Genomic DNA, 57,671 nt, shown 5'->3' with positions numbered 1-57,671 from the left:
GGTCAGCGCGTCGGCGTAAAAACCAAAGGCCGTGGCCCCGACCCGAAGATACAGCGCCGCCGCGACGGCCACGCCGGTCATGGTCAGATCGTGGAGATAGACGAGAAACGCCCGTGGAGACGGGATTCGCATGCCGCTTGCCCTGTTGTCGTTCCGCCGCCGGAGGTCGGTCGCCTCGGAATCAGCCGCGTGAAGCTTTGAACCATTCCGCCGTGACGCGCAACCCGGACGCAAAATCGTGCGGCGGGCGCCAGTCCAGCGCATGGCGGATCGCTTGGTCGTCCACCGTCAACGACCCGGCGATCCGGTCGAACACCGCCTGTTTGCCCGTCAACCGCGCGCCCAAAGCCAGCAGCCCGAGCGGCAGCGGAATCAGCCGCGCCGGTTTGCCCAGCGCCGCGCCGATGGCCCGGATCAACGCGCTGGTGGACACCGGCGCGCCGTCCTGCACCAGAAAACACCCGCCGGGCGCGTTGGCGTGGGTCAATCCCGTGACAATGGCGTCGGCCAGATTGCCGACGAAGATCAAGCTGCGCCGGTTCTCCAGCCCGCCCAGCGGCAAGGGCAGCCCCGTCGCCGCCAGTTTCAGCAGGCTGCGGAAATTCCCGGCGACGCCGGGGCCATAGACCAGCGGCGGGCGGATGATCACCACCTCCAACCCGGTACGGGCGGCGACGTCGGTCAAGGCGCGTTCGGCCTCCAGCTTCGACACCCCATAGGGCGAATGCGGGTTGGGCGTGGTGGCGGCGCTGAGCGGCTCCGGCTGGCTTTCATCGACCAGCGCCTTGACGCTGCTGAGAAACAGCAGACGTTTGACGCCCAGCCGCGCCGCCTCTTCGCCCAAGCGCCGGGTTCCGGCGCTGTTGACCTGCCGGAAGGCGGCGAGCGGGTCGGACGCCGTGTCCTTCATCACATGGACGCGGGCGGCCAGATGGGCCACCGCGTCGATACCGTCGAGCGCGTGGCTCCAATCGGTGTCCGGCCCGATCTCGCCGACGGCGACCGTCTCGGCGGCGCCCGGCGCGCTGGTTCCGGGTTTGCGGACGGCGGCGCGCACCCAATGGCCGCGCGCGGCCAACAACGGAACCAGCGCGCGACCAACGAAGCCGTTGGCCCCTGTGACCAGAACCCGCATCAGACCGCCACCCGCGCCGGACGGGCCAGAGCGGCCAGCAACAAAGCCACCGCCGCCGCGCCCGGCGCCAACACCGGCCAGCCCATCGTCGGCGACAGCGCGGCCAGAGCCACGAGAACGGCGTTCAAGCCCAGAACCAGCCGGACGACCTGCGCGTGGTTGCGCCCGCGCTGCGTGGCTTTTTGATAGAAATGCTCGCGGTGGGCCTGCCAGACCTTCTTGCCCTCAATCAACCGGCGCAACAGCGTGACGGTCGCGTCGGTCAGGAAATAAGCGGGAATCAGCAGCGCGGCGGGCCAATGACCCAACGCCGCCAGACTCAGCAGCAGCCAACCCAGGGCAAAGCCCAACGGCACGCTGCCGACGTCGCCCATGAACAGCTTGGCCGGATGCCAGTTCCAGACCAGAAAACCCAGCGCCGCCCCCGCCGCCGCCAGCCCATACAGGCCCAGCGCCGGATCCAGCCCGGCCAGCGCGCCGACCAGGGCGACGCCGCCGCCGATGGTCGCGGCCTCCGACCCGGCCAGACCGTCGATGCCGTCCATGAAGTTGAAGAGGTTGACGAACCACAGCCAGCCGACCGCCGCGACCAGCCGATCCGCCCAGAAGGGCAGCACCCCTTGGAACACCAGCCCGTCGGCGGGCAAGGCGCCGAGGCCAAGGGCGACCACGGCGATTTGCGACAGGAAGCGGGGGGCCGGGGGCAAGGTCCGACGGTCGTCGATCCAGGACACCGCCATCAAGGCCGCCGCCCCGCCCAAAATCATCCACACGCCGACGTCGGCCTTGACCAACAGGGCGATGGCGGCCCAGCCCGGCAGCAGGGTCAGCAGGATCCCCCAGCCGCCGCCGCGCGGGGTCGGGGCCGAATGGCTCGACCGCTCGTTCGGGTGATCGAGGATGGCCTTGCGCCGCAGCCACGCGCCGACCCAGCCGGTCAGCCCGGCGGCCATCGCCATGGCGACCACGAGCGTCGCCAAAGAAAGAAGAAGCGTCGCCGTCATGACGTCACCGGACTTGCGGAGCGGGAGGAGCGGAACGGGAAGAGACGGATCGGGCGATCAACGCGCGGTAATGCTCCACCATGATGGCGCCGACCCGGTCAGACGCCAGATCGGACAGCACCATGGCGCGGCTGCGCGCGCCGCAGCGATGGCGGAAATCGGCGTCGGTCGCCATGCGCTCCAGCGCGTCGGCCAGCGCCGCCGGATCGTCGGGCGGCACGAGCAGGCCGTTGTCGCCATCGACGACGATCTCCCGGCAACCCGGCACGTCGGCGGCGATCAAGGGGCGTCCGCAGGCCGCCGCCTCCATCAGGCTGACCGGCAAACCTTCGCGGCGGGAGGCCAACGCCGCGACGTGGCAGCGCGCCCAGACCGTGCGCACGTCCGCGACCTTGCCCAGCCATTCGACCATCGGCAGGGCCGCCCAGCGTTCAAGCTGCTCCACCGACAGGCTGGTCTGGTTGCCCGGATCGGGCGCGCCCGCCAGCAACAGCCGCAGCGAAACCCCGCGCGCGACCACCCGCTGGTGCGCCTCGACCAGCGTGGCCACCCCCTTGTTGGCGGTCATGCGTCCGGCGAAGGCCACCGTCACCGGGCCGTCGGCGGGTTCGGGCAGCGGCGCGTAATGATCGACGTCCACCCCCGACCCGCGCACCACCACCACCCCGTCGCGTGGGGCGAGGCCGCCGTCGGTCAGGAAGCGGCGATCATCGCCATTCTCCACCGTCAGCAGAGAGTTGGCCCGGCGGGTGACGAGCCGCAACGCGAGGCCGACCACCGCCCGCAACAGCTTGCGGTCGCCGTCGATGAACAGGTCGCCCAGCCCGGTCAGCGTGTTCAAGACGCAAGGAACCCCGGCGATCCGCGCCGCCAGACCGCCGAAGACCACCGGCTTCAAGGCGACGTGATGAACCAGATCGGGTTTTTCGCGCCGGTACAGCCGGACCAGCGCGGCGATGGCGGCGATGGCGGCGATGGGGTTGGTGCTGCGCCGGTCCCAGTCGAGCGGCAGCAGGGTGAAACCTTCGGCCTGGATGCGCGCGCCATGCTGATCGACGCGGGTGGCGACGCCGACCTCAAACCCGGCGTCGCGCGCGGCCCGCGCCATCGGCAAACGGTGCGCCCAGAAAAACCAGTCCTCGGTGACGAGGAACAGGATGCGGCGGCGGGACGCGGCGATGGGCGTTTCAGACAGGGGCATGGCGGTCGCGTCAGGCAATCTTGTGATAATCCCGGTACCACGCGGCGAAGCGGGGCAAGCCGATCTCGATGGGCGTGGTCGGCTCGAACCCCAAATCGCGGCGGCTGATCTCGATGTCGGCGGCGGTTTCCGGGATGTCCCCGGCCTGGAGCGGCTCCATCCGCATGACCGCTTTGCGGCCCAACGCCTCTTCCAGCACCGCGATGAAGCGCATCAGCTCTTCGGAACGGTTGTTGCCCAGATTGTAGACCCGATGCGGCGCGCCGGTCTCGTCATCCGGCGGCGCCGGGCGATCCAGGCTCGCCAGCACGCCAGCGGTGATGTCGTCGATGTAGGTGAAGTCGCGCTTCATCTTGCCACCGTTGAACACCCGGATCGGCCGCCCCGCCATGATCGCGTCGGTGAACTGGTAGGTCGCCATGTCCGGGCGGCACCAGGGGCCGTAAACGGTGAAGAAGCGCAAACCCGTGGCCGGAATCTTGTAAAGGTGGCTGTAGGAAAAGGTCATCATCTCCGCCGCCTTCTTGGTCGCGGCGTAGATCGACACCGGGCTGTCCACCCGGTCCTCGACCGAAAAGGGCGTCTTCCGGTTGCCGCCATAGACGGAGGAGGAGGAGGCGTAGACGAAATGCGCCAGCTTCGGCATCCGCCGCGCCGCCTCCAGCATCGCCACTTGGCCCGTCACGTTGGCGTCCACATAGGCGTAGGGGTTTTCCAGCGAATAGCGCACCCCCGGCTGCGCGGCCAGATGAACCACCCCGGCGACGTCCTGGAACTCCGGCCACAGGCCTTCCACCGTCGCCCGGTCGGCGATGTCGGCCTTGACGAAGCGGAAGCCGGGCCGCCCCAGCAGCCGGGCCAAGCGCGCCTCTTTCAAGGCGACCGAGTAATAATCGTTGAGAGTGTCGAGGCCGAGAACCTCCTGCCCACGATTCAGCAAGGCGTCGGCGACGTGCGAACCGATGAAACCGGCGACGCCGGTGACGAGAACAGTCATGGTCGGTGGCCCTCAATGCGAAACGACCGGGCGCGTGATCCGGCGCTCGTCTTATGCCCGAGCGGTCGGCGCCGCGCCAGCGTTCAAAGCGGGTTTGCGCGGCTTGACAGGCGCGCCGTCCTGCCGGTCTACTGCGCCGACCCGCGATGTTTTACCAAAATGATGGTCAGCACGATGCCCCCCAAGAAGAACCCGTTGAACCTGAACCCGCTGCAACTCCGCACCCTGACCCTGTTGCAGGAGGTGGCGCGGTTGGAGAACAAGCCGGCCGAAGAACCCGGCGCCTTCCTGGTCACGGGCCTGCCCAGCGCGCACGGCAACCATTTCCACCTCGGCCACGCCGTCGTCGCGTCCAAGGACGCCACCGGCCTGCGCAACCCGGCCGTCTGGACCATTCTGGAGCGCAAGGGCCTGTTGAAGCAGGAATCCGATCAGGCCACCGTCACCGCGCTGGGCATGGGCTATGACACGGGTCTGCGCGACGAAATCCTCCATCATTCCGATCATTGACCCGCGCAAGTCTGCCCCTTTGCGACGACCGATCCGATGACGGACATCCCAAAGCCCGCGACGACGCCAGCGGCGAAACCCAAAGCGGGCGTCAGCCGCGACGACCGTCTGGCCGCCCGCTTGCGTGAAAATCTGCGCAAGCGCAAGGATCAGGCCCGCCAGCGCGAGCAAAATGATCCGGCGGACGGGACGGGCAAGGCCTGACCGCCCGCCCCTTCGCTTCCCTGTAAGGACGCCCCCCGTGACCAACCGCGCCATCAACCTGCCCATCGACGCCGCCGCTTTGCCCGAAGCGTGGCGCTCCCGCGTCGTTGGCCGGGTCGGTCCCTGCGCCATCAAGATCATCCGCATGGACGAGGCCGGGATCGATTGGGAAGACCACCCGGATTACGAGGAGGCTCTCTACGTCCTCGACGGGCGGATGGAGCTGGAAATTCCGGGCGAGCGGATCGTCTGCGGCCCCGGCGACCTTTATGTCGTGCCCGCCGGGGTTCCGCACCGCGTTTTGCCCGGCAGCCACGGGCTGTTGTTGTTGATTGACCGCTGAGACGACCGTTTCGACTCAGGCCAGCGTCTTGCGGAACCAGATTTGCGTGTGGCCCTCGGGGTAGCCCTCCATCCGGCTCCATTCCTCATAGCCGCATTTCGGGTAGAAGCCCGGCGCCTGGAAGTCATAGGTGTAGAGCCGCGACCAGCGGCAGCCGCGCGCCCGCGCCTCACCCTCCGCCGCGTCGAGCAAGCGCGCCCCCAAACCGCCGCCGCGCCCGCCGTCGGCCACCCACAGCAGATCGACATACAGCCAATCCCAATTGGTGTAGCCGACCAGCCCGCCGCGCAATTCTCCGGCGGCGTCGCGGGCGACCACCACAAGGTCGCGGCGGTCATAAGCGCGACCGGAGGCCGCTTCGTTGTAGGCCTTCAGCCCGGCGAACACGCGGTCGGCGTCGGGCAGATCGGCGGCGTCCGCAACGGACAGGATCAGGGAATCGTCAGTCATGCCCACGATCATGCCAAAGCGGCGGGGGAATGACCGCAAGAAACGCCCTTCCGCCAGGGCATGGCACGTTTGCCGTCCTTGAGCCTGCGGGCCGGGTCCGCTACAAACCGAACGCACACGCAATCCCCCAGATCGTCACGCCAAGGAGTACCCCGCCGATGGGCATCATGCCGGACACATGGATCCGCGAGATGGCCGAGACCAAGGGCATGATCGAGCCGTTCGTCGAGACCCAAAAGCGCGAGGGGGTGATCTCCTACGGCGTGTCGTCCTATGGCTATGACGCGCGGGTGGCCGACGAGTTCAAGATCTTCACCAACGTCGACAACGCCATCGTCGATCCCAAACAATTCGACGGCAGCAGCTTCGTCGACCGCAAGACCGACGTCTGCATCATCCCGCCCAACAGCTTCGCGCTGGCCCGCACGGTGGAGTATTTCCGCATCCCGCGCGACGTGCTGGTGATCTGCCTGGGCAAAAGCACCTACGCGCGCTGCGGCCTGATCGTCAACGTGACGCCGCTGGAACCCGAATGGGAAGGCCATGTGACGTTGGAGATCTCCAACACCACGCCGCTGCCCGCCAAGGTCTACGCCAACGAAGGACTCTGCCAGTTCCTGTTCTTGAAGGGCGACAGCATCTGTGAAGTGTCCTACGCCGACAAGGCGGGCAAATATATGGGGCAAAAGGGCGTCACCCTGCCCCGCCTCTGACGTTGTTGCGCATTCAAACCTGATCGCAGAGAAGCGAGAGACCCCATGGACAAAATCCGCATTCGCGGCGGTCGCCCGCTGAACGGCGCCATCACCGTTGGCGGCGCCAAAAACGCCGCGCTGCCGCTGATGACGGCGGCGCTGCTCTGCGACGAAACGCTGACGTTGACCAACCTGCCGATCCTGGCGGACATCAACACCCTGTGCAATCTGCTGCTGCAACATGGCGTGGCGATCCACATGGAAGGGGCGGGCGGCGATTGCGCCGGGCGGGCGGTGTCCTTCACCGCGCGCGACATCACCAACACCACCGCCCCCTATGATCTGGTCCGCAAGATGCGCGCCAGCGTGCTGGTTCTGGGTCCGCTGCTCGCCCGCTGCGGCGAGGCCAAGGTGTCGCTGCCCGGCGGCTGCGCCATCGGCGCGCGGCCCGTGGACCTGCACATCAAGGGTCTGGAGGCGATGGGCGCCGACATCCGCATCGAAGGCGGCTACATCGTCGCCAAGGCCCCCAAGGGCGGCCTGCGCGGGGCGGAGTATGTCTTCCCCAAGGTGTCGGTCGGGGCCACCGAGAATCTGCTGATGGCGGCGACGCTGGCCAAAGGAACGACGATCCTGGTCAACGCCGCGCGCGAGCCGGAGGTCAGCGATCTGGCCGAATGCCTGGTGAAGATGGGCGCGAAGATCACCGGCATCGGCAGCGACCGCCTGGTGATCGAAGGGGTGGACCGGCTGCACGGCGCCCGCCACATGGTGGTGGCCGACCGCATCGAAACCGGCACCTACGCCATGGCGGCGGCGATGACCGGCGGCCGTCTTGACATCCTGAACACCCGTCTCGATCTGATAAAGGCGGCGGTCAAGGCCCTGGCCCCCGCCGGCGTCGCTTTTGAGGAGATCGAGAACGGAATCCGCGTGTCGCGCGCCAACGGCGAACTGCACGGCGTCGATGTGATGACCGAGCCGTATCCCGGTTTTCCCACCGACCTTCAGGCCCAGATGATGGCCCTGATGTGCACGGCGTCGGGCGCGGCGATGATTACGGAAACCATTTTTGAAAACCGCTTCATGCACGCGCCGGAACTGACCCGGATGGGCGCGCGGATCACCGTGCACGGCTCTTCGGCGCTGGTGCGCGGGGTCGGTCGGTTGACCGGCGCGCCGGTCATGGCGACGGATTTGCGCGCGTCGGTGTCGCTGGTCCTCGCCGGGTTGGCGGCGGAGGGGGAGACGATGGTCAACCGCGTCTACCACCTCGACCGTGGTTATGAGCGGGTGGAAGAGAAGCTGGCCGCTTGCGGGGCCGACATCGAACGCATTCACGGCGGCGAGGACTGATCCCAGCCTCCCGCCCCCAACGAGAGGCGCCATGACTGTGACCCCGATTCGCCTGCGCGCGGAAGACGCCGAGGATCTGAAGATCGTTTCGGCCTGCCTTCAGGACGCCATTCTGCCGATCGGCGACATGGATTTCCTGCCGGATGAGCGGCGTTTCGTCATGGTGGTCAGCCGCTTCCGCTGGGAGGCGGCGGACCGCTCCCGCCCCGGCCCGGCGGCGGACGACGATCACCTCGCCCCTTACGAGCGGGTCCAGTGCGGGTTGCGGGTGGAGGGCGTCACCGGCGTCAAACGGCGCGGCTTCGACGTCAAAAACCGCGCGCAAATCCTGGAGTTGCTGGCCATCGCGCCCGACGGAACGGACGGCCTGCTGTTGACCTTCGCCGGGGGAGGCCGCCTGCGCCTGGAGTCGGCCTCCTGGCGCGTGTTGGTGGAGGATTTGGGCGAACCCTGGCCAACCGGCAACCGGCCCAGCCATCCGTTGGACGTGTGAAGCTCTTTGAAATGTTGGCCGCGACGGATTGCGGCCAACCCTGATGTTGCGCGCCCAGGGTCTATAGCGTAACTTTTGCAAGAAATGGCGGAGTTTGCAGCAACAAGCAAACCGCCCGGTCGCCAATCGCCGGACGAAACCGCCCATCGCCAAGGCTCGACGGTCAAGAGCCGTCGGCGGTGCGATCCTTGCCAACGCGCAAACCCAAGAGAGAGCGACGTCCATGCCCAACCGGCCCATCCGCGCCGTCGTGCGCAATCAACAAATCTACAGCGTTCCCACCAGCGCCACCGTGCGCACCGCCGCCCACATGATGAAGGAATACCGGATCGGCGCCCTGATGGTGGTGGAGGACGACCGGCTGATCGGCATCTTCACCGAACGCGACGCGCTGTTCCGGGTTCTCGCGGGCAACCTCGACCCCGACCGCACGACGGTTGGCGAGGTCATGACCGCCGACCCCACCACCATCGCGCCCGACCGCCCGATGGTCCACGCCCTGCACCTGATGCATGAGGGCGGCTTCCGCCACCTGCCGGTGGCCGACGGCGGCAAGGCCGTCGGCATGGTGTCGATCCGCGACGCGCTGGGCGTCGAACTCGCCCGCTTCGAGGAAGAGGTGGACGAGCGCGAGGCCATCGCGGAGATCCTCGGGTAAAGTCCAGGGCCATCGCTTGAACCATTGAGTGCTGATGAAGCCCCTCTCCCCTCGCGGGCTACGGCATTCACACATCTTTTTCTTGCTGCAACCAATTGAAATGGAACGGATTTTCCGTCATCCCCGCGCAGGCGGGGATCCAGAGTTTGCCAGACGAACCCTATAGGTAAGTCTGGATTCCCGCCTTCGCGGGAATGACGGAGAAAAGTTCTTTTTCTTCCAATGAGTTGCCCAAACCGAAGATGTGTGAATGCCGTAGCCCCTCGCGGGAGAGGGGTTGGGGTGAGGGGGTGAAATCTCAGATTTCCAACGGCTTTCAGCCGTCCGCACCCCTCATCCCAACCCTTCTCCCGCAAGGGGAGAAGGGCTTTCATGGATGTGGAAGCCTTCACCCGATTGCCCTCGGGTAAAGTCTCCCGCGTTGCGCCGCGCCCTCTCCTTCCGGCACAGTGGTTTGGTGACGGAACGCAAACGGGGGGCGTGGTGCTGGACCTGACGGTGGCTGAGCGGCAAAAGGCCGAACGCGGCGTTGAGGAGAAAAAGGTCGCGGTGCATGGCGCCGCGACCGTCCGCTTTGAGCGTCGCCACGGCGAAACCCGGCTGGCCACCCTGTACCACCACGACCCGTTGCGGGTGCTGCTGCCGACGCCGCGCCGCGACGATCTGCCCATCGCCGTTCTGGCGACGACCTCCGGCGGCATGGTCGGCGGCGACCGCATGGACATTGACCTGTCGGTTGGGCCGGACGCGCGGGCCTTGGTGACGACGCAGGCGGCGGAGAAGGTTTACCGCTCCACCGGGGCGGATTGCCGGATCGACACGCGGGTCAGCGTCGAGCCGGGCGGCTGGCTGGAATGGTTGCCGCAAGAGGCCATCGTCTTTGAAGGCTCTCGCCTGCGCCGCCTGACCCGGCTGGAATTGTCCGGCGACGCCCGCCTGATCGCCGGGGAAATGCTGGTGTTCGGGCGCGCCGCCTTTGGCGAAACCGTCACGCGCGGCCTGATCCGCGACGCTTGGGAGGTCACGCGCGACGGACGGCTGCTCTGGGCCGACGCCCTGCATCTGGATGAGGATGTCGGCGAGGCGCTGAACCACCCCGCCGGTTTCGCCGGGGCGGGCGCCTGCGCCACCCTGCTGCACGCCGCCCCCGACGCCGCCGCCCGGCTGGACGCCGTCCGCGCGCTGGCGGACAGCCAGGATCAACAGGCCCGCGTCGGGGCCACCGCCTTCGACGGTTTGCTGGTCATCCGCATTCTGGGCGGCGACGCCCGCGCCGTGCGCCGCGCCTACGCCGCCCTGTGGTCGGGCCTGCGCGCCGAAGCGGCGGGGCTGCCGACCCGCCTGCCGCGTTTGTGGGAGGTGTAAACCCCTCCCCGTCTTCTCACTCCGCCGCCGGAACCGGCGCGGCGGCCAGCGGGCGGCTCTTGCGGTCGTCGGGCAGCAGCAGCCCGGCGCCGAAAGCCACGGCGGCCAGCGCTGACAGCATCAGATACAAATCGGTGAAGTCCCCGGTCCGCTCATAGACGAGGGCGACCAACTGCACCGCCAGCGGCCCGGCGCCGAAGGACAGGATGTATTTCGCGCCGAAGGCCAACCCGCGATGCTTGTCCGGGGTGTATTGGGCCAACAGCATGTTTTCCGCCGGAATCTGGGTTTGCGAGGCGATGACCGTCAAGGCGGCGGCGGCCACCAGCGGCAGGCCGCTCAACGCCGCGACCGCCGCCATCATCGGCACCTGGATCAGTTGGCACAGGATGTAGACGCGCTTGAGCGAATGACGGTCGGCCAGCGCCCCGCCGATCATCTGCGGCAGGGCCGCCACCAGATAGACCAGCGTCACCAGACCGCCGACCCCCAGCGTGCCGTCGCCCAGCAGATGGTTCAGCCGGGCCTCGAACAGTTTGGGCAGCACCACCTGCATGGCGTTGAAGATCAACCCGGCGCACACCATGGTCAGCGACAGCACGAAAAAGGCGCGCACCACGTCGCCGCGCGTCGGCTTGGGCTGCGGCTTCACGTCGGCGTGGCGGTCCTCGACCACGCCAAGGGCCAGCAGAACCGCCAGCGCGACGCCCAGAACCACGCAGATCGTTCCCGGAACCAGAAAGGCGGAACGCCAGCCGAACCATTGCGTCAGGCTGCCCGCCACCACGGCGGCGGTGGCGACGCCGAAGGTGCCGAACAGGCCGAGATAGCCCATGGATTTGCCGCGATTGGCCGCGTTGGCCATCACCCAGGCCATGCTGACCGGGTGATAGATCGACGCCCCCAGCCCCAACACCGCCAGCGACCACATCAACGACGTCGGCCCGTCCGACAGGCCGCAGGCCACCGCGCCGCCGCCGGTCATCAGGAAGAAGACCGCCATCATCCCCGCCGAACTCCAGCGGTCGCCCAGCCACCCGGCCAGCGGCGCGCCCAAGCCGATCAGCAGCGCCCCGAAGGTCCACAGCCGGATCAGATCGTCGTAGGAGAGCTTCCACTCCCCTTCCAACGCCAGCACGACGGTCAGGTACAGGGCGGCGGTGATGTGCATCAGCGAATGGCCGACCCAGGCGAAGCCGATGGACAGCCGCGCCGACGCGGCGCTGGGTGGTGTGCTCATCAAACGTCTCCGACCTGGGAAGTGTTGCGGGCATCAGCAATTCCGCCAAACGCTCGCACGGGTCGAAGGGTCGGTCCAATGCCCGGCGAACATGGCCGACATGCGGGAGAAACCGCCTGGATCGTCGCCTTTGCTTTTCGATGCGCGCGGACCCTGTTTCGCGTAGGATGCCCCCGATTTCGCCACCGGCAAACCCGCGCGGCGCGATCCTGCCCCCTCCCTGCCCCTTCTGCTTGAGGCGATCATGGCCGTATCGCGCCGCTCCGGTTCCCGCCGCACCCCCAGCGATGTTCAGGCGGCGTGGCTGCGTCGTGGTTTGGATCAGGCGGGCGGCAAGCTGCCTCTGTTTGACGAGCGCGGCCAGCGCGTAAAAAAGCCGACCGTGGACGCTTGCCTGAAGGCTGGATGGGCGGAGCGCTGGTTCAACAACCCGCTGAAGCCCGATTGGCTGGTCTGCCGCCTGACCGACGCCGGGCGCGACGCCCTGACCACGCCAGAGCCGGACGACGCCGAGGTCGAGGACGACGCCCGCCAAGGCGCCCTCATCTAACCGCCCCCAAACCGAAACCAAACACACGAAAGCCCCGGCGATCCGTCGCCGGGGCTTTCGTGTGCCCGCGTGAAAACGTGGGCGATCCTGCACAGGAGCTTCGCTGGCGTCATCCGGTCAGGGCGCGGCGGCCCCAACCCGGATGACGGCGCGGTCACAGCCCCGCATCAGACAATGCGGCCATGACGGACGGCGTTGTGGATCTCGCCACGCGACAGGCCAACGTCGGCCAGCTCGGAATCCGACATGTGATTCAGTTCGTATTCCGCACGATAAAGATCAGCACGCTCCTTGAACCAATCAACGATCCGCTGAAAGAACGAATTACGGTTTGTTTCCGCGCCGAACAATGCGCCGGACGTCGGCTGAAGGGAAGAATAGCTCATCGTCATCTCCTAAGGCTTGGCCTTGTTGCTGACGAATACTTTATATGCTGCACATGCGAAATCAATGGCGCGGGCGATGCGCTCTTGCGGCGGCTGACCTGCGCCGATTCGATGGAAGGATCGTGAACGAACGAATCCACATCCCCGCGCCCGAATTTTGGACACAAAAAAAGGCGCGCGGTCGAAACCGCGCGCCTCTTGTCGTTCCGTCCCGGCGAAAAGCCGGAAAACGGCTTACTTCACCGTCGATTTGCGGTGCAGATTGTGGTGCGCCTCAATGTAGCGGACGGTGCCGGACTTGGAGCGCATGATGACGGAGTGGGTGTAGGCCCCGCCGGGGAAGCGGCGGACGCCCTTCAGCATGGCGCCGTCGGTCACGCCGGTGGCGGCGAACATGACGTTGCCGCGCGCCAGTTCGGTCAGGCTGTATTTCTTGTTCAGGTCGGTGACGCCCCACTTGGCGGCGCGGGCCTTTTCATCGTCGTTGCGGAACAACAGACGGCCCTGGAACTGACCGCCGATGCAACGCAGGGCGGCGGCGGCCAGCACGCCTTCCGGCGCGCCGCCGGAGCCGACATACATGTCCACGCCGGTGTGTTCCTGGCTGGTGGCGATGACGCCCGACACGTCGCCGTCGTTGATGAGCATGATGCGGGCGCCGGCCTCGCGCACGCGGGCGATCAGCTCGGCGTGGCGCGGACGGTTCAGGATGCAGACCAGCAGCTCTTCAACCTCGGCGCCCTTGGCCTTGGCCAGAGCCTTCAGGTTGTTGGCGGGCGTCTCGTCCAGATCGACGATGTTGTCCGGCAGACCGGCGCCGACGGCGATCTTGTCCATGTAGACGTCGGGGGCGTTCAGGAAGCCGCCCTCTTCGGCCATGGCGATGACGGCCAGCGAGTTCGGGCCGCCGGTGGCGCAAATGGTGGTGCCTTCCAGCGGATCGAGCGCGATGTCCACCTTGGGGCCATGGCCGATGCCGGCGCCGACCTTTTCACCGATGTAGAGCATCGGGGCTTCGTCGCGCTCGCCCTCGCCGATCACCACGGTGCCGTCGATGTAGAGCGTGTTCAGCGCCTGACGCATCGCGTCGACGGCGGCCTGATCGGCGAGCTTCTCATCGCCACGGCCCATCAGCAGAGAGGCGGACAGCGCCGCCGCCTCGGTGACGCGGACGGCCTCAAGCGCCAGGTTCCGGTCCATGTTGGACAGGTCGACTTGCGTAGACATGGTGTGCTCCCCCCGACTCTGCGGTCGTATTAGGCGGTCATAAAAATGGTTCAGAACTGCTCGATGCGGATCATGCGCGGCGGTTCGACCACGCTGTCCAGGGCGGCGATGGTGGCCAACGCCTTGCCCATGGACGCTTCGTCGGTGTCGTGGGTGGTCAGCACCACCGGCACGGCTTCGCCGGGCGAACGTCCCCGCTGAAGGAACTGCTCCATCGACACGTTTTGATCGCGCATCGCGGCGGCGATGTCGGCGATCACGCCGGGGCGATCCAGAACCATCAGACGGACATAATAGGATCCACGCCGCGATTCCATCGGCGACGGTGTCGCAGCCCCCAATTGATCGGCGGGAACGCCGAAGGTCGGGGTGGAGCGACCACGCGCGATGTCGATCAAGTCCGCCACCACCGCCGAGGCGGTCGGCCCGCCACCGGCGCCGCGCCCAACGAACAGCACGCGATCGGCGAAATCGGCTTGCGCCACCACGGCGTTGAACACCCCGTCCACCGCCGCGATGGGGGCCGTGTTCGGCACCATGCAGGGATGGACGCGCTGCTCGACGCCCGCGTCGGTGCGGCGCGCGATGCCCAACAGCTTGATGCGGAAGCCCAACTGATCGGCGTAGTCGAAATCGACCGCGCCCACCTGTCGGATGCCTTCGATGTGGACCGAGGCGAAATCGACCGGCGTGCCGAAAGCGACGGAGGCCAGCACCGCCAGCTTGTGCGCCGCGTCAATGCCGTCCACGTCAAAGCTGGGGTCCGCCTCGGCGTAGCCCAACGCCTGGGCGTCGGTCAGCACATCGGCGAAATCGCGGCCCGTCGTCCGCATTTCGGTCAGGATGTAGTTGCAGGTGCCGTTCAGGATGCCGTGGATTTCCGACACGCGGTTGCCCGCCAGCCCTTCGCGCAGCCCCTTGATGATCGGGATGCCGCCCGCCACCGCCGCCTCGAACGCCACGGTCAGGCCCTTGGCTTCGGCCTTCAGGGCGATCTCGGTGCCGTGAACGGCCAACAGCGCCTTGTTGGCGGTGACGACATGCTTGCCGGTTTCAATCGCGGTGGCGACCGTGTCGCGCGCCGGGCCTTCCGACCCGCCGATCAACTCGACCACCAGATCGGCGTCGGGATCGGCGGCCAGAGCCACAGGGTCGTCGTACCAGCGCATCGCCGACAGATCGACGCCGCGATCCTTGCCCTTCGAGCGGGCGCTGACCGCGACCACCTTGATCCGGCGACCGCAGCGCTGCTCGATCAAATCGGCTTGCGTTTCCAACAGCTTCAGAACCCCGGCGCCGACCGTTCCCAGACCGGCGACCGCGATGTTCAGAGGGGCGGCTTTGTGGTCTTTGGACATCAGACTTTCGCTTTCTCGGCTTCCAGAAGGGCGGCGCGCGCCGCCGGGTCTTTGCTGGCGGCGATGGCCCCCGCGTTGGAGCGGAAAAACTCCTTGATGTTGCGGGTGGCCTGCCGGATGCGGTGGACGTTCTCAACCATCGCCAAGCGGACATGGCCGTCGCCATACTCGCCAAAGCCGATGCCGGGCGCGACCGCGACCTCCGCCTCCTGCAACAGCAGCTTGGAGAATTCCAGCGAGCCGAGATGAGCGAATTGCGGCGGGATCGGCGCCCAGGCGAACATTGAGGCGGCGGGAACCGGCACCTCCCACCCGGCGGCGGCCAGCCCCTCGATCATCACGTCGCGGCGCTGCTTGTACATCTCGCGGACCTGCTGCACGCAATCCTGCGGCCCGTTCAGCGCGGCGGTCGCCGCCACCTGAATCGGCGTGAAGGCGCCGTAATCCAGGTACGACTTGATGCGGGCCAACGCGGTGATGAGCTTCTTGTTGCCCGAGGCGAAACCGATGCGCCAGCCCGCCATCGAATAGGTCTTCGACATCGAGGTGAACTCCACCGCGATTTCCCGCGCCTCCGGGATTTCCAGGATGGAGGGCGGCGGGTTGCCGTCAAAGAAGATCTCGGCGTAGGCCAGATCGGACAGGATGTAGATGCCGTGCTTACGGCAGAACTCGACGATCGGGCGGTAGAAATCCAGCCCCACGACCTCGGCGGTCGGGTTCGACGGGTAGTTCAGCACCAGCGCCAGCGGCTTGGGCACGCTGTGGCGCACCGCGCGCTCCAGCGTGTTCATGAAGCTGTCGATGTCGGTCAGCGCGCCGTTCTGCCCAACCGGCAGATGGCAGACCGAGGCGCCGGCCAGGATGAAGCCGAAGGGGTGGATCGGGTAGCTGGGGTTCGGCACCAGAATGATGTCGCCCGGGCTGGTGATCGCCTGCGCCAGATTGGCCAGACCCTCTTTCGACCCGATGGTGACGATGGTCTCCGTCTCGGGGTCGATGTCCACGTTGAAGCGGCGCTTGTAATAGGCGGCGTGCGCCTTGCGCAGACCGGGGATGCCGCGCGAGTTTGAATAGCGGTGCGTCTTGGGATCGCGCACGGCCTCGATCAGCTTGTCGACGATGTGCTGCGGGGTCGCCTGGTCGGGGTTGCCCATGCCGAGGTCGATGATGTCGGCGCCATTAGCTCGGGCGCGGGCCTTCATAGCGTTCACTTCGGCGAACACGTAAGGGGGCAGGCGCTTGATGCGATGGAATTCAGTGTTGGACATGGGACGCTCCGGAAGACCAGGCCGGTCACGCCACGAACCCTATGAATCCTGCGGACCGGGACCCATCTTCTACCGCCCCATCGCGGCGGATGCGAGGCAAATTTCGCGCCGCAGGATTTGGCCTCCCGAAACGGGGAAAGACCTTCGGATGAGCCGGAAGCCCCTTTAGGCTGAAATAGAGGATGATCCTTATTGCCAAAGGACTGGTTTCCAGGGTCCAATCGCTCCCCGTCATCGCCCAAGACGGCGCAAGGAGAAACAGACTATGGCCGCGTTGACCGCCTGGATCGAGCGTCGCCTTGGCGACGTCCGCGTCACCCGCAAGTTGGCGTTGGCCCTGTCCATCCCGTTGATCGGCGTGATTCTTTTGTCATCCTTCGCCATTTGGCAGCAGGGGACGATCAGCCGCGACGCCCAGAATCTGGAAAGCGTGACCCGCCTTTCCATCGCCATGACCGACCTTGTGCACGAGTTGCAAAAGGAACGCGGCTCCTCATCCATCTTCTTGGGCGGCGCGAAGACCGATCAGGACCGCGCCCGGATGGACAAGATCCGCACCGGGTCGGACGCCAAACTCGACGTCTTGCGCCCGCAATTCGCCGACATCTCGATCAGCAACCCCCGCCTGCGCGCGGCGATGGATGGGGCCAACGCCGCCCTGCCCCGCCTGACCGCGTTGCGGACGGCGGTCAACGCCCAATCCCTGACCTCGCTGGAGGTGGTGCGCGGTTACACCGGCCTGATCCGCTCCCTGCTCGACGCCGCCGCGCTCGCCCCGATCATCGCCAGCCACCCCGACCAAATCCTGACCGCCAACGCCCTGTTCGCCGTGTCGGAAGCCAAGGAGCGGCTGGGCCAGCAGCGCGCCGTGGGCGGCGGCGCCTTCCGCAAGGACCGCTTCCCCACCGACCTGCACGAACGCTTCGTCGAGTTGACCGGCGAATACCGGGCGCTGCTCAGCGGCCTGAAAACCAAGCTGACCCCCGAACAGGCCCGCTTCTTCGACGACACCGTGACCGGCAAAGCGGTGGAGGAGGTGGAGCGGATGCGCAAGATCGGCACCGCGTCGGCCTATGGCGCCGGAAACCAGGGCGTGGACGCTGGCGTCTGGTTCGACACCATCACCGTCAACATCGACCTGTTGAAAACGGTGGAAAACCGGCTGGCCGGGGATCTGCTGCGTCTGGCCCGGCAGGACGCCGACGCCGCCGCCAGCCGTCTCGCCGCCGTCGGGGGCGGGCTGGCACTGCTGATCGCCGTCATGCTGACGGTCGCCCTGCTCGTCGCCCGCAACATCACCGCGCCGATCCGCCGGTTGAACGGCGCCATGGCCCGGATGCAGGCCGGGGAACGCGACTTCGCCATCGACGGCGCCCAGCGCCGCGACGAGCTGGGAGTCATGGCCGCCAGCCTGGATTCCTTCCGCCTCAGCCTGGCCGAAGGCGACCGGCTGGCCGCCGAACAGGCCCGAATCCACGACGAACGGCTCCGCCACGCCGAACGGGTCGAGGCCCTCGTCGCCAATTTCGACAGCCGCATCGACGGCGTCACCGCCCAGTTGGCGACGGCGGCGGGCGGCATGCGCGGCAACGCCGACCGCATGAACCGGATCGCCCAGGACACCGAACAGCATGTGCTGGCGGTCGCCCAGGCGTCGGAACACGCGTCGAGCAACGTCCAGGCGGTGGCGGCGGCGTCGGAGGAGTTGACCGCCTCCATCTCCGAAATCGGGCGGCAGATGACCGGATCGACCGCCATGGCCGAACAGGCGGTGGCCGACGTGCGCAAGGCGTCGGGCATCATCGCCCATCTGAACGACGCCGCCCGTCAGGTCGGCGAGATCGTCGGCCTGATCCAATCCATCGCCGGGCAAACCAATCTGCTGGCCCTGAACGCCACCATCGAAGCCGCCCGCGCGGGCGAGGCGGGCAAGGGATTTGCCGTGGTGGCGAGCGAGGTCAAGGCGCTGGCCAACCAGACCGCCAAAGCGACCGAGGAGATCACCGGCAAGGTCGCCGAAATCCAAACCGCCACCAACGACACCGTGGCGGCGATCACCGACATCGGCCAGGTGGTGGGCCGGATCGAGGAAAACATCTCCGCCGTCGCCGCCGCCGTGGAGGAACAAAACGCCGCCACCGCCGAAATCGGCCGCAACGCCCAACAGGCGGCCCTTGGCACCGACGCCGTATCCCACAGCTCCACCGCCGTCGGCGCCCAAGCCATCCAAACCGGCGACATGGCCCGCGAGGTCCTGACCATGGCCGACGGGCTGAAGCAGCACGCGGATGGGCTACGGCAGGACGTGACGCGGTTTATTGCGGATATTCGGGGGGCGTGAGGGGTTGGGGGGTGGGGATGGATTCGCTGTCGCGGATGATTTTGCGGAGGGTGGCGCGTTCGTAGTCTTTTAAGTGCTTTTCGCCCAGACAGGTGGGGTCAAGGAGGCGTTTGGCTAGGGCTACTTGGTCAAAGCTGGGCTCTAAAATGGGGTCTGTCTTGTCAAAGATTATCTCAAGAAGGAAGGCCATATTGTCAAATCCGGCCTTACGAAAGGAAGATTTTATTTTTGACATGCGCCCTGTGACGCCATGCACAGCCTCGCCAACCTCTTGGCACACCAGCCGATCCAGATAGCGAGTCAAGTCATCCCGCAAGGTTGGTGGTGGCACGCCAAGCGCACCACGCAACGCCCGCTCGCTTTTGGCATCTTCGTCCGGCTCGCGTTCTGTCCGCAGTATCGCCATCCGTACGATCATGCGATCCCGCGCGCCGCCGACTGGAACGGCGGCAATCCACGCATCAATGGACCTGTCGTTCACATCCTTGCTACGGGTGTAAAGGATCTGTTCACGATGGTCCGCATGGAGGAAGGACGTCTCCGAATTGATAATCGCTGCCCACAAATTTGCGCCTCCTACATTAGCGCCTTGAAATTGAGAAAAAATCATATCAGCGCCTTGAAATTGAGAAGAACTCACGTTAGAACCTTGAAATTGAGAAGAACTCACATCAGCACCTTGAAATTGAGAAAAAATCATATTAACGCCTTGAAATTGAGAAAAGCGCGCATTAGCGCCTTGAAATTGAGAAAAAATCATATTAGCGCCTTGAAATTGAGAAGAACTCACATCAGCACCTTGAAATTGAGAAGAGCGCGCATTAGCGCCTCTCAAATCCACTCCTGTCATTCGCGCTTTACGCAAATCCGCCCCCCTCAACTGCGCTCCACGCAAATTCCGCCCGCGCAAATCAATCGTCCACTGCACCTTGTCCAGCTTTTCATCATCCACAAAATCAACATCGCGGGGAGCAAGCACCCGCCACAAGAAATCGGGACTCTGATGAGGAAACGTCACGATCCCATCATGAATCTCTCCCGGAAAGGTCGCGACCAGCAGGCTGAAGGCCACATAGGCCGCCATCACCGGCCCGGCCATCTCCATGCCGCCGCGCAGCCACCGCCCCCGCGCCTCCGGCAACAGCCGCACGCGATCCCCCAACACGGCTTTCAACCACCGGGCCAGCAGGACCAACAGGCCGACATCCGCCACCAGACAGACCCGGTGCCACATGGTGACGTATTCATCGTGAAAGGCCAGAAAGCGCAACTGGAAGGCCAGCATCAGCGCCAGCGGCATCACCGCCACCGTCGCCAAGGCGATCATGCCGTCGAACAGCCGCAGCAGATTGCCCTGCTCCGCATGCCCCAACAGCCGGGTCAGGAAAAAGGCGTCCAGGCGGCGGTACAGCGGTTCCCGCGCCTCCTCGCTGGGGACAAAGCGTTGAATCGCCGCGCGGTAGAATCCCACGTCGCGCGCCAGCACAGTGATTTTGCGCACCAGATACAGGTGAAACACCAAAAACAGCGGCGGGGCGGACCAGAAAAACGCCTGTAGTCCCAACTCCACCCCGATCAACGGCAGCTTGACCGGGGTCAGCAGGATCAGGGCGCGGTCGGTGATCGACAGGGTGGTGAAGAACAGATAGGCCCACAGCGACAGATAGGCCAACCACTGCGTCACCGCCCGCAGGCTGGTGGAATTGACCGACGCCTCCAGCTTCGCCAGATCCCACACGTCGGGCAGCGCCGGTTTCAGGTTCTTCAACTCAGGCGGCGATGGCTTGGCGGTATCGGCCATAGGAACGCTCGAACGGCTGGGGGATGACGCGCGGGGTTGAGCCGCGCCGCTTGTCTCCCACCGATCATAGAACAACGAACGCGCCGCACAACCCGCCTCAGCCCACCCAATTCCCCCTACGGAATCGGCGCCAGCGCCAGACAACCGCTTCCCAGCGTCCAACCGGACATCCGAAAGACGATCCCCTCCCCGATCCGGTCAAAGGCCGGGGTCGACTCCACCGGGCAAGACGTCGTCGTCGCCAAGCGATACGCCTTGATAGGCGTAGACGGCGACGGCGACGGCGACGGCGACGGCGAGCAAATGCGGTCGGGGGTGACGAAGAAATCCAGCGCCGGATTGCGGTAGCAACTGGAAAGGCCAAAATGATCGAGGTCCAGCAGAATGCCGGAGAGAAAGGCCGGAATCCGGCCGGTCCCGTTTCCGGCCCGCCATTGCGTCGGGTTTGGCGGCACGGCGTCCAGTTGCACCTGCGTTCCCGGCGGAGTCTCGGCGGCGATGGCCTGGGTGAGGGAGCGCAGCATGGTCTGGCGTTCCTTACGCTCGACGTTGGGGTTGTACAGACTGGCCGTTCCGGCGAAGACCACCAGCGCCAGACCAGCGGCGAGCCAATCCAACCCCTGAACGCGGCGCCCCAGCTCGACGGCCAGCAAAAGCCCGCCAACGCTGATCGGCAGGAGGGCCGTCGCGATGAAGTAATTCGCGGCGTAATAGGTCAGCGGCCCCGGCGTCGCCAGAAACGTCAGCGCCGACGTGGCGCAGGCGAACAGAACGGTCAAAAAAACCGCCGCCCAGATCGGCCGACCGCGCCCCGTCGCCAGACAACCCAGCCCCCCGCCCAGCAGCGCCAACCACAGCCAAGGATCGACCAGCCTCCATTGCGCCTTCAACAGCCTGGCGACCTCCAACACGGACAACAACGGCGCCTCTTGGCGGCTTCTGGCGGCGGCGGCGAGAATCCGCAACAGATTCCCTGGCGGATAAAGCCAAAGATCCAAGAGCGGCGGCAGCGCGAAGAGCAGCGCGATCACGACGACTCCCCCCCAAACCGGACGGGAGAAGCCCCCCAACCCCTGCCGACGCCGGTTCCACGCGCCCAGCAGCGCCGCCAAAAGCCAGATTGGCCCGGCGATCAACGGCATCGGAATGTAGCCATGGACCAACGCCGCCAAACAAAAGCTCGCCACCATCAAACCGGCGGCGGAGCCAAGCAGCGTCATCGCCGCCGCCAAAAGAAAGGTCAGGAATGGCGAAATCAAAACATGGGGCATCCAAAAAACGGCGAGGACGCCCACGTTGCCCTCTGACTTGATGGAGAATTGCGCGAGGATCAACAAAAGACTGACCGTCGCCGCCGCCGCCGCCCGCCAATTGTCCGCCCCGACCCGCCGGGCCAAATCATGCGCAAGCCCGGCAAACAGGCCAAGAAACAGCGCGTTGCCCGCCATCACGCCAATCAACTGCGCGGCGAACACGGAATCGACCCAGCCGCCAATCAGCCACTGCCCCAACAGGCGCACGTACAAAAAGAACGGCCCCGGGTGATTGCACCAATAGGTGTTGTAATGACCGACCAGCAACCAACCATGCGCGGCGCGCTGGGTTTGCAAAATGTCGGACGCGTAGTCGCCCAACAGCAGAATCTCGCCGACAAAGATCGGCCGGTTGGCCAACAGAAGCGCCGCGAACAGGGCGAGGCCCGCGACGATTCCAGTGAGCGTGGCCGACGGGCCGGAAATCCGCAAGCGCTGGAGCAGGCCAAGCGCGGGCCGGCCTTCTCTGCGGGGGTCAGCGATCAGACGGGATGGCGCGGTCATCGGCGATGATTAACACAGCGGAACCACCGGCGCCACGATCCCGCCGCCCCCCCACGCGTCAACCGCCCGTCAACCACGCTTTGCCTTCCCCGCCCGCCCCCGCTACCCTTCGGCGCAACCAACCAAGCCATAAGGAAACGCCCGATGCCGCAGCCCGATCACGTCATGGCCCTGCCCGTTCCCGATCCCGCCACGCTGGACGAAGATCTGCGCGCGCTGTTCGACAAATGCACGGAAAAGCTGGGATTCGTGCCGAACGTCCTGCAAGCCTACAGCCTGCGGCAAAAGAAGCTGCGGACCTTCGCTCAGCTTTACAACGAACTGATGCTGGGCGAGAGCGGCCTGTCGAAGCTGGAACGCGAGATGATCGCCGTCGTCGTCTCGTCCGCCAACCATTGCTATTACTGTCTGGTCGCCCATGGGCAGGCGGTGCGCAAGCTGTCGGGCGATCCTGAATTGGGCGAGATGCTGGCGGCCAATTACCGCGTCGCCCCGCTGCCGCCGCGCCAGCGCGCCATGCTGGATTTCGCCTGGAAAATGACGAAGGAGCCGTGGACCGTCGGGGAGGAGGACCGCGCCGCGCTGCGCGCCGTCGGCTTCACGGCGGAGGAGATCTTCGACGTCGCCGACACCGCCGCCTTTTACAACATGTCCAACCGGATGGCGACGGCGGTGGACATGCTGCCCAACCACGAGTACCACAAGCTGGACCGCTGACACCCCCGCCACCCGCGCAGCCGATCCCGCGCAACCGACCGGAGCCGCCGGAATGTTGAGGTTTTTCACCCGCCTGTTCGCCACCATCGGCCTGCTGGTGGTGGCCGCCCTGGTCGGCGGCGCGTTTCTGGTGATTCGCCACCAACCCAGCCTGCCGCGCGGCGTCGTGCTGGATCTGGACCTCACCCGCAGCCTGGGCGAGGGCGGCGAGGATCGGTTGGGCGGGCTGCTGGGCCACGACGCCAGCCTGCGCGACGTGCTCGACGCGCTGGAGCGCGGGCGCAAGGATCCTCGGGTCAAGGGGGTGCTGGCCCGTCTGGGCGGCGACCAGATCGGCTTCGCCCAAACCCAGGAGCTGCGGGCCGCCATCGACCGTTTCCGCGCGTCGGGCCGCTTCGCCGTCGCCTACGCCGAAAGCTACGGCGACGGCGGGTCAGGCAACCGCGCCTTTCTGCTGGCCAGCGGCTTTGACGACGTGTGGCTGCAACCCCTGGGCATGGTCGGTCTGACCGGCCTGTCGGCGGAGGTTCCCTTCGCGCGCGGCGCGCTCGACCTGCTGGGCGTCCAGCCGCAGTTGATGCACCGGGAGGAGTACAAAAGCTTCTCCGAGACCTTCACCGAAACCGGCATGACCCCGGCCAACCGCGAGATGCTGCAAGGGTTGATCGGCGACCTGACCAACCAATTGGTGGACGGCGTCGCCAAGGGCCGCCGCCTGCCCCCCGCCGGGGTCCGCGCGGCGATGGAGCGCGCGCCGCTGCTGGACCGCGAGGCGCTGGACCTCAAGCTGATCGACCACATCGGCTACGCCGACGAGGCGCGCGACGCCGCCCTGCAACGCGCCGGGCAAGACGCCGAATTGGTGGATCTGTCGGATTATCTGACGGTGGCGGGCGGCCCACACGACAGCGGCCCGACCGTGGCGCTGATCCACGTCGTCGGCACCATCACCGGCGGCAAGAGCGAGCGCCCGACCCTTGGCGAGATCAACGCCGGATCCGACACCATCGTCCGCGCCATCGAGGACGCCGCCGACGATCCCGACGTGCGCGCCATCCTGTTCCGCATCGACAGCGGCGGCGGATCGGTGTCGGCGTCGGAGGCGATCCGCCGCGCGCTGCTGAAGGCGCGCCAGCGCGGCAAGCCGGTGATCGCCAGCATGGGCGACGCCGCCGCGTCGGGCGGCTATTGGATCGCGCTGGCCGCCGACCGCATCGTCGCCTCCCCCGCCAGCCTCACCGGCTCCATCGGCGTGGTGGCGGGCAAGATGAGCTTCGGCGGCCTGTCGGACAAGCTGGGCGTCCGTTGGGACCGGGTTCCGGCGGCGCGCAACGCCGGCATGTGGTCCGCCATGCACCCCTTCTCGCCCAGCGAAGAAGAGCGGATGACCGCCATCATCGACGCCACCTACGCCAGCTTCCTGGAACGGGTGGCCGAGGCCCGGCGCCTGACCCCCGACCAGACCCGCGCCGCCGCCAAGGGCCGCGTGTGGACCGGCGCGCAAGCCCGTGAGCTGGGCCTGATCGACGATCTCGGCGGCCAGGAAGAGGCGTTGACCCTGGCCCGAACCGCCGCCGGTCTGGACGCCGACGCGGAGGTGACGCTCGCCCCCTACCCGCCGCCGAAATCCGTCGCCGACGAACTGCTGGATCTGCTGTCCGGCGGCAAGGGCGAACTGATCGGCGCCCTGTCCGCCGCCGCCCCCCTCCGCCCCCTGCTGAGCGCGCTGTCCCCCTTGCGCGACCAAACCGGCGTCCGCGCGGCGATGCCGCCGGTCGGGGTGCGCTAGTCTGCTGTAAGACCCCCCTCCCCATCCCTCCCCCGCTCGCGCGGGAGAGGGGGCCGGAGCTTTGTCAAGGCGCGGCGTTCCCTCTCCCGCGTCAGCGGGGGAGGGTTAGGGAGGGGGAACCGCGCGACGCCCTTTCCTCTCCAATCCGCCGCCTCCCCCTGCTACGACGCCACCCACACGGGAACATCGCGCCAGGGGAAAACCGCATGGACATCATCCAAGCCGCTGCCGAAACCATCGCGCTGCTCCGCCCGCTGCTGCCCGCCATTCTGGATGGCGGCGCGAAGGACATCGGCAAGACCGCCGTCGCCGTCCCCCTTGCCAAGGGCGAAACACTCTGGAGCCTGTTGAGCGGCGCGCCCGCCAGCGCCCCGATGATCGCCGCCGCCCAAGCCGTGGCGACCAAGCCCGACGACGCGGCCCTGCAAGACGCGCTGAGGGGCCAAATCATCGACCTGCTCGCCACCAACGCCACCCTGCTGCACCAGATCGCCCACGCGCTGAGCGACGGCAAAGCGAGGAACCTTCTCCCCTCGGGAGAGGGAAGGGACCCATGCGGAGCATGGGAAGGGTGAGGGGTTTGACAAGGAGCCATGCGGTTCGGGATTCTTGGACGCCCCCTCACCCTCCCCGCCTGCGGCGGGTCCCCTCCCTCTCCCGCGTGGCGGGAGAGGGCGAAGGCGGCGCGGGGATGTTCCGCACGTCGTTGTCGGGAGCTTCGGGGCGCGTTAGGAATAATGACCTGTCTTATGCGGAGTCCCCGCCATGCTCGCCGCCGCCAACCCGCCATCCGATCCTGTCCCCGCCCCCTGTCGCCCCGTCGATGGCCGGGCCAATGGAACCGTTGAACAGGGGCGGGAAACCTGTCGCGCGGTGTTTCAAACGTTCCATTCGCCCGCCCAAAGCACCGGTCGCCCCGACGGCGACGGCGCCAATCGAACAGTTGAACAGCGTCGGGAAAACTGTCGCACGGTGTTTCAAACGTTCCATTCGCCCGCCCAAAGCCCCGGTCGCCCCAGCAAACCAGCCGTCGCGCGTTCCACGCCGCCCCCGTTTGGAACATGGCCCCCCCGGCGGCGGCGGACTCCGAAGGTTCCGGCGATGGGAGGACGGCTCCCTCCCCCATCGGTCTTTCCGGCGCGCCGGGCGCGATCCGCTGTTGCGTGGAATCGTTCCAGGCGTATGGTGTGGCCGCCTGCGGTTTGCCCCATTCGAGACGCCGATCATGCCCGCCAGCCCTGACACCAGCGCGCCCCCCGTCTTCTCCCACAAGGAGATCCTCAACGTCTTCAGCGGCGTGGCCTTGGCCATGCTGATGGCGGCGATGGATCAGACCATCGTGGCGACGGCCTTGCCGACCATGGCCGGTCAGTTGGGCGGGTTGGACATGCTGCCCTGGGTGGTCACGGCCTATCTGCTGACCTCGACCACCACGACGCCGATTTACGGCAAGCTGTCGGACCTCTATGGCCGCAAGCGGGTGCTGGACGTCGCGATTTTGCTGTTTCTCGCCGGGTCGCTGCTGTGCGCGGCGGCGCAGAGCATGACTCAGCTCATCCTGTTCCGCGCGGTGCAGGGGTTGGGCGGCGGCGGCTTGATGTCGCTGGCCTTCACCATCATCGGCGACGTCGTCGCCCCGCGCGAACGCGGGCGTTACCAGGGGATGATCGGCGGCGTCTTCGCGTTGGCCAGCGTCGCCGGGCCGCTGTTGGGCGGGGTGTTCACCGAAACCATCGGCTGGCATTGGATCTTCCTCATCAACCTGCCCATCGGGGCGGCGGCGCTGGTGATGACGCGGCGGGCGCTGGGCCGTCTGGCGGTTGGCCGGTCGAAGCCGACCATCGACCTGCTGGGGGCGCTGCTGCTGACCGGCGCGGTCACGAGCCTGCTGGTGGTGGCGACGCGCGGCGGCTCGCCCGGTTTGGACTGGACCTCGCCGCTGTGTCTGGGGCTGGCCGGGTTGGGCGTCGTCCTGCTCGCCGCCTTCCTGTGGCACGAGGGGCGGGTGGCGGAGCCGATTTTGCCGCTGCCTCTGTTCCGCCTGCCGGTGGTCGCCATCGCCAACCCGGTGGTGGCGGTGTCGGCGATGGTGCTGTTCGCCGGAATCGTCTTTCTGCCGCTGCATCTGCAACTGGTGCAGGGGACCAGCGCCACGGCGTCGGGCCTGCTGCTGCTGCCGATGGTGCTGGGCATGACCTTTGGCGCGGTCGGCGGCGGACGGTTGATCGCCAAGACCGGGCGTTACAAGATTTACCCGCTGGTCGGGCTGGCCCTGTCCGCCGCCATGTATCTGGCGCTGGGGCTGCTGCCGCAGGTGGCGGGGGACGGGCTGTGGTCCACCGTGATCCTGGTGCCGCTGGGCTTTGGGTTGGGGCTGGTCATGCCGGTGATGACGGTGGCCGTGCAAAACGCGGTCCCGCACCGCGATCTGGGGGCGGCGACCGCCTCGGTCGGGTTTTTCCGCTCGCTGGGCGGGTCGGTCGGCGTCGCGGTGTTCGGCGCGGTCTTCAACGCCGCCGTGTCGGATCGGCTGAGCGGGGCCGGGCTGTCGGGCCGCGCGGTGCTGGAGCATGGGGCCTCGGCCCTGGTCGGGCTGCCCGACGCGGTGAAGGTCGGGGTGCTGGCGACGCTGGAGCATGGCTTCGCCACGCTGTTCCTGATGGCCGCCGGGCTGGCGGCCCTGTCCTTTGTGATGACGCTGTTCCTGGTGGAGTTGCCCTTGCGCTCCGCCGCTTCGCCAAAGGTCAAGACGGCGTAAAGGCGTATAGGCGAAGCGGCCAGTTGGAGCGGACGGGATTCGCCCCCATATGGACTTCGAGTGACGCAAGGATTTGCTGTCATCTCGCTGATGACTTGACGGCCCGCTGGAAACGGCGGGCCTTCTTTCGGTCTGGCTCAGCTTTTGGCGTCAGCGGGAAAGACCAGGGCGACGCGCAAGCCCGGCTGATTGTCCGACAGCTCCAGCCTCGCCCCGTGCAGCGAGGCCACCGCGTCCACCAGACTGAGGCCAAGCCCGTTGCCGGGCGAGGCGCGCGCCGCGTCCAGCCGCACGAAGCGTTGCAGCACCTTGGGCCGCTCCTCCGCCGGAACGCCGGGGCCGTTGTCGGCGACCGTCACCCGCGCCGCCTGCCCGGCGGCGGCCCCGTCCAGCCGCAGGGTGATGGTTCCCCCCTCCGGCGTGTATTTGATGGCGTTGTCGAGCAGGTTGGACACCGCTTGCGCCAGCAATTGGCCGTTGCCGCGCACGGTGACGGTTTGCGGCGCCACCCCCTCGGCGATCTCCATCGCCAGACGCTGGCCGCGCTCCTCGGCCACCGGCTCGTACAGGTCGGCGGCGAGTTGCACCACATCGACCAGATCGACCGCCGTGAAGTCGCTGCGCTTGGCCCCGGATTCCGCCTCGGCGATGGACAGCAGGGCGGTGAAGGTGGCGATCAGCCGGTCAGCCTCGCCGATGCTGTCCTGCAAGACGCCGCGATAGACCTCCGCGTCGTCGGTGTCGTGAATCAGCGCCAATTCGATGCGGGAGCGCAGGCGGGTCAAGGGCGTGCGCAGGTCATGGGCGACGCTGTCCGTCACCTGCCGCATCCCGGTCATCAACCGTTCGAGGCGGTCCAGCATGGCGTTGAGGTTGCCCGCCAGACGGTCGATCTCGTCGCCGCCGCCAAAGCGCGGCACCCGGTCGCTGAGGTCGCCCGCCATGATCTGGCGGGTGGTGCGGTTGATCGCCTCGATCCGCCGCATGGCCCCCCGGCTGACCAGCAGCCCGCCGCCCAACCCCAGCATCGCCGTGGCGGCGATGATCCAGCCCAACGACCGCACCATGCGGTCGCTCAACTGGTCCAGCTCGCTCATGTCGCGCCCGACCAGCAGGCGGAAATGCCCCGGCAGGGTGAAGGTCATCGCCTGCGCGGTGGACGGGCGGTTGCTGACGCCGCTGGTGTCCGCCACCTTGAAATGGATCCAGCCGGTGTCGCTCGGCGTCGCGTCGGGCCAGCGCGACAGGTTGCCCGCCAGAATCGATCCGTTGGGCGTGGTCAGCAAATAAATCGCGTTGTTGTTGACCACGGCGCTGCGCCCGCGCACCAGATCGACCAGACCGGGAAGGCCGTATTTGGTGTAGTGGTCCTGGAACGCCCCGACCTCCAGCGCCACCGTTTCGCCGATCTCCTCGCTGAGAAAACCGGCGGTGGCGCGGTAGACGACGACCAGGATCAAGCCGACCGACAAAACGAACAGCAGAAGATACAGGGCCGACAGGCGGACGGCGGTCGTGCGCATCATCCGCGCCGCCGCCGCCACGCACCGCTTGATCCGCCCCGGCTTGACCACGCAATCCGCCGACGCCGCCGCCGTCACGAAGCCGCCCGCAGGCTGTACCCCGCCCCGCGCACGGTGTGGATCAGCGGCGTCGGAAAATCCTTGTCGATCTTCTGACGCAGCCGGGCGATGTGGACGTCGATGACGTTGGTTTGCGGATCGAAATGATAATCCCAGACATTTTCCAGCATCATGGTGCGCGTCACCACGCTGCCCGCGTTGCGCATCATGTATTCCAACAGGGCGAACTCGCGCGGCAACAGCTCGATGGGCTTGCCCGCGCGCTTCACTCCGCGCGCCAGCAAATCCAGCTCCAGATCGGCGACGGTCAGCTTGGTTTGCGGCTGGGACGCGCCGCGACGGCGGACCAGAACCTCGATCCGCGCCAGCAGTTCGGAAAAGGCGAAGGGCTTGGTCAGGTAATCGTCGCCCCCCGCCTTCAGCCCCTTCACCCGATCCTCGACGCTGCCCAGCGCCGACAGGAACAGCACCGGCGTGTCGTTGCCCGCCGCGCGGAGCACCTGGACCAGCGACAGCCCGTCGCGCCCCGGCAACATGCGGTCGACGACCATCACGTCGTAATGCTCGCCCCCGGCCAGATACAAACCCTCTTTGCCGTCGTTGGCGACGTCGACCACATGCCCGGCCTCCTTCAACCCCTTGGCGAGGTAGCTGGCGGCCTGCTGGTCGTCTTCAATGACAAGGACTTTCATGTCCATCAGTGTAGCCTCCCCCAACCGCCGGGCCAAGCGCGGGCGCGCCGGTCGCTCACGCCTTCAGCTTCAAAGCGACGAAGGTTTCGTTTCCCTGGCGGTTGATGAGGACCAGCACGGCCTTTTGCCCGGCTTTTTCCGCCTCCGCCACCTTGCGGGAGACGTCGGCGGGGGTCTTCACCGCCTCGTCGCCGACGCGCACGATGACGTCGCCGGTGCGGATCGGGGTTTCCGTCTTGGGCGCCAGCCCGGTGACGACCACGCCCTTGATCGCCTCGTCCACGCCCAGCCGCTTGCGCGTCGCCGCGTCAAGCGTGGCGAGCTTCAGCCCCCGCACCGCCTCGGCGGAAGCGGAATGGTCGCCCTTCCCCTCGTCGGCGGACGCGACCTGGGTGTCGGCCAGACGGTCGATGTGAACGGCCACGGTCTTTTCACGACCCTGGCGGACGATCTTCAAATCAACGGTTCCACCGGCCTTGGTTTCCGCCACCCGGCGGGTCAGATCGCGCAGCGTGTCCACCGACTGGCCGTCATAGGACAGGATCACGTCGCCCTGACGCAGGCCAGCGCGGGCGGCGGGGCTGTCCGCCGTCACCTCGGCGACCAGCGCGCCCTTGGCGTTGGGCAGGCCGACGCTGTCGGCGATTTCCGGCGTCACTTCCTGAATCTTCACGCCGAGCCAACCGCGCTCAACCTTGCCGTTTTCCTTCAACTGGGCGACCACCTCTTTGGCCAGATTGGACGGAATGGCGAAGCCGATGCCGACCGAACCGCCGTTGGGCGAATAGATCGCCGTGTTGATGCCGATCACCCGGCCCGACAGGTCAAAGGTCGGACCGCCGGAATTGCCCCGGTTGATCGCGGCGTCGAGCTGGAAATAATCATCGTAGGGGCCGCTGTGGATGTCGCGCCCCCGGGCCGAGACGATGCCCTTGGTGACGGTGCCGCCCAAACCGAACGGGTTGCCGACCGCCATCACCCAATCGCCGACGCGGGTTTTGGCGCTGTCGGCCCAATCAACCGAGGGCAACGGCTTTTCCGGCTTGACCTTCAACAAAGCGAGGTCGGTCTTGGCGTCGCGCCCCACCAGCGTGGCGGGCAGCGCCGTGCCGTCCTGAAGCGTCACGGTGATCTCGCTGGCCCCGTCGATGACGTGGTTGTTCGTCACCACATAGCCCGCCGGGTCGATGATGAAGCCGGAACCCAGCGCGCCGGTCTTGCCGCGCGGACCGCCGCCATCCTCCTCCCCATCCGGGCCGCCATTCTGGCCCTGCGGATCCTGGAAGCGACGGAAAAACTCCTCAAACGGCGAGCCGGGCGGGAAGGCTGGCATGCCGGGCATGCCGGGTTGAGCGCGGGCGACGGGCTTGGCCTCTTGCGTGGCGGCGATGTTGACGACGGCGGGACTGACCGCCGCCGCCAGATCGGCGAAGCTCTTCGGCGCGACGTCCATCTGAACAGCCGTCGGCGGCGTGACCTGGGCGTGAGACGCGGCCCACCCGGCCAGGGCCGGGCCGGTCAGCACCGTCGTGCCGAGCAGCAGAGCGACAACCGCCCGGCGCAGGCGCTGCGGGCGCGACGGGGCGGCGGTGGCCGAGCGGGCGGTGGAAACGGTGGTCGTCATGCGACTGCACTCCATAGCGAACGTCTGGGGGCCGGAAGACCGGAGGCTTCCGGTGATGAAGGACACCCTACGGCGCGCCCGCTCACCAGCGCCTTGCCGGTGGATGAAATGTTTTTCAGGCAGGGTGACGGAAATAAGGCGCCGCCTTGCCCCGCGCCATGCGCCTCGCGCCCTTTCCCTGCAATCCGGCGCGTCGCATCGCAGCAACGTCGGAGCCTCCCATTCTGGCCCCAAACGCCAACCGTCAAGTCTTAAGTGGTGATGACGCTTTGTTCAAACAGCCTAGAAATTCAGCACTCTCCCATCATCACCCCGACAGTGAGGCGAAATGCCGCATCTCCTTAAGATTCGGCGGATCTTCGCACACGCAGCATTGTGCCCCACCATGGCCCCACCCCCTTGTTCGGCGGAGCGCGCCATGTCCGAATCAGCCACGGTCTCCCCCCTCGACGACGCCGCAGCGACCGACCGGATGATCTTCGGGCGCGTTCTTGATCTGGCGATCCGCGATCCGGCGCGCGGCTTGTCCGCCGCCCTGGCCCTGAGCCGGGAGGATTTGCGCGCGCTGGCCGCCCGCCACGCCCCCCAGCATGAAACGACCATCGCCGCCCTGCCCGACGTCAGCCTCGGCGTCAGCGACGACGCCATTGAAGAGGCCGACTTGCGCGCCTTTCTGGTCGATCATGGCGCGCGCGGCGCCGAGGAGGAACGCTGGCTCGCGGCGATCCTCGCCCGCCGTTCGCTGGAACCGAACCATCTCTGGCAGGACATGGGGTTTCATGATCGGGGGGAGTTGAACGCCATGTTCCAGCGTCACTTTCCGGCCCTGGTCGCGGCGAACGCCAACGACATGAAATGGAAGAAATTCTTCTACCGCCAGCTCTGCGAGCGTGAAGGGCTGCTGCTGTGCAAATCCCCAAATTGCGAGGTCTGCGAGGATGTCGAGGTCTGCTTCGGCGAGGAATCCGGCGATCCGCTGACCACTTTGGCCCGCTTGGCGCGCGGTTGACGCGCCCGGTTCGTCAACGCGGCTGCGCGCCCAAATCCTCGAACACCAGGCCCTTGACGCCCGTGTAAAAGCGCCCTTTGCCGTTCACCGTCATCTGCGGTTGACCGGGTTGCGGCGAAAAGCTGGCGGCGTAATAGCAATCATGCTGGTCCGGCTTGTCCTTGGCCACGACGCACCCCTGCTTGCGAAAGACGTCGAACGCGCGGAAGACCACACCCTGACGCTCCAGAACGCGGCGGGTGTGCCCCTCCACCAAAGCCCGCATTTCGCCTTCGGACGGTTCGCCCGAACACCCGGCCAAGACGGGCAGGCACAGCGCCAACAGGGCCAACGCGCGTTTCATCGCCGACAATCGCCCCTCGCCGACACCCCCGTCACCGATCCCCAAGCAGGCGGTCCACCCGCTCCTTCAGCGCGGCGAAGGAGGGAGGCTTGACGACGAAGCCGTTCACGCCCAGCGCCATCGCCTGCTTCACAATTTCGGATTCGGTGTGGTTGGTCAGGAACACCACCGGGGCGTTCGGATTGGCGGCTTGGCCGCTGGCGCGGAGTTGCGCCAAAAATTGCAACCCCGACACCGGCTTCATGTCGATGTCGCAAACAATCAGATCGGGGTTGGTGCGGATGCATTCCTGCATGCCGGTTTCGCCATTGTCGGCTTCCGCCATCCCCTGGAAACCGATCTGCGTCAGGATTTGCACGATGGTCCGGCGGACGAAGGGCTGGTCTTCGATCACGAGGATGCGGAACTGTTCGTAGCTGACCGGCTGCTTGTCCATACACCGCTTCTCCGCCAAGCTCGCCCGCGCGAATTTTTTCCTGCGGGTTGAGCGCGTTGTCTCTTTCGTAACCGCTCGCAGCATCACTGATACTGTCTGACGCGGCAATCGGCAACCGCTGTCCGGTTACAAACTCTGCAATATGGTTTTTCGTTTGAAAGCGTCCTTCCGTGGAAAGCACGGCGGGCCGCTCCGTTGCGGTCAGCCTGCCGGGGAGGTTGACGCGCCGGTCTCGTCAAAGATCTCGACCCGGTTGCGTCCATGGGATTTGGCGGCGTACAGCGCCCGATCCGCGCGGCTCAACGCCCGTTCAATGGTCATGTCGTCTTCGCCGCATATGGCGATGCCGATGCTCACGGTCATGCGCAACACGCCGTTCAGATGGGGGATGTCGGTGGCCGCCAATTGTTCGCGCAGGCGTTCGGCCACCTCCCGCGCGGCGGCCAGCCCGGTTTCCGGCAGAATGACGGCGAACTCTTCGCCGCCCAAGCGTCCGATGTGATCCGTGTCGCGCAATTCCGCCCGGCACACAGACGCCAGACGGCACAAAGCCTGATCGCCAACCGCATGACCATATTGATCGTTGATCGACTTGAAACGGTCGATGTCCAGCATCAACACCGACACGGGATGACCGTAACGCCGCAGGCGGGCGATTTCGACATCCGCCAACTCCCAAAAGCGGCGGCGGTTGCACAGGCCGGTCAGCGGATCGGTGGTGGCCAGGCGGCGCAACTCCGTTTCCACCCGCTTGCGCTCCGACACGTCGCGGATGACGGCGGTGTAGAGCAGCCCTCGGGCATGGTGCAGTTTGGCGATCGACACCTCGGCGGGGAATTCCCGACCGTCGCGGGTCAGACCGACGACCTCGCGGCGCGTGGCCATCAAACGGGATTGCACCGGCCCGGCGCCGAACTCCGCGATGCTCGCCTCATGCGCGGCGCGCAAATGCTCCGGAATCAGCAGGGACAGCGGGCGTCCGACAATGTCGATGGCCTCATAGCCGAACAGCCGCTCCGCCGCTTGATTGAACAGAGTGATGGTCAGCGATTCATCGGCGGTCAAAATAGCGTCCTGGGCCATCCCAATGATGCCTTGCAACCGCTCTTCCGACAGGCGCAGCTCTTCTTCGAGCCGTTTGCGGGCAATGGCGTGCTGGATGGCCCGCCACATCAGCGGCCCGTCGGTCTGTCCCTTGACCAGATAATCCTGGGCGCCCGTCTCCAGGATTTGCAAAGCGAAATCCTCGTCATCGAATCCAGTCAACACCACCAGCGGCAACGACGGAACATCGGCGTGCAGACGACTGACGGTTTCCAGACCGAAGCTGTCGGGCAGCGACAGGTCGAGCAGCACCACGTCGCCGACGTTGCGGTGCAGCCACGCCTGCGCCTCGCGCAAGGACGTGACCCGAGTCACCGTGGAGCGGCGGGCGTAGGGGCGCAAGGCTCGGATGACCAACGTCGCGTCGGCGTCGTCATCCTCAACCAGCAAAATGGCGGTCAGGCGGTCAACCGCTGAACGCGCGTCTGCGCCGCCCGGATGAGAGGGCGGATTGGCGGGCTTGACCATGGATGTTCCCCGTCAACGCGGCAATCGGACAACGCGGAACCAGTACTCCTCAACGCTTTTGATCGCATCGAAGAACGCATCCATGTCCATTGGTTTGGTGATGAAACTGTTCGCGCCAAGCAAATAGCTGGCGTTCACGTCGCGGTCAACATCCGATGTCGTGAGAATCACCACAGGAATCGTCTTCAAATCGGAATCGGCCTTCAACTCTTGCAACACCGCCCGCCCGTCCATGCGGGGCATGTTGAGATCCAGCAGGATCAGGTCGGGCCGGGGCGCGCCGACAAACTGCTCCTTGCGGCGCAGAAAATCCATCGCCTCCACCCCGTCGCGGACATGGCTGACTCGGCACAAGATGCGCCCTTCACGCAGCGCCCGCTTGGCCAAGCCCGCGTCGGCGGGATCATCTTCGACCAGAAGAATATCAAACGGCGCGCTGTCGTCCTGAGTCACGAAAGACCTCGAAAGGAATGATGCGGTAGGAAAACGGAAAACACGCTGCCGACCCCGGGGGTCGAATCCACAGTGATGCGCCCCCCCAGCCGTTCGACCATCTTGCGCGCAATCGCCAGCCCCATGCCGGTGCCCGGATGCTCGTCACGCCCGTGCAGGCGGCGGAACACCTCGAAAATTTGATCGCAGAAACGCGGGTCGATGCCGATGCCGTTGTCCCGCACGTCAATGACGTCATACCCCTCTTGGCGACGATGGCTGATGCGGATTTCAGCGGCCCGATAGCTGTGCCGATACTCAACGGCGTTGCCGACCAGCACGACGAAGATCTCCCGCAAGCGCCGTTCGTCGGCCTGCACCATCGGCAGGTCGCTGACGATCACCGTCGCCCCGGCCTCCGCAATGCGCTTTTTCAACAATGCCAAAGCGCTGTTCAAGGCGTCTTCCGCCAGGACCGGCGTGTTGGACAGCGGCACCCGGTCTTCGGCGAGGAAAAGCTGCACATCCCGCAGCAGCATTTTCAACCGCCCGGCGCCATCGACGATTTCGCGGATGAAGCCCTCGCTTTCCTCATCCAACCGCCCCTTCTGCTGTCTGTCGAGCAGTTGGGCGTAGCTGGCGATGATGCGCAGCGGTTCCTGCAAATCATGGGCGGCGGCGTAGGCGAACTGCTCCATCTCGCTCTTGGCCCGGCCAAGTTCGGCGGTCCGCCGCTCCACCAAGCTTTCCAGCGTTTGCCGTCGGCTGAAGGCGAGAAAGGCCACCACCTCGATCAGCAACGCCAAAATCAGACAGGCGGCCTGGAACGCCTGATAAGCTTGATCGCCGCGCGCCAAGGCCAACCAGCCCGCGCGCGCCGCGATGGCCAACTCCCAATGGCTGTCCGGCAAGGTGATCCGCTCAACCAGCGGATCCCGCTGGAGCACGGCGGCGTCGCCCGCCACCTGTTGCCCGGCGTCGGTGCGCAGCACAAAGCTCAGATGCGACGGCACGCGGTCAAAGCGCACCTCGTCCAACACGGTCCGCAGGTCAAAGACGATGCCAACCGCCCCCCAATGCCGCCCGCCCACGCCGCCGTTCGGCACCACCTGCCGGGCGATCAACCCCTGTCCGCCCTGAATCAGCGTCATCGGGCCGTGCAGGGTGACGTCCAAGCTGACGATGGCCCGCTGCACCGTTTCGGCGAAGCCGGGGCGCGGGTCCTGAAGCAAATTGTTGCCCAAAACCTTTTCGTTCCCCTCCATCGGATGCACATAGCGGACGATGAAATCCGGCGCGGCGGAAATGTTGCGGACGCCGGGAACCGACCGCCGCACCCCCTCCGCAAAGCGCGGAAACTCCCTGGGAAAATTCCCGGATTCGGAATCCACCTCGACAAAGGTGGCCAGACCGCGCACCAAGGCCAGCCGTTCGTTCAGCGCGCTGGTCAGGGAACTCGCCAGCGAGGCCGCCGTCAGCGCCGCCGTCGTTCGGTGCTCCGCCACCAAAAAGCGGGCGTAGACGTCGGACACCCACAGATAGGCCACCAGCAGAAGCGCCGTCACCGCCGCTTGCGCCGCGATCACGGCGCCGACACGCCGCAAACCCGATCCCATGACCCGCAATTTGCGCGCCGCCGCCGTTTCCAAAAACCAGCGAGCCGCCACCGCAATCATGCCTCGCCCGCCGGTTGAACGTCCGACATCAGCGTCGGAAGCGTCAGACGAAACAGACTGCCGCCCGGCAGATCATCCCTTGGCGGTTCTTCCACCCAGATGTGGCCTCCGTGATGTTCGACGATCTTCTTGCACACCGCCAGACCAACGCCGGTGCCTTCATACTCGTCGCGCCGATGCAGCCGCTGGAAAATGCCGAACACGCGCTCCCGATCGTCAAAACTGATGCCGATGCCGTTGTCGCGGACGTCGATCCGCCACCCGTCGGCGTGAGGAACCGCCGTCACCCGAACTTCGGGCGCGCGATCCGGCGCGCGATACTTGACCGCGTTGCCGATCAAGTTCTGGAACAACCGCATCAACTCGTTGTCGTCGCCGGGCACGGTCGGCAGATCCTTCGCCACCATCACCACCGCGCCCGCGTCCTGAATCGCCACCTCCAGGTTGAGCAAGGCAAGATCGACGACCTCGTTCAACGGCACCGGGCGGAAGGGTTTGGCCTTGCGGCCAACCCGCGAATATTCAAGCAGATCGACGATCAACCGATCCATGCGCTGGGCGCCGTCACGGGCGAAATCGACGCACTCCCGCGCGTCGGCGTCCAGATCGTCGCCCATCGACCGTTCCAGCAGCGTCAGATAGCTGTTGATGACGCGCAAGGGCTGCCGGAGATCGTGCGACGCCACATACGCGAAGGCTTCCAACTCGGCGTTGGAGCGCTCCAACTCGCGGGTCTTCCGCTTCAATTTCTGCTCGGCCAAGCAGCGTTCCGTGATGTCATGAACCAGCGACAGCAGCAGCGGACGGCCATGCACCACGACCTTGCTGCTGTAAACCTCGACGTCGCGCACGGCGCCGGACGCCAAACGGTGGCGGAATTGGAAATGCTTGCGCCGCTCCATCTTGGCGTTGCGCATTTCCTCGGCGATCTCTTGCTCGCTCAGCGTGTTGATGTCGCCGATTCGCAAGTCCCGCAACCGCTCCAATGGATAGCCGTAAAAGGCCGCCGCCGCCGGATTCGCGTCCACGATCCGCCCGCTCTCGGGATCCACCAGCAGCTTGATCGCGCAACTCGCCACAAAAATTTGCTCGAAAAACTCTTGCCGCTCCTGCAAGGCCTGTTCGGCGTGTTTGCGTTCGCTGATGTCCATCAAAGCGCCGACGATCCCCGCCGGTTTGCCGCCAACCCGGCAATAGACCGCCTTGGAAAACAGCACGTCGCGCAAAGTTCCATCGGCGCAGCGCAATTGCGTTTCGTAGCTTTGCGGCTGTTGATCGGCCAACAGGGCGCGGTCGGCGGCCTCGTCGATTTCCGCCAAGTCGGGCGGCGCGAGATCGAACACGGTCTTGCCGAACAGGGATTGCCGGTCAAACCCCATCCAACGCTCAAACGCGCTGTTGGCGTCCACATAATGGCCCAACACGTCCTGCACGAAGATCGGCACCGGAACCGTGTCCAACAGCACCCGCTGGAAGCCAGCGCGGTCGCTCAACGCCTGTTCGGCCCGGCGGCGCACCGTCACATCCTCGATCACCCAGATGAAGCCCAGGGCGGGATCCCCGCCGCGCACCGAACGGCCAATCAGCCGGCACCGGATGCTGGCGCCGTCGCTGCGCCGCATCATCGTTTCCTCGTCGAAGATCCCTCCGGCTTCCAGAATCGGATAGGCCCGCCGCCCAATGTCCTCATAAACGGCGTCATCGCCGTAAATCAGCCGGGCGCTGGCCCCGATCAGCCCATCCAATGGGCGCAAGAAGATTCGGACGATGGCGTCGTTGGCCCGCAGGATCCGCCGTTCAACGTCCACCAGCACGACGCCAACCGGCGCGTTGTCGAGAATCGCGTCCAGTTGCAGGCGGCTTTCCCGCAACTCCGCCTCGGCCCGCTTGCGAGCGGTCACGTCCGTGTGCGCGCCAATCATCCGCAACGGCTTGCCCGCCGCGTCCCATTCAACCACCCGACCTCGGTCAAGCATCCACAGCCAATCGCCGTTCTTCGCCCGCACCCGATGTTCGCACTGATAGGCCGACGTCAAGCCGTCAAGATGAGCCTGGACCGCCGCTTGAACCATCGCCTGGTCGTCGGGATGAACACGGGTTTCCCAAAAACGGACATGCGGCTCGACCTCCTCAGGGTCAAACCCCAGCATGGTCTGCCAGCGCGGGCTGAACCACACCGCGCCGGTCTGGATGTTCCAGTCCCACAGGCCATCGCCAACGGCGTCGATCACCAATTGCAGATGCGGCGTTGGCGGACGGCGCCGAGACGCCCCACTCTTAAAACGCAACGAGCGAGTCTTGGGGAGGTTTGGCCGGAATCGAACCGGACAGGTGAGCGCCATGATCCGAGCCTAGCTGTGCACCATCATCGCGAACGGAGAAAAGCACGCGACCCACGCCCCCTTCCGCTCTCGCAACCGCCATTGTAATCACCATCGATCACCACCGCAGTCTGCAAAATGTCACAGGCGTCATGGCGAACGGTTGTCGAAGCCGTGAGCCGAGCGTTCATCGCGCCAACGCTGACCAGAGAACCATCACGCGGCGGCGTCAATCGGGGCAAGCCCCTTCGTCGCCGTCGCCACCGCCTGGGCGAAATCCTGCGCGCACTCCTGGTCGAACGCAAGATGGACGCGGTTGCGCTCCACCGCCTTGACGAACACGGCGGTTTCCACGCCAAAGCGGTTCAACCGCAGCGTCCCGCGCATCCCCGCCGTCAACCCACCCTCGACCCCGGTCACGGGATCGATCATGGCGCCGCCCGACGACAGATTGTGGATGGCGACGGGGTGACGTCCGCCGCCGATCAACAGCGCGCCCGCCTCGTCCACCCGGAAACGCGGCTTGCGCCGACGGTCGGCGTCGCCGGTGGAGGTGCGGACGACGCGGACCAACACCTGACGCAGATCCTCGATGGCGCGGGCGACGTCGCTGGAGCCGTGCTTCACCTGGCTGGCCTGCTCGCCGGTGTGGTCCGCCTCCGCCGACACCGAGGCGATGCGGCGTGACACCTCCTGCGCGGCGGTCGAAGTTTCCACCACGTTGCGGCTGATTTCCTGCGTCGCCGCCGTCTGCTCCTCCATGGCGGCGGCGATGGAACCGGCGATGTGGTCGATTTCAGCGATGGTCGCGCCGATTTCCTCAACCGCCCGGACCGCCTCCGACGTCACCGTTTGAATCGCGGCGATTTGCCGGGTGATCTCCTCGGTCGAGGCCGCCGTCTGATTGGCGAGATTCTTGACCTCGCTGGCGACCACGGCGAAGCCCTTGCCCGCCTCGCCCGCCCGCGCCGCTTCAATGGTGGCGTTCAACGCCAACAGGTTGGTCTGCCCGGCGATGGATTGGATCAGATTGACCACCTCGCCAACCTTGGCCACCGTTTCCGACAGCGACCGAATGGTGATCTGGGTCGCTTGGCCGTTTTCCACCGCCCGCCGGGTCACGGCGCTGGAATGGGCGACCTGCGTGGAAATCTCACGGATCGACGCGGCGAGTTGCTCGCTGGCCGCCGCCACCGTTTGCGCGTTGGCCAGCGCCTGCCCGGCGGCCGACGCCACCGTTTGCGCGTTCAGACTGACCCGCTCCGCCGAACCGGACATCCCCTCAGCGTCGGTCGCCATGGCGCCGGTGCGCGCCGCGACCTCCTCCACCGCCCGCCCGGCTTCGCGTTCGACGGTCGAGGCCATGTTTTCCAGCGCGCGGCGGCGGTCCTCGTCCGCCTGCCGGGCGCGTTCGACCCGCTCCTGCACCGAATAGCCGAGCCGGGCTTTCAAACCACGCAACTGGCCCGTCAAGGGGTGAAATTCGACGGCGGTCGGCAAATCGATGATGTGCGTTTGATCGTTGCGGGCGATGGCGTCGAAATCGGCGGTGAAGCGCTCCAACGGTTTGCGCACCGAACGCAGCAACAGCAGGCCGCACAGGATCGCCGCCAGAAGAACGCCAATTCCGGCCACCAGGCTGAAGCTCAGATGCCAGCGGAAATCCGCCGCCGCCGCCTCATAATCGGCCTTGGCCACCCGGATTTGCAGATCCAGCAGCGCGCGATTGGTGGCGTGCGCCGCGTCAAAGAGCGTCGCCGCCTTGTCGCGCACCAGCACTTCCAGCCGCAGCGAATCGCCGCCCTTGGCCAATTCCAGCGCCGGGGTCAGAAGATCGCGCTGGAAGGCGGCGCGCTGCGTGGCGAATCGCTCAGCCAGAACCCGGCCTTCCGCCGTCAGATCGCTTTTCAGGCATTCCGCCCACAGGTTGTCGATGGTCACGGTGTTGCCGGCGATCCGCGCCGCGCGACCCTCCATCACCTTGGCGTCGGCCCCGTCGCGGGTGTCGATCACCAGTTGTTGAAGCGTCTGGATCTGGTCGCGCATGTGGTCGAGGATGTCGCCGATCCGCACCGCCGGAACCGTGCGGTCTTCGTAAACCGCCTTCAAGGATCCGTTGGAATCGGCCATGCCGGTCAAGGTCACGCCGCCAATCGCCAGCATCGCGGCGATCATGAAGGCGAAAATGATGGTCAACCGCCCGGCGACGCTGCCCGCCCAACGTCCCAGCGCGGCGAGCGGGCCACGGTGAACCGCCTGCCCGTCGCGCACCAGCAGATGGGGCGCCCGCCCCTCCCGAAGGTCGGCGTAGAGCGCCTCCGCCGCCGCGATCTGGTCCCGCGACGGTTTGGTGCGGATGGAGATGTAGCCCGTGACCTGCCCATCCTCGACCACCGGAGTCACGTTCGCCCGGACCCAATAGAAATCGCCGGTCTTGGTTCGATTCTTGACCAGCCCTTCCCATGGCCGCCCATCCTTCACCGTCGCCCACAGATCGGCGAAGGCCGCCGACGGCATATGCGGGTGACGAATCAGATTGTGCGGCGCGCCGATCAACTCGCTCTCCGCATAGCCGCTGATTTCGACGAACGCCTTGTTCACAAAGGTGATCCGCCCGCCGGTGTCGGTGCGCGACACCAACAGAACGCCGTCGGCCATCTCAACTTCACGGGTGGTGATCGGTTCGTTCAGGCGCATGGTCGTGAACTCGCTGAGTTGAGAGGGCAAGGGCGGCGCAAGCCGAGCGTGTGGGCGAATGGTTGGCTGTCTAAGTTTCCCCCTCTCCCACCGCACTGACGCAGATCAAATGTGCGCAACATGCATGTCAAATTAGATATTTCATATGAATGCATTGACATATTAAGTCAGAGACCAAACAAAAAGCCCTCCGTCCGGGTTGGACGAAGGGCTTTTTACTTTGAGACCAAACTGTTCAGCCTAGGATCATTGCCCCTTGGCCATCAACTGTTCCAACCAATGGATGTCGTAGTCGCCGTCCTTGAACGCCTGTTCAGCGATGATCCGGCTGTGCAGCGGCAAGGTGGTCTGGATGCCGCCAATCACATACTCTTCAATCGAGCGGCGCAGACGCATCAGGCACTCGTTGCGCGTCGTGCCATGAACGACCAGCTTGGCGATCAAGCTGTCGTAATGGGGCGGCACGCGGTAGCCGTCATAAAGCGCCGAATCGACGCGCACGCCCAAACCGCCCGGCGCGTGGTAGCCGTCGATCTTGCCCGGCGACGGGATGAAGGTTTCCGGGTTTTCCGCGTTCACCCGGCATTCGATGGCGTGGCCTTCAAAGCGGATGTCGGATTGGCCATAGCCCAGCGGTTCCCCGGCGGCGACGCGGATCTGTTCGCGCACCAGATCAACCCCGGTAATCATCTCGCTGATCGTGTGTTCGACCTGAAGGCGGGTGTTCATTTCGATGAAATAGAACTGCCCGTCTTCGTAGAGGAACTCCATCGTGCCGACGCCGCGATAGCCGATGGCCGCCGTGGTCTTGGCCGCGAGGTCGCCGATGAAGGCGCGTTGCTCGACGGTCAAGGCCGGGCTGGGCGCCTCTTCGATCACCTTCTGGTGACGGCGCTGCACCGAACAGTCGCGCTCGCCGAAATGCACGCAATGGCCGTGGGTGTCGGCCAGGAGCTGGATTTCAATGTGGCGGGGCCGACCCAGGTATTTTTCCAGATAGACCTCGTCGTTGCCGAAGGCGGCGCGCGCCTCGCCACGGGCCAACTGGTAGGCTTCCTTGATCTGGTCCGGGTTGCGGGCGACCTTCATGCCCTTGCCGCCGCCGCCCGCCGCCGCCTTGATGAGCACCGGATAGCCGACGCTGTGGGCGACCGCTTCGGCCTCTTCCAAGGTCGAGACCGGGCCGTCGGAGCCGGGCACCACCGGCAACCCCTGCTCCATCACCGTCTTCTTGGCCGTCACCTTGTCGCCCATGACCCGGATGTGCTCCGGGGTGGGGCCGATGAAGGTGAAGCCATGCTCCTCCACCATTTCGGCGAAGGTGGCGTTTTCCGACAGGAAGCCGATGCCGGGATGGATGGCGTCGACGTTGGTGATCGACGCCGCCGACAGGATCGCCGGAATGTTCAGGTAGCTTTCCCGCGCCGAGGCCGGACCGATGCACACGCTTTCATCCGCAAGCCGGACATGCATGGCGTCGGCGTCGGCGGTGGAGTGCACCGCGACGGTCTGGATACCCATTTCGCGGCAGGCGCGGTGAATGCGCAGAGCAATTTCACCACGGTTCGCGATCAGAACCTTTTCAAACATCGCCAAGGGATGGCTCCGCTTATTCGATGATGAGGAGGACTTCGCCGAACTCGACCGGCTGGGCGTCGCCGACCAGAACCTCGACCACCGTGCCGCCGCGCGGCGCCTTGATCGGGTTCATGACCTTCATCGCCTCGATGATGAGGACCGTTTGACCGGCCTTCACCACGTCGCCGGGCCGGACGAAGGGCGTCGCCCCCGGTTCCGCCGCCGTGTAAGCCGTGCCGACCATCGGCGAGGTGACGGCGCCCGGATGGTTGCCCGGCTTGACCGCCGCCGCAACGGGGGCCGCCACGACCGGGGCCGCCGCGACCGGCGCGTGGGCGACCGTCACCTGGGGGGCCGTCGGGCGGGTGACGCGGATGCGCTTTTCGCCTTCGGCGAACTCGATCTCGCTCAAGCCCGTCTCACGCAAGAGTTCCGCCAGCTTGCGGACCAGATCGCCGTCGATGTCGAAGCTCGCCATGATGTCAGTCGTTCCCGTTTCCTTAATCGCGGTCGATGATGTTCGCGATGGCGTCGAGCGCCAGAAGATAGCCATGCGGCCCGAAGCCGCAGATCATGCCCTTCGCCACCGGCGAAATATAGGAATGATGACGGATCGGTTCACGCTTGAAGATGTTGGACAGATGCACCTCGATCACCGGCAGCTCTGACAGGATCAGCGCGTCCATGATGGCGACGGAGGTGTGGGTGTAGGCGCCGGCGTTGATGACGATGCCGTCATGTTCCGTGCGGGCCTGCTGGATCCATGTGACCAGCTCGCCCTCATGGTTCGACTGCCGGAAGTCGATGGTCAACCCGGCTTGCTCCGCCCGCTCATGGCAGGCGGCCTCCAGGTCGTCAAGCGTCATCGAGCCGTAAATTTGCGGCTCGCGAACCCCCAGCATGTTCAGATTGGGTCCGTTGAGGACCAGAACCGACGCGTCGATGGCCACGGCCCGCGCCCCCTTCCAAGATCGAAACCGCGCGTTTATAGCACGCTGCATCGCGCTGTCCATGGCGACCGCGCGTTTTGCCCCCGGAAATCGTTCAGCGCGGGGCCACGGCGGTGTGGCGGGCCAGCATTTCCTGATAAGCGTCGCTGCTTTTCAGCGCCTTCAGCCCCTCGTTGAAGCCCGCCAGGATCGCCGGAGCGTCCGGCGTCACCCGCCCGACGATCAGATGCAGCGACACCGTGGCGTAGGGTCGCTCCGCCACCCGAATGTCGTTGATGACTCCAGCGTTAATCACCGCCGTGCTGCCGGTGTATTCGTCCAGCACAAAGGCGTCGGCCCGCCCGGTGGCCACCATGCGCACACAGGCCGTCAGATCCGACGGCGTTTCCCGCGTCAATTCGCCTTGGCGAACCATAGCGCTCAGTTCGACCGGCAGGGCGAAGCCGATGGGCGCGCAGACCACCCGCCCCCGGAAATCCTCCGGCCCGGTGAAGCTCATCCGCGTGTGGGTCGACATATAGACAAACTGCCGCACCTCGATCAGCGGATCGGAGAACAGGGCGTCGCGTTCACGCTCCGGCGTGCGGACGAAGGGAAAGCTGGCCAGAAAACGCCCGGAAACCACCCCGTCATAGCCCCGCTTCCAGGGCACGAAACGCACCCCATAGCTCCGCCCCGCCGACGTGAAGGCCCGCTGAACCAGCTCGGTCATCAGCCCGCCCTGCGGCAGGTCGTCGCCGGTGAAGGGGGCGAAGTCAGGCCCGGTGACAAGCTCCGGCGTCACGGCGGAAAGCTCGGCCCTGACCGGCCCGACCGCCGCCAGCAGCCCGACCACGACCAACGCGCCGCGCAGGGCGCTGGTCCAATGATGGCTCATCCCCCTCGCTCCCCAACACAGGCGCCGCGCGCTGATCCGAAAAAGAATACCCGAGTATCGTTAGGTGTAGGCGGTTCATGGCGGCCCTGTAAAGTCTCTTCTCCGGGCCGCCAACTCCCCTTTAGGCTGTCGGACCGTTTAGGTCGTGGGGCCGGGCTTGTCGCGTCGTCCGGCGGGATCGGTGTAGAGATCGTTGATGCGTTGAACATGCACCGCCGTCGCCTCCCTGATGGCGAAAATCCGCTTATTGGCCCTGCTCCCCCATCCTGTCGGGCGCTTGGCGAAGATCGAGCGGAAAAAGCGCGTGTTCTTCAAAAAGGCCTGCCGCAGGTTGAGATCCACGTCGCCAAACCGTTCAGGCAGCGACAGGGCCACCCGACGGCCCAAAAGGGAGCGCAGCCAGAAATGGCCGGACAGGAACAGCGCCCCAAACAGCGCCGCCGCTCCGACCAATCGGATCGGCAGTTCCCAGAACCACAGCGGGTTGACCTCCATCAACCAATCGGCGACGCCCGACACGCCGCCGCCAACCAGTTGCGCCACGCCAACGAGCAGACCAGCCAAGAGCGCAAGCGACACGGCGTCCGCAACCAGAACCCGACGGCGCCAGCGGGCGATGGCGTCGCGCAGCGTTGGAACCACCTCCCCCTCCAACTCTTTGCCGAGACTGTCGATCGAGCCGACGATGCGGTAGGCCCGCGCCACCTCCACTTCGGCGATGCGGGCGTGGATGTCCGCCAGATCGGCGTCGCGCCGGGCCTCATACCGCAAGCGCCGGGCCTCGTCCTCGATCACCACCGCCGAGTGGGAATCGTAAATGGCGTAAAAGCGACCGGACACCAGACCGGCCTGGGCGATGGCCCGTTGCCAAGCGCCGAACACCGCCTCCAGATTGTCCTCCTTCGCGGTCGTGTCCACCTGATTGAGGATGTAACACACCTTCCTGGCGTCGGCCCGGTTGACCGTCTTGGCCACCAGATGACGCAGCGTGTCCTGCATGGCGCCGGGTTCGGGATGGCGGGCGTCGAAGAAGACCAGCACCAGATCGGACAGATCGACGATGTGATCGACCAGACGCAGAACCGAGCGTCGCTGGTCGTCGGCGTCGAAGCCCGGCGAATCGACGAAAATTTTGCCCTTGGTCCGCGCCCCGCTGACGGCTTTCAATTGCAGATAATTGTCGATGCGCTTGCCTTCGCCCGAGGCCACCTTCTCGATCTCGTCGGAGATGCGGTAAAAGGGAAAGCGCGGGTCGGCGTTCAACGCGGCGCCGGGCAACGCCTCCTTCCGGGTTTGTTGGCCATGGCAAATCACCGTGAACTTGTCATCGACCGCCTGATTGCCGGTGCTTTGCAGCGCCTCGCCCAGATAGCCGTTGATGAAGGTCGATTTGCCCGCTGAAAAGGTGCCGAGCACCGCCACCATCGGCCACCAGGGAATCCGCGTGGTCAGCGATTCATACGGACCGATCAACCCCAACCCGGCAAGCAGCCGATCAAAGGCGCGAAACGTGGGAAGGACCGGCAGCAGGTTCGGGTTTTCCGCGCGCAGGTGAGCGTCCAGCGCGGCGAGTCGCTGTTGAAGGGCTTGCCTGGGAGTCATGGCCGAAGGGCGTCCCACATGGTTTGGGCCAAAATCTGTTGGTTCACTGTCTAGCACGAGGCCGACATGCGCCGGGCAGGAAAACGCGCGCGTTCGGGATTGCGATGATGTGAGCGGCGGCGCTTGGCGTTGGTTATCAATATGTTAACAATCACAAACCGAGTGTTTGCGTTGCATGGGTTGATGGCTTTGCGTCGCCTTGCGAGCATGGTCGCTCAAAGGCAGAGTGGTTGAAAAACAGCATTTTCTCTTCAATTTCTTAAAACAGATTCATCGCGAACAGATTTTTCGTGTTTTTTTCTTGTAACAGGATAATTTTCGCCGGAAACCATTCGATATCAAACAAAATTAGGAGCAACAACGCGCGCCGCCGTTGGCCGCAGACACAGCACACGACGAATGTCGTTCACTTGCAACACTCACATATCGGCATATTGTCCGTGACATCGCAGAAGAATTCAATTTTGTAACAGACTTCCGACCACCGAATGTTGCCGTCCCATCGCCGACCTATCGGAATATGACATGGGGAGTCGAATATTAAAAAGTTTCCTCTTGAAAGAGGACAAAGGACGTGCAAACAATCTCTTCGTTCTCGCAAAGAGCAAGCTTCGTTTCAAAGCCATTTTAAAGCATTGGAGACCATTGGAAATGACGGGACCGACGGCGCGCAAGAGAGGGCGACGCGGATCGCCAGAATCCTGGTCTGTTGACGCCCATGTTGGTCAAAGGGTGCGGATGCGCCGCACCTTGCTGGGCATGAGCCAGGAAAAATTGGGCGAAGCCATTGGTCTGACATTTCAGCAGGTTCAAAAATACGAACGCGGATCCAACCGAATTTCGGCTGGAACTTTGTATCGTCTGGGTCAAGTCCTTGACGTTCCTGTCAGCTTCTTTTTTGATTGCTACGACAATCCGGATCAACCCCGCGCGCCGTCGAGCAGAGAGGACGCGTCGTCGATCAACGACAGCCAGATCAGCCGCCGGGAAGCGCGTTTGCTGCGCCTCTGGCGCGCCGCGCCCAGCCATGTGTCGGACGAACTGCTGTCCCTCTTGTCATCTCTGTCGCCTGGGATTCGCGAACCGCAGGACAGCGGCAATCCCGACGCCAGCCTCCTTGATCCGAACGCGCCGTCGGATGGCGCCGCGTCAAAATTCGTCAACCCTGTCGAAAGCCCGCGTTCAACCGGCAACGGGGCGTCGACACGCGCCGCCTCACGCCACGCCCGCATCGACACGCCCCCCCGCCTTAAGCCCGCCGCAGCGGACGGCGCCAACGGAAAGGACGGCGCCAAGCCTCGACGGCGCCATGGGGCCGTTTGGGATCCGACGGACATCATGCGCGCGAGCAAACCCCCAGCGCGCGAATAGCGCGGCGGAACAGCCGCACCACGCTACGCACCTCCGACCGACAAGGCGATCATCCACGGCTGGTCGTTCACATTCGCCAAGCGGATTTCAGCCGTCGCCCCAAACAAAAACCCCGGCGAGCCCTGTGGTTCGCCGGGGGTTTTCTGAAACAACCCACGCGTCGCCCGCCGAACCAGACAGCCCACGGACCGACTCACGCGCACCCCGGCGCACTCACCAGGTGCGAACCGGCCCCACGTCCAAATGAACGAAACCGCTGCGCGGATAATAACCGACGCCGCCAGCCTGCATGGACTTCGCCAACTCCGAAATCCCTCGCAACTGGGCGTCGGGCAGACGGATGTCAATGGCCATGCCACGGGTGTGATAGCTTTCCTTGGCGACGCCACGCGACCGACGCCGCGCCATCGCGTTGGTTCGGCGCGAGCGATAGCCGCAAATCACCTCAAACGGAGCATCGGACTCGACGCTGGCGTGAACCCGCGCCAACAGGTCGAACAGGCGCGGATCATAGCGGCACACTTGCTTGGCGCGATGATCGCGCAACAAGACATCCAGCTTTTTCAGCGCTTCTGGCCTGTAATTGCCATCCGCCCAATACACATCGTCAAAACTTTCCCGGGTGTTGACGTTGTGCAAAGCGAGGCGGCGCACCGACCCGGTCAGCGGCGACGCCTCGACCGACGACGATCCAAGCAAAACCGGGGCCGCCGTCGCCGTAACGAGTGATGGAACAGCCGCCGCCGAAAGAGCCGCTGCGGCAAAGCTCAGGAAACCGCGCCGCCCCATGTGTGGAGCCGCACGCTCATCATCCCCCAAAAGCATCCCGAAACCTCTTTGGCTGTGCGTGTTTGGCGAGTCGCATGGCGCCCGCAACCGGTTCACGACCGGCCACCAGCGCCGATCCGGGACGTTCCAAATTCTGGTAATCTTTCCCGGACGGTTATCCGTATAGGGAACCCCCGAAGCCCACGCAATCGAAAAATTCTACAACTGTGATTAAAATGCACGACTGTTCCCGCCCCTCATTGGCACAAAGTTGGCAGGAAGGTCACACTTCAAAACCATATCGGCCCTTTGACGCCGCCCGCCTCGCCTTCCGCGCTTCCAATGCATAAATTGCTTATGCACCGTTGGTTCAGGGTTCCAAGCATGGGAAACCCACCTGGATATAAGGATCGTTCGCATGTCCGCAGTCACCGCAGCCCGCAATGCCTGGACGTTTTCTAGCGCCCGACCGATTGCCGTCTTCGCCGGGATTGCCGGAATCGTCTTTGGGCTGCTGACGATTGCCCCCGCCGCCAAGGCTGCTCCGTATCGGGACACCCTGACCCTATGGGCCGACCGGCTGGACTCCGCAGCCCTGGAGATGGACAGCAAGCCGGATCTGAAAAGCGATCGCATCGGCGACGGCGCCCTGCTGAAAAAAGGCAGTTCGGGGGAACGCGTCGCCCGCCTCTCCCAGCGCCTGATCGAACTGGGCCATCTGCCCGCCGACCAGGCGACGGATCAATTCACCCGCGTGATCGACGAGGCCGTTCGCGCTTTCCAGGTTTCCCAGAACATGCGCCCCGATGGGTTGGTCGGCGGCGGCACCCGCGCCGCGCTCGACCGCAGCCCGGCGGACGCCGCCGCGCAAATGCGCCAAAGCGCCACGGCGATGCGCGCGTTCCGCGACACGGCGCCCGACACGGTTCTGCTGGTCAATTTGCCCGATCAAACCACGACGCTGGTCCGCAACGGTGAAATGACGCTGACCATGCGCGCCATTGTCGGTCGTCCCTCGCGCTCCACCCCGCTTCTCCAGGATCAGATCACCCACGTGATCGTCAACCCAACCTGGACCGTCCCCCCCACGGTGTTGAAGGAAGACAAGCTTCCTCTTTTGCGCGCCAAGGGCACGCCAGGGATCCAGCACGCCATCGTCTATCTGGATGGGGTCGAGGTCGCGCCGGAAACCGTGGATTGGAGCGCGGTGACGCCAGGCCGCGTCCGCATCGTTCAGCAGCCGGGCAATCACAACGCGCTGGGCCGTTTTCGCTTCAACTTGACCAACCCGTACAACATCTACCTGCACGGCACCAACGAGCCGCATTTGTTCGACCGCGAGGTGCGGACGATCAGTTCCGGTTGCGTCCGGCTTCAAGACGCCCGCAAGATGGCGGAAATTCTGCTGGCCGACGTCAACGTGACGCCCGACCGCATCAACCACATGTTGGACAAGCCAGAACCGCAATGGGTCAAGCTGGCCCAACCGCTTCCGGTGCAGTTCGTCTATTGGACCGCCACTGTGGACGACAATGGGGGCGTGCGTCTTCACCCCGACGTCTATGACCGCGCCGATGAAACCGCGTCGGCCCCTCCCGCCTCGCGGGCGTGAAACGCCGTCTGAACCGGGGAGACGCCCCGGTTCAGACAGCCCTTAAACGCCGTGGCGTTTCACAATGGCAACGCTTGCCCACAAATTGCCACAAACACCCCTGTTTTTCTGCTTGTCATTTGAAATAGGACCTTCGTGATGTTATTGACCCGGACCTACGAGCGGTCCTGCGACTAGTGGCTGGGCCAACAGACGGAACACGACATGTTGAGCTTGCCCGGACCCGTCGCCCTCCTGTCCAACCGTCGATTCCGGCGGCGCGCCTTGGGGCATCTGGTTGCGTTGACCTTGCTGGGATCGCTGCTTGCGCCGCCCGCCTTCGGCGGGACCCGCAACGACGCCAAACACCTCTCCGGGCACAGCGCGTCGGCGACGCGGTCCGGGAAGTCCACCGCCGCCAAAACGTCGGATTCCAAGAGCGCCGCCAGCCGGAAGGGCAAGGACGGCAAGACGACCGCCAGCAAGACCGGCGGCAAAACAATCGATTCGGCCTCGACCGCTCAGCCCGCCGCCACAGCGGCGCTCGCCAACAAAACCAACCTCTCCCCATTGCTGCAACTCGGCTTGTTCTCGCGGGAAAGCGACGCTTGGTACGCCTGGGAAAGCCTGCAACGGCGGCAGCCGGAGTTGACGCGCGGTTTGAAAGCCGAAGTCTCCTTCCTTGATGGAAAGAGCGAGGCTGGCGGCGCTGTTCTCCGCGCCTCGACGACGACCGACATGGACGCGCAACAGTTGTGCCGACGGATCGTCGGCGCCGGTTTCGGCTGCCTGATCGTCGACGCGCCCGTCACGTCCGGCGTCGCCACCGCCAACACGGATTCGACCAAAACCGCCACCACCTCACCGCAACCCGCCACGCCCGCGAACAGCACCATCACCGTTCCCGTGACAAAGCCGTCTGCGACCACCCCGGCGCCGCTTCCTGCGATCGGCGCGACGCCGCCAACAACCGCCCCGACCGTCGTCACCACCCCGCCCGCCCCGCAGCCGCCAATCACCACCAACCAACCAACCGCCATTGTCCAGGCGCCAGCGACGGTCTTGCCCGCTCCATCGGTTCTCGCCCCCATCGCCACGGCCCTGGCGACGCCATTGGCGCCGCCGCCTGGAATGATCGTCGCCGCTCCGCCGACCGACGGCACGGTGATTTACAACGAAGAAGACGCCCGCACGATGGCCGACATCGAGCAGCACAGCCGCAGAAAAGGCCGTCTGCGCTCGGTGATGCCGGATTCCCGCCTGGACGTCATGCCCGCGACCTTGAAGCGGGAAGGCTGGAATCTCTGCGCCCTGACCTTCGATGATGGCCCGCACCGCACCGTCACCCGACGGATCCTGGACATCCTCAATCAAGAGGGCGTCCACGCCACCTATTTCCCCGTGGGCCGCGTCGCCCAGCATCAGGGCGACCTGATCCGCGACTTCGTCGCCAGCGGCCACGAGATCGGCAACCACAGCCTGACCCATTCCGATCTGCGCGCGATGGGGGCCGATGCTCAACGTTATGAAATTGCCGAAACCAACCGCATCCTGCGCAGTTTCGGCGCCAACCCGGTGCTGTTCCGCCCACCTTATGGCCGTTATTCCGATGGGTTGTTGGGCATCGCCCGCAGCGAACAGATGGGGTCGGTGCTGTGGACGGTGGACACCCGCGATTGGAAGGTGCGCAACGCCGACAAGATCGTGGAACACATCAAGACCGCCGCCGGAACGGGCAGCGTCTTCCTGATGCACTCGACATACGCCAGCACGGCGGAGGCCCTGCCCCGCGTCATCGCCGAGTTGCGCGGCAAGGGCTGCGAATTCGTCACCCTGTCGGAATGGCTGGACCGCATGCGCACGCTGGCCCTGCCCAAGATCGTCAACGCCGGAATGCCCTCGCCAGCCCCAACCGCCAGCACCCCGCCCGCCACGCGCAATTGAGCGTTCGGACGGGTCTTGTCTGCGCAATCATCCTGACCATCGGCCCCCCGACGCCCTGGGCGCATCGGGGGAAGGGGCTTACTTGCCGCCCGGCTGCTTGCTGCGGATCTGCGCGTATTTGCGGATGACGTCCTCAACCTCGGTCGGCAGCATGGTCCACGCGCCGATCAGCTTGCCGTCCTTGACGTCGGTGACGGTGATGGTGGCGGCGAACGTGAATTTGCCAGCCGGATCATCGACCCTGACCGTCACGCGGGCGTTCTGACCCTGGATCAGCGATCCGTCGAAGGCCTTGGTCGCGAAGCCCTTGGTGGTCAGCGCCGCGATGGGAAAGCTGCGTCCGTCAAACTCGACCACGCTGACCGACATCCGGGCAGGTTTGGCCGGTTTCTTGTCCTTCACCGCAACTTTCAGAAAATCAAACATTCCCATGGCTGTCCGCTCCACCCGTCAAGCTCTCTGGCGGCCTCCGCCAAACGCCCTATCATTAAACGCAGAGGAGCCATGACGGGCAACCGTTTCATCGCGCGCCCCGCCCCGGCCCCGCCACTCTCTCCACAGAGTCTGTGGATAAGTGTGTTGAGAAGTCTGGGGCATCCCCGATTCGACGCAGAGGATTCAAGGGGTGCGCTATGTTTGCCTATAAAATAGGCGATTATAGCAACCAATTGATATTGCTTGAAAATCACATTTTCCTACCGCACCGCCCCGCCCAGACGTGTCAAATGGAATCTGCACATCATCGGCGCTTTCAACAAAAACCCCGCCCCATGTGCCCTGTTGACAACTGAACGAGGGATCGACCGTCTGTCTCATTGTTCAAAGTGACGATCTATGACGTTCGGATGATGCCGCTCGGCGGCGCCATTCCCGCACAGCCGATCGGCAAAGCTGCGGCATGTCGAAAGCGACGCGCTGGGGTATCGTTTCGCCCTCCCCCGTCACTGTTTGCCCGGAGATCGCCCGATGCTTGGAACCCTCACCATTCTGCTGCTCTGCCAGTTGGCGGGGGAGTTGATCGCCCGGTTGCTGCATCTGCCGATACCGGGGCCGGTGCTGGGAATGTTGCTCCTGTTCGCCGGGCTGCTGCTGCGCGGCGGCGTCCCGCGCGCGGTGCAGGACACGGCGGGCGGCATCCTGCGGCATCTGTCGTTGCTGTTCATTCCGGCGGGCGTCGGGGTGATGACCCACGCCGACCGGCTGAGCGCCGAAGCGCTGCCGATCATTCTGGCGCTGTTCGGCAGCACGCTGTTCGGCGTCGCCGTCACCGCCAAGGTGATGGCGGTCCTGCTGCGCCCGGCCCCCAACGAAGCCGCCAATCCGGGAACTCAGCCATGAACGGCGCCTTGAACAGCGATCTGCGGGAAATCTGGGTCTATCTGTCGGCCAGCCCGCTCGCCGGTTTGACCATGACGCTGGTCGCCTATCAGATCGGCCTGTGGGCGTTCGAGCGATTCGGGCGGCGTCCCGTGCTGAATCCGGTGTTGATCGCCGTCCTGCTGCTGGCCGGGGTTCTGACCGCCTCAGGCATCGAATACCGCACCTATTTCGCGGGCGCGCAGTTCGTCCATTTCCTGTTGGGTCCGGCGACGGTCGCCCTGGCGGTGCCGCTCTACAACCAGTTCCGACAGGTCCGCCAATCGGCTTTGGCCATGCTTGTGGCCTTGCTCGTCGGCTCCGCCGCCTCGTCTTTGAGCGCGGTGGCGCTGGCCTGGGTTTTTGGCGGGTCGGCGGCGACGCTGCGGTCGATGGCCCCGAAATCCGTCACCTCCCCCATCGCCATGGGCGTGTCGGAGCAGATCGGCGGCCTGCCCTCGCTGACCGCCGTTTTCGTCATCCTGACCGGCATCATCGCCGCCACCTTTGGAACCTGGGCGCTCAATCTGGTGCGGGTCAAGGATTGGCGGGCGCGCGGCTTTGGCATGGGGGTGGCCGCCCACGGCATCGGCACCGCCCGCGCCTTGCAGGTGAACGAGGTGGCGGGGGCCTTCGCCGGGCTGGGCATGGGGCTGAACGGGCTGGCCACGGCGCTGTTGCTGCCGACGCTCTATCACCTCTTCTGGTGATTGTTGCGCAGGACCGCAATCGGGCGCTTGACAGCGGCGCCGCGCCTGCGCACAGTGCGCGCCATGACCATCATCGACCGTCCGAACGCCCTTCTTCGACTTGCCAGCCCGGCGCTCTAAAGCGTCCGGGTTGCCGCGTTCGCCTTGCCTTTTCCATCGGTCGAAGTGTCTGTTCCAATGAGTGACGTTTGCATCGGCGCCGTCCGCGCCATCTCCCGGCTGAGGCCGGGGCTGCGACTTAGCAACGGTCGTTGAGCCACACCGGCGGCTCCGCGACCGTAGGCATCGCCGGCCCCGCCTTTTCCGCATCGAGACACACGAAAGCCCCGTTTGATCCGCAAAGACCGCGATCCGGGGCCGCACAGGAGCCAGACACGCCATGACCGCCACCGCCGTCAACACCGCCTCGACCGTCAAGCCGTCCGACAAATACACGCCTTTCCCGCCGGTCAAGCTGACCGACCGTCAATGGCCGTCGCGCGTGCTGGACAAGGCCCCGATCTGGTGTTCGGTCGATCTGCGCGACGGCAACCAGGCCTTGATCGAGCCGATGGGGCCGGACCGCAAGCGCGCCATGTTCGATCTGTTGCTGCGCATGGGCTTTCAGGAAATCGAGGTCGGCTTCCCCGCCGCCTCGCAGACCGATTTTGATTTCTGCCGCGAGATCATCGACGGGAACAAGATCCCCGACGGCGTGACCATCCAGGTCCTGACCCAGGCGCGCGAGGAGCTGATCCGCCGCACCTTCGAGGGCATCAAGGGATCCAAGCGCGCCATCGTCCATCTGTACAACTCGACTTCGGAGTTGCAGCGCCGCGTCGTGTTCGGCATGGACCGCCAGGGCATCATCGACATCGCCGTCGCCGGGACCAAGCTGATTAAGCAATTGGCCGACGAGACGCCGGACACCGAAATCGTCCTGCAATACTCCCCGGAAAGCTTCACCGGCACCGAGTTGGATTTCGCGGTCGAGATTTGCGAAGCGGTGATGGAGGTCTGGCAGCCGACGCCGGAGCGCAAGATCATCCTGAACCTGCCCTCGACCGTCGAAATGTCGATGCCGAACGTCCACGCCGACCAGATCGAATGGTTCTGCAAGACGATGAAGAACCGCGACAGCGCCATCATCTCCCTGCACCCGCACAACGACCGGGGCACCGGCGTCGCGGCGGCGGAGCTGGGCTTGCTGGCCGGGGCCGACCGCGTCGAAGGCACCCTGTTCGGCAACGGCGAGCGCACCGGCAATGTGGACGTCGTGACGCTGGCGCTGAACATGTTCACCCAGGGCGTCGATCCCGGCCTGTCGGTCAACGACATCGCCGAAATCGTCCGCGTGTCCGAATATTGCACCCAATTGCCGGTCCACCCGCGCCACCCCTACGCTGGCGAGTTGGTCTTCACCGCCTTCTCCGGCTCGCACCAGGACGCGATCAACAAGGGTCTGAAGGCGCTGTCGAAGTCGAACAGCGGCAAGTGGGAGGTTCCCTATCTGCCCATCGACCCGCAGGATCTGGGGCGCAGCTACGAGGCGGTGATCCGCATCAACAGCCAGTCGGGCAAGGGCGGCATCGCCTATGTGCTGGAAAAGGATTACGGCCTGCAAATCCCGCGCAAGCTGCAAATCGAGTTTTCCAAGATCGTCCAGCGCGTCGCCGACGAAACCGGCAAGGAGCTGTCGCCGACCGACATTTACGAGACCTTCAAGGCCGAGTATCTGGACGCCGAAAGCCCGCTGGCCCTGATCGAGCACGCGACCGAGGCGCGCGGCCCGAATTCCGGCGCCCGCGTGGTCAACGCCGTGGTGACGCGCGACGGCAAGACCCAGACGATCAAGGGCAGCGGCAAGGGGCCGATCGACGCCTTCGTCGACGCGCTGCGCCAAGGCTGCGGGGTTGACCTGCACGTCCTGGATTACCGCGAACACGCCATCGGCGAGGGCGAGGACGCGCAGGCCTGCTCCTACTTCGAGGTGAAGACCAGCGACGGCCGTACCCTGTTCGGCGTCGGCATGGACGCCGACATCGTGACCGCATCCTTGCGCGCCCTGGTCAGCGCGGCCAACCGCGCGGCGCGCTGACGACAACAGCCGTCAAGACGGATCGCTCGTCGTAAAAAACCCTCCCGCGCCAAATGGGCGCGGGAGGGTTTTTTTATGGCGCGGTCCTCACCGAATGGCTTCGCCGCTTTCGCGTCACGCGGCGCGCACCCCGTCCAGAAAGCCGCTGATTTCGCGATCCAACTCGTCGGCCCGATGCTGAAGACTGACGGCGGCGCCGTTGACGGCGCGCGACGCCCGCTCCGTTTCGCTCGCCCCCTCCATCACGCCATTGACCTGACTGGCGATTTCCCCGGTTCCCTCTTGCAGTTGCCGGATGTTCCGCAGAATGTCGCCCGTCATGTTGGTCTGCAACTCAATGGCCGACGCGATTTCGCTTGAACTCCGGCTCATCTCATCGATGGTGACGGCGATGTTGCGCAACGCGGCGGCGGCCTCTCCGGTCGCGCCTTGAATGGCTCCGATGTGTCCGATGATTTCATCCGCCGCCTTGGCGGTTTGGCCCGCCAGCGATTTCACTTCGCTGGCGACCACGGCGAACCCCTTGCCCGCCTCCCCGGCCCTCGCGGCCTCGATGGTGGCGTTCAATGCCAGCAGATTCGTTTGACCCGCCACCTCGCCGATCAACTGAATCACCGCGCCGATCCGATCCGCCGCCTGCGTCAACCCGGCGACCAGTTCATCCGTCCGCCGCGCGTCCGACGCCGCCCGATGGGCGACGCCCGCCGACGCCACCACCCGCTCCCCGATGGCTTGCGTGGTTTTCGCCAGATGCTCGGCCGCCCCCGTCACCCCCCGCGCGTTGGGGGGGGGGGGG

The 57,671-nt window shown here is 65.6% G+C and carries 52 protein-coding genes (1 of these 52 running past the window's edge); 21 read left to right on the top strand and 31 right to left on the bottom strand.

What is annotated here, in order from left to right:
- The 5 genes in view from ACODS4_RS25430 to ACODS4_RS25410 are tightly spaced (at most 49 nt apart) and all read right to left on the bottom strand, a layout consistent with a single transcriptional unit that may run on beyond the window.
- Positions 1–132: the 5' end (the start) of a polysaccharide biosynthesis protein gene (locus ACODS4_RS25430; protein ID WP_488868463.1), read on the bottom strand. The gene continues 1,830 nt to the left of window position 1, outside the view; 132 of the gene's 1,962 nt are visible here — the first part of the coding sequence; the start codon lies at positions 130–132; the stop codon falls past the left edge of the window.
- Positions 133–181: 49 nt separating this feature from the next.
- Entirely contained in the window at positions 182–1,135 is a 954-nt protein-coding gene (locus tag ACODS4_RS25425) for a UDP-glucose 4-epimerase family protein (RefSeq protein ID WP_488868462.1), read from the bottom strand.
- Entirely contained in the window at positions 1,135–2,139 is a 1,005-nt protein-coding gene (locus tag ACODS4_RS25420) for an MraY family glycosyltransferase (RefSeq protein ID WP_488868461.1), read from the bottom strand. Before ACODS4_RS25420 ends, ACODS4_RS25425 begins: the two co-directional genes overlap by 1 nt.
- A gap of 4 nt (positions 2,140–2,143) precedes the next feature.
- Positions 2,144–3,358 (bottom strand): glycosyltransferase family 4 protein, encoded by a 1,215-nt coding sequence (locus ACODS4_RS25415; protein WP_488868460.1) that lies wholly within the window; start codon positions 3,356–3,358, stop codon positions 2,144–2,146.
- Positions 3,351–4,337 (bottom strand): NAD-dependent epimerase/dehydratase family protein, encoded by a 987-nt coding sequence (locus ACODS4_RS25410; RefSeq protein WP_488868459.1) that lies wholly within the window; start codon positions 4,335–4,337, stop codon positions 3,351–3,353. The genes ACODS4_RS25415 and ACODS4_RS25410 overlap by 8 nt, the downstream gene beginning before the upstream one ends.
- A gap of 174 nt (positions 4,338–4,511) precedes the next feature.
- Between ACODS4_RS25410 and ACODS4_RS25405 the strand changes: the two genes are divergently transcribed.
- From ACODS4_RS25405 to ACODS4_RS25395, 3 genes are read left to right on the top strand one after another with little or no spacing between them, the layout of a single operon-like run.
- Positions 4,512–4,847 carry a hypothetical protein gene (locus ACODS4_RS25405; RefSeq protein ID WP_488868458.1) on the top strand — a complete coding sequence of 112 codons (336 nt, stop codon included), beginning with the start codon at positions 4,512–4,514 and terminating at the stop codon, positions 4,845–4,847.
- Positions 4,848–4,883: 36 nt separating this feature from the next.
- On the top strand, positions 4,884–5,051 hold the full coding sequence (locus ACODS4_RS25400; RefSeq protein ID WP_488868457.1) for a hypothetical protein: 168 nt from the start codon (positions 4,884–4,886) through the stop codon (positions 5,049–5,051).
- A 37-nt stretch (positions 5,052–5,088) separates the two neighbouring features.
- On the top strand, positions 5,089–5,394 hold the full coding sequence (locus ACODS4_RS25395; RefSeq protein WP_488868456.1) for a cupin domain-containing protein: 306 nt from the start codon (positions 5,089–5,091) through the stop codon (positions 5,392–5,394).
- A gap of 15 nt (positions 5,395–5,409) precedes the next feature.
- Here ACODS4_RS25395 and ACODS4_RS25390 read toward each other — a convergent pair whose 3' ends face one another.
- The gene (locus tag ACODS4_RS25390; protein WP_488868455.1) at positions 5,410–5,844 is read right to left on the bottom strand and encodes a GNAT family N-acetyltransferase; all 435 of its coding nucleotides are present in this window, start codon (positions 5,842–5,844) and stop codon (positions 5,410–5,412) included.
- Between the two features lie 158 nt (positions 5,845–6,002).
- Here ACODS4_RS25390 and dcd point away from each other — a divergent pair, with 158 nt between their 5' ends.
- The 5 genes from dcd to ACODS4_RS25365 all read left to right on the top strand — a co-directional run bounded on the left by dcd (position 6,003) and on the right by ACODS4_RS25365 (position 10,411).
- Complete coding sequence (dcd, locus tag ACODS4_RS25385) at positions 6,003–6,557, top strand: dCTP deaminase (RefSeq protein ID WP_488868454.1); 555 nt, start codon at positions 6,003–6,005, stop codon at positions 6,555–6,557.
- A 45-nt stretch (positions 6,558–6,602) separates the two neighbouring features.
- Complete coding sequence (murA, locus tag ACODS4_RS25380; RefSeq protein WP_488868453.1) at positions 6,603–7,895, top strand: UDP-N-acetylglucosamine 1-carboxyvinyltransferase; 1,293 nt, start codon at positions 6,603–6,605, stop codon at positions 7,893–7,895.
- 31 nt (positions 7,896–7,926) lie between these two features.
- On the top strand, positions 7,927–8,388 hold the full coding sequence (locus ACODS4_RS25375) for a DUF2948 family protein (protein ID WP_488868452.1): 462 nt from the start codon (positions 7,927–7,929) through the stop codon (positions 8,386–8,388).
- A gap of 223 nt (positions 8,389–8,611) precedes the next feature.
- On the top strand, positions 8,612–9,046 hold the full coding sequence (locus tag ACODS4_RS25370; protein ID WP_488868451.1) for a CBS domain-containing protein: 435 nt from the start codon (positions 8,612–8,614) through the stop codon (positions 9,044–9,046).
- 483 nt (positions 9,047–9,529) lie between these two features.
- Positions 9,530–10,411, top strand: coding sequence for an urease accessory protein UreD (locus ACODS4_RS25365; protein ID WP_488868450.1), 882 nt, complete (start codon positions 9,530–9,532; stop codon positions 10,409–10,411).
- 16 nt (positions 10,412–10,427) lie between these two features.
- Here the strand turns inward: ACODS4_RS25365 and ACODS4_RS25360 are convergent, their stop codons facing one another.
- Entirely contained in the window at positions 10,428–11,651 is a 1,224-nt protein-coding gene (locus tag ACODS4_RS25360) for an MFS transporter (protein ID WP_488868449.1), read from the bottom strand.
- A 244-nt stretch (positions 11,652–11,895) separates the two neighbouring features.
- Between ACODS4_RS25360 and ACODS4_RS25355 the strand changes: the two genes are divergently transcribed.
- A complete protein-coding gene (locus tag ACODS4_RS25355) occupies positions 11,896–12,201 on the top strand; it encodes a hypothetical protein (protein ID WP_488868448.1) in 306 nt (101 codons plus the stop codon).
- Between the two features lie 167 nt (positions 12,202–12,368).
- On the opposite strand, the gene ACODS4_RS25350 is transcribed toward ACODS4_RS25355, so the two are convergent.
- From ACODS4_RS25350 to ACODS4_RS25335, 4 genes are all read right to left on the bottom strand, one after another.
- The gene (locus ACODS4_RS25350) at positions 12,369–12,587 is read right to left on the bottom strand and encodes a DUF1127 domain-containing protein (RefSeq protein ID WP_488868447.1); all 219 of its coding nucleotides are present in this window, start codon (positions 12,585–12,587) and stop codon (positions 12,369–12,371) included.
- Between the two features lie 234 nt (positions 12,588–12,821).
- Positions 12,822–13,787, bottom strand: a complete 966-nt coding sequence (glpX, locus tag ACODS4_RS25345) for a class II fructose-bisphosphatase (RefSeq protein ID WP_488868466.1) — start codon at positions 13,785–13,787, stop codon at positions 12,822–12,824.
- 77 nt (positions 13,788–13,864) lie between these two features.
- Positions 13,865–15,172: a homoserine dehydrogenase gene (locus ACODS4_RS25340; protein WP_488868446.1), complete on the bottom strand. Its 1,308-nt coding sequence runs from the start codon at positions 15,170–15,172 to the stop codon at positions 13,865–13,867.
- Entirely contained in the window at positions 15,172–16,443 is a 1,272-nt protein-coding gene (locus tag ACODS4_RS25335; RefSeq protein ID WP_119829857.1) for an LL-diaminopimelate aminotransferase, read from the bottom strand. The genes ACODS4_RS25340 and ACODS4_RS25335 overlap by 1 nt, the downstream gene beginning before the upstream one ends.
- A 265-nt stretch (positions 16,444–16,708) precedes the next feature.
- Between ACODS4_RS25335 and ACODS4_RS25330 the strand changes: the two genes are divergently transcribed.
- Entirely contained in the window at positions 16,709–18,784 is a 2,076-nt protein-coding gene (locus ACODS4_RS25330; protein WP_488868445.1) for a methyl-accepting chemotaxis protein, read from the top strand.
- On the opposite strand, the gene ACODS4_RS25325 is transcribed toward ACODS4_RS25330, so the two are convergent.
- Positions 18,759–20,585 (bottom strand): pentapeptide repeat-containing protein, encoded by a 1,827-nt coding sequence (locus ACODS4_RS25325; RefSeq protein WP_488868444.1) that lies wholly within the window; start codon positions 20,583–20,585, stop codon positions 18,759–18,761. The genes ACODS4_RS25330 and ACODS4_RS25325 overlap by 26 nt on opposite strands.
- Before the next feature lie 116 nt (positions 20,586–20,701).
- Positions 20,702–22,402, bottom strand: a complete 1,701-nt coding sequence (locus tag ACODS4_RS25320; RefSeq protein WP_488868443.1) for a hypothetical protein — start codon at positions 22,400–22,402, stop codon at positions 20,702–20,704.
- A 144-nt stretch (positions 22,403–22,546) separates the two neighbouring features.
- Between ACODS4_RS25320 and ACODS4_RS25315 the strand changes: the two genes are divergently transcribed.
- From ACODS4_RS25315 to ACODS4_RS25300, 4 genes are all read left to right on the top strand, one after another.
- A complete protein-coding gene (locus ACODS4_RS25315; protein ID WP_488868442.1) occupies positions 22,547–23,119 on the top strand; it encodes a peroxidase-related enzyme in 573 nt (190 codons plus the stop codon).
- A gap of 52 nt (positions 23,120–23,171) precedes the next feature.
- Complete coding sequence (gene sppA, locus ACODS4_RS25310) at positions 23,172–24,908, top strand: signal peptide peptidase SppA (RefSeq protein WP_488868441.1); 1,737 nt, start codon at positions 23,172–23,174, stop codon at positions 24,906–24,908.
- Between the two features lie 206 nt (positions 24,909–25,114).
- Entirely contained in the window at positions 25,115–25,483 is a 369-nt protein-coding gene (locus tag ACODS4_RS25305) for a hypothetical protein (RefSeq protein WP_488868440.1), read from the top strand.
- 650 nt (positions 25,484–26,133) lie between these two features.
- Positions 26,134–27,666 carry an MDR family MFS transporter gene (locus tag ACODS4_RS25300; protein ID WP_488868439.1) on the top strand — a complete coding sequence of 511 codons (1,533 nt, stop codon included), beginning with the start codon at positions 26,134–26,136 and terminating at the stop codon, positions 27,664–27,666.
- Between the two features lie 137 nt (positions 27,667–27,803).
- Here ACODS4_RS25300 and ACODS4_RS25295 read toward each other — a convergent pair whose 3' ends face one another.
- The 3 genes from ACODS4_RS25295 to ACODS4_RS25285 are packed head-to-tail and all read right to left on the bottom strand — an operon-like array spanning position 27,804 to position 31,565.
- On the bottom strand, positions 27,804–29,267 hold the full coding sequence (locus ACODS4_RS25295; RefSeq protein WP_488868438.1) for a HAMP domain-containing sensor histidine kinase: 1,464 nt from the start codon (positions 29,265–29,267) through the stop codon (positions 27,804–27,806).
- Positions 29,264–29,941 carry a winged helix-turn-helix domain-containing protein gene (locus ACODS4_RS25290; protein ID WP_488868465.1) on the bottom strand — a complete coding sequence of 226 codons (678 nt, stop codon included), beginning with the start codon at positions 29,939–29,941 and terminating at the stop codon, positions 29,264–29,266. The genes ACODS4_RS25295 and ACODS4_RS25290 overlap by 4 nt, the downstream gene beginning before the upstream one ends.
- 55 nt (positions 29,942–29,996) lie before the next feature.
- Positions 29,997–31,565 carry a DegQ family serine endoprotease gene (locus ACODS4_RS25285; RefSeq protein ID WP_488868437.1) on the bottom strand — a complete coding sequence of 523 codons (1,569 nt, stop codon included), beginning with the start codon at positions 31,563–31,565 and terminating at the stop codon, positions 29,997–29,999.
- Between the two features lie 418 nt (positions 31,566–31,983).
- Between ACODS4_RS25285 and ACODS4_RS25280 the strand changes: the two genes are divergently transcribed.
- The gene (locus ACODS4_RS25280) at positions 31,984–32,574 is read left to right on the top strand and encodes a nitrogen fixation protein NifQ (RefSeq protein ID WP_488868436.1); all 591 of its coding nucleotides are present in this window, start codon (positions 31,984–31,986) and stop codon (positions 32,572–32,574) included.
- A 13-nt stretch (positions 32,575–32,587) separates the two neighbouring features.
- On the opposite strand, the gene ACODS4_RS25275 is transcribed toward ACODS4_RS25280, so the two are convergent.
- The 12 genes from ACODS4_RS25275 to ACODS4_RS25220 all read right to left on the bottom strand — a co-directional run bounded on the left by ACODS4_RS25275 (position 32,588) and on the right by ACODS4_RS25220 (position 47,058).
- Positions 32,588–32,917 (bottom strand): hypothetical protein, encoded by a 330-nt coding sequence (locus tag ACODS4_RS25275; protein ID WP_488868435.1) that lies wholly within the window; start codon positions 32,915–32,917, stop codon positions 32,588–32,590.
- A gap of 31 nt (positions 32,918–32,948) precedes the next feature.
- Positions 32,949–33,353 carry a response regulator gene (locus tag ACODS4_RS25270; protein WP_488868434.1) on the bottom strand — a complete coding sequence of 135 codons (405 nt, stop codon included), beginning with the start codon at positions 33,351–33,353 and terminating at the stop codon, positions 32,949–32,951.
- Positions 33,354–33,554: 201 nt separating this feature from the next.
- On the bottom strand, positions 33,555–34,925 hold the full coding sequence (locus ACODS4_RS25265; RefSeq protein WP_488868433.1) for a diguanylate cyclase: 1,371 nt from the start codon (positions 34,923–34,925) through the stop codon (positions 33,555–33,557).
- 12 nt (positions 34,926–34,937) lie between these two features.
- Complete coding sequence (locus ACODS4_RS25260) at positions 34,938–35,378, bottom strand: response regulator (RefSeq protein WP_488868432.1); 441 nt, start codon at positions 35,376–35,378, stop codon at positions 34,938–34,940.
- The gene (locus tag ACODS4_RS25255) at positions 35,375–37,033 is read right to left on the bottom strand and encodes a sensor histidine kinase (protein WP_488868431.1); all 1,659 of its coding nucleotides are present in this window, start codon (positions 37,031–37,033) and stop codon (positions 35,375–35,377) included. Before ACODS4_RS25255 ends, ACODS4_RS25260 begins: the two co-directional genes overlap by 4 nt.
- Entirely contained in the window at positions 37,030–39,264 is a 2,235-nt protein-coding gene (locus ACODS4_RS25250; RefSeq protein WP_488868430.1) for a PAS domain-containing sensor histidine kinase, read from the bottom strand. Before ACODS4_RS25250 ends, ACODS4_RS25255 begins: the two co-directional genes overlap by 4 nt.
- A gap of 306 nt (positions 39,265–39,570) precedes the next feature.
- Entirely contained in the window at positions 39,571–42,051 is a 2,481-nt protein-coding gene (locus tag ACODS4_RS25245; protein ID WP_488868429.1) for a methyl-accepting chemotaxis protein, read from the bottom strand.
- A gap of 246 nt (positions 42,052–42,297) precedes the next feature.
- The gene (gene accC / locus ACODS4_RS25240; RefSeq protein WP_488868464.1) at positions 42,298–43,641 is read right to left on the bottom strand and encodes an acetyl-CoA carboxylase biotin carboxylase subunit; all 1,344 of its coding nucleotides are present in this window, start codon (positions 43,639–43,641) and stop codon (positions 42,298–42,300) included.
- Positions 43,642–43,660: 19 nt separating this feature from the next.
- On the bottom strand, positions 43,661–44,107 hold the full coding sequence (gene accB / locus ACODS4_RS25235; RefSeq protein ID WP_488868428.1) for an acetyl-CoA carboxylase biotin carboxyl carrier protein: 447 nt from the start codon (positions 44,105–44,107) through the stop codon (positions 43,661–43,663).
- 22 nt (positions 44,108–44,129) lie between these two features.
- Positions 44,130–44,579, bottom strand: a complete 450-nt coding sequence (gene aroQ, locus ACODS4_RS25230) for a type II 3-dehydroquinate dehydratase (RefSeq protein WP_119829871.1) — start codon at positions 44,577–44,579, stop codon at positions 44,130–44,132.
- Between the two features lie 94 nt (positions 44,580–44,673).
- A complete protein-coding gene (locus tag ACODS4_RS25225) occupies positions 44,674–45,456 on the bottom strand; it encodes a substrate-binding periplasmic protein (RefSeq protein WP_488868427.1) in 783 nt (260 codons plus the stop codon).
- Positions 45,457–45,594: 138 nt separating this feature from the next.
- Entirely contained in the window at positions 45,595–47,058 is a 1,464-nt protein-coding gene (locus tag ACODS4_RS25220) for a dynamin family protein (RefSeq protein ID WP_488868426.1), read from the bottom strand.
- 555 nt (positions 47,059–47,613) lie between these two features.
- On the opposite strand from ACODS4_RS25220, the gene ACODS4_RS25215 reads away from it, so the two are divergent.
- Entirely contained in the window at positions 47,614–48,429 is an 816-nt protein-coding gene (locus ACODS4_RS25215; protein ID WP_488868425.1) for a helix-turn-helix domain-containing protein, read from the top strand.
- Positions 48,430–48,642: 213 nt separating this feature from the next.
- Here ACODS4_RS25215 and mepK read toward each other — a convergent pair whose 3' ends face one another.
- Positions 48,643–49,254, bottom strand: coding sequence for a peptidoglycan L,D-endopeptidase MepK (mepK, locus tag ACODS4_RS25210; protein ID WP_488868424.1), 612 nt, complete (start codon positions 49,252–49,254; stop codon positions 48,643–48,645).
- Positions 49,255–49,615: 361 nt separating this feature from the next.
- Here mepK and ACODS4_RS25205 point away from each other — a divergent pair, with 361 nt between their 5' ends.
- Positions 49,616–50,809, top strand: a complete 1,194-nt coding sequence (locus ACODS4_RS25205) for a L,D-transpeptidase family protein (protein WP_488868423.1) — start codon at positions 49,616–49,618, stop codon at positions 50,807–50,809.
- A 204-nt stretch (positions 50,810–51,013) separates the two neighbouring features.
- On the top strand, positions 51,014–52,732 hold the full coding sequence (locus ACODS4_RS25200) for a polysaccharide deacetylase family protein (protein WP_488868422.1): 1,719 nt from the start codon (positions 51,014–51,016) through the stop codon (positions 52,730–52,732).
- Between the two features lie 78 nt (positions 52,733–52,810).
- Here the strand turns inward: ACODS4_RS25200 and ACODS4_RS25195 are convergent, their stop codons facing one another.
- Positions 52,811–53,164: a hypothetical protein gene (locus ACODS4_RS25195; RefSeq protein ID WP_488868421.1), complete on the bottom strand. Its 354-nt coding sequence runs from the start codon at positions 53,162–53,164 to the stop codon at positions 52,811–52,813.
- 534 nt (positions 53,165–53,698) lie between these two features.
- On the opposite strand from ACODS4_RS25195, the gene ACODS4_RS25190 reads away from it, so the two are divergent.
- From ACODS4_RS25190 to leuA, 3 genes are all read left to right on the top strand, one after another.
- Positions 53,699–54,070: a CidA/LrgA family protein gene (locus ACODS4_RS25190; RefSeq protein ID WP_488868420.1), complete on the top strand. Its 372-nt coding sequence runs from the start codon at positions 53,699–53,701 to the stop codon at positions 54,068–54,070.
- Positions 54,067–54,798, top strand: coding sequence for an LrgB family protein (locus ACODS4_RS25185; RefSeq protein ID WP_488868419.1), 732 nt, complete (start codon positions 54,067–54,069; stop codon positions 54,796–54,798). The genes ACODS4_RS25190 and ACODS4_RS25185 overlap by 4 nt, the downstream gene beginning before the upstream one ends.
- A gap of 379 nt (positions 54,799–55,177) precedes the next feature.
- On the top strand, positions 55,178–56,875 hold the full coding sequence (leuA, locus tag ACODS4_RS25180) for a 2-isopropylmalate synthase (protein ID WP_488868418.1): 1,698 nt from the start codon (positions 55,178–55,180) through the stop codon (positions 56,873–56,875).
- Between the two features lie 114 nt (positions 56,876–56,989).
- On the opposite strand, the gene ACODS4_RS25175 is transcribed toward leuA, so the two are convergent.
- Positions 56,990–57,671: methyl-accepting chemotaxis protein (locus ACODS4_RS25175; RefSeq protein WP_488868417.1), on the bottom strand; the 682-nt coding region annotated here is incomplete at its 5' end.

Source organism: Azospirillum sp. FG154 (assembly GCF_057809575.1).
Note: the sequence above shows the minus strand (reverse complement) of the source record. Positions and strands in the feature narration are given on the sequence as shown.

Coding starts and splice junctions, on each gene's coding strand:
- ACODS4_RS25425 (WP_488868462.1), bottom strand. CDS start 1,135: ATGCGGGTTCTGGTCACAGGGGCCAACGGCTTCGTTGGTCGCGCGCTG.
- ACODS4_RS25420 (WP_488868461.1), bottom strand. CDS start 2,139: ATGACGGCGACGCTTCTTCTTTCTTTGGCGACGCTCGTGGTCGCCATG.
- glpX (WP_488868466.1), bottom strand. CDS start 13,787: ATGGACCGGAACCTGGCGCTTGAGGCCGTCCGCGTCACCGAGGCGGCG.
- ACODS4_RS25390 (WP_488868455.1), bottom strand. CDS start 5,844: ATGACTGACGATTCCCTGATCCTGTCCGTTGCGGACGCCGCCGATCTG.
- ACODS4_RS25300 (WP_488868439.1), top strand. CDS start 26,134: ATGCCCGCCAGCCCTGACACCAGCGCGCCCCCCGTCTTCTCCCACAAG.
- ACODS4_RS25330 (WP_488868445.1), top strand. CDS start 16,709: ATGGCCGCGTTGACCGCCTGGATCGAGCGTCGCCTTGGCGACGTCCGC.
- ACODS4_RS25370 (WP_488868451.1), top strand. CDS start 8,612: ATGCCCAACCGGCCCATCCGCGCCGTCGTGCGCAATCAACAAATCTAC.
- ACODS4_RS25195 (WP_488868421.1), bottom strand. CDS start 53,164: ATGGGAATGTTTGATTTTCTGAAAGTTGCGGTGAAGGACAAGAAACCG.
- ACODS4_RS25325 (WP_488868444.1), bottom strand. CDS start 20,585: ATGGCCGATACCGCCAAGCCATCGCCGCCTGAGTTGAAGAACCTGAAA.
- ACODS4_RS25220 (WP_488868426.1), bottom strand. CDS start 47,058: ATGACTCCCAGGCAAGCCCTTCAACAGCGACTCGCCGCGCTGGACGCT.
- ACODS4_RS25305 (WP_488868440.1), top strand. CDS start 25,115: ATGGACATCATCCAAGCCGCTGCCGAAACCATCGCGCTGCTCCGCCCG.
- sppA (WP_488868441.1), top strand. CDS start 23,172: ATGTTGAGGTTTTTCACCCGCCTGTTCGCCACCATCGGCCTGCTGGTG.
- ACODS4_RS25410 (WP_488868459.1), bottom strand. CDS start 4,337: ATGACTGTTCTCGTCACCGGCGTCGCCGGTTTCATCGGTTCGCACGTC.
- dcd (WP_488868454.1), top strand. CDS start 6,003: ATGGGCATCATGCCGGACACATGGATCCGCGAGATGGCCGAGACCAAG.
- ACODS4_RS25205 (WP_488868423.1), top strand. CDS start 49,616: ATGTCCGCAGTCACCGCAGCCCGCAATGCCTGGACGTTTTCTAGCGCC.
- ACODS4_RS25340 (WP_488868446.1), bottom strand. CDS start 15,172: ATGTCCAAAGACCACAAAGCCGCCCCTCTGAACATCGCGGTCGCCGGT.
- ACODS4_RS25255 (WP_488868431.1), bottom strand. CDS start 37,033: ATGATTGCGGTGGCGGCTCGCTGGTTTTTGGAAACGGCGGCGGCGCGC.
- ACODS4_RS25275 (WP_488868435.1), bottom strand. CDS start 32,917: ATGAAACGCGCGTTGGCCCTGTTGGCGCTGTGCCTGCCCGTCTTGGCC.
- ACODS4_RS25200 (WP_488868422.1), top strand. CDS start 51,014: ATGTTGAGCTTGCCCGGACCCGTCGCCCTCCTGTCCAACCGTCGATTC.
- leuA (WP_488868418.1), top strand. CDS start 55,178: ATGACCGCCACCGCCGTCAACACCGCCTCGACCGTCAAGCCGTCCGAC.
- ACODS4_RS25320 (WP_488868443.1), bottom strand. CDS start 22,402: ATGACCGCGCCATCCCGTCTGATCGCTGACCCCCGCAGAGAAGGCCGG.
- ACODS4_RS25405 (WP_488868458.1), top strand. CDS start 4,512: ATGCCCCCCAAGAAGAACCCGTTGAACCTGAACCCGCTGCAACTCCGC.
- ACODS4_RS25400 (WP_488868457.1), top strand. CDS start 4,884: ATGACGGACATCCCAAAGCCCGCGACGACGCCAGCGGCGAAACCCAAA.
- ACODS4_RS25285 (WP_488868437.1), bottom strand. CDS start 31,565: ATGACGACCACCGTTTCCACCGCCCGCTCGGCCACCGCCGCCCCGTCG.
- ACODS4_RS25190 (WP_488868420.1), top strand. CDS start 53,699: ATGCTTGGAACCCTCACCATTCTGCTGCTCTGCCAGTTGGCGGGGGAG.
- mepK (WP_488868424.1), bottom strand. CDS start 49,254: ATGCTTTTGGGGGATGATGAGCGTGCGGCTCCACACATGGGGCGGCGC.
- ACODS4_RS25315 (WP_488868442.1), top strand. CDS start 22,547: ATGCCGCAGCCCGATCACGTCATGGCCCTGCCCGTTCCCGATCCCGCC.
- ACODS4_RS25270 (WP_488868434.1), bottom strand. CDS start 33,353: ATGGACAAGCAGCCGGTCAGCTACGAACAGTTCCGCATCCTCGTGATC.
- ACODS4_RS25225 (WP_488868427.1), bottom strand. CDS start 45,456: ATGAGCCATCATTGGACCAGCGCCCTGCGCGGCGCGTTGGTCGTGGTC.
- ACODS4_RS25290 (WP_488868465.1), bottom strand. CDS start 29,941: ATGAAAGTCCTTGTCATTGAAGACGACCAGCAGGCCGCCAGCTACCTC.
- ACODS4_RS25355 (WP_488868448.1), top strand. CDS start 11,896: ATGGCCGTATCGCGCCGCTCCGGTTCCCGCCGCACCCCCAGCGATGTT.
- ACODS4_RS25265 (WP_488868433.1), bottom strand. CDS start 34,925: ATGGTCAAGCCCGCCAATCCGCCCTCTCATCCGGGCGGCGCAGACGCG.
- ACODS4_RS25375 (WP_488868452.1), top strand. CDS start 7,927: ATGACTGTGACCCCGATTCGCCTGCGCGCGGAAGACGCCGAGGATCTG.
- ACODS4_RS25245 (WP_488868429.1), bottom strand. CDS start 42,051: ATGCGCCTGAACGAACCGATCACCACCCGTGAAGTTGAGATGGCCGAC.
- accB (WP_488868428.1), bottom strand. CDS start 44,107: ATGGCGAGCTTCGACATCGACGGCGATCTGGTCCGCAAGCTGGCGGAA.
- murA (WP_488868453.1), top strand. CDS start 6,603: ATGGACAAAATCCGCATTCGCGGCGGTCGCCCGCTGAACGGCGCCATC.
- ACODS4_RS25280 (WP_488868436.1), top strand. CDS start 31,984: ATGTCCGAATCAGCCACGGTCTCCCCCCTCGACGACGCCGCAGCGACC.
- accC (WP_488868464.1), bottom strand. CDS start 43,641: ATGTTTGAAAAGGTTCTGATCGCGAACCGTGGTGAAATTGCTCTGCGC.
- ACODS4_RS25360 (WP_488868449.1), bottom strand. CDS start 11,651: ATGAGCACACCACCCAGCGCCGCGTCGGCGCGGCTGTCCATCGGCTTC.
- ACODS4_RS25335 (WP_119829857.1), bottom strand. CDS start 16,443: ATGTCCAACACTGAATTCCATCGCATCAAGCGCCTGCCCCCTTACGTG.
- ACODS4_RS25350 (WP_488868447.1), bottom strand. CDS start 12,587: ATGAGCTATTCTTCCCTTCAGCCGACGTCCGGCGCATTGTTCGGCGCG.
- ACODS4_RS25185 (WP_488868419.1), top strand. CDS start 54,067: ATGAACGGCGCCTTGAACAGCGATCTGCGGGAAATCTGGGTCTATCTG.